This is a genomic window from Massilia sp. Root335 (assembly GCF_001425685.1).
GTDB classification, from domain to species: domain Bacteria; phylum Pseudomonadota; class Gammaproteobacteria; order Burkholderiales; family Burkholderiaceae_D; genus Telluria; species Telluria luteola.
Genome location: NZ_LMCY01000008.1, coordinates 178,854 through 235,270, shown reverse-complemented (window position 1 = coordinate 235,270; position 56,417 = coordinate 178,854). Strand labels below are relative to the sequence as shown.

At 66.2% G+C, this 56,417-nt stretch carries 57 protein-coding genes and 1 pseudogene; 33 read left to right on the top strand and 25 right to left on the bottom strand.

Annotated features, from left to right (window positions below; all coding sequences use genetic code 11):
* Positions 1–622 precede the first annotated feature (622 nt).
* Together ASC93_RS06970 and ASC93_RS06965 are read right to left on the bottom strand one after the other, a co-directional pair.
* Positions 623–3,118: a TIM-barrel domain-containing protein gene (locus ASC93_RS06970; protein ID WP_056439197.1), complete on the bottom strand. Its 2,496-nt coding sequence runs from the start codon at positions 3,116–3,118 to the stop codon at positions 623–625.
* Between the two features lie 125 nt (positions 3,119–3,243).
* On the bottom strand, positions 3,244–4,251 hold the full coding sequence (locus ASC93_RS06965; protein ID WP_056439194.1) for a sulfate ABC transporter substrate-binding protein: 1,008 nt from the start codon (positions 4,249–4,251) through the stop codon (positions 3,244–3,246).
* Positions 4,252–4,495: 244 nt separating this feature from the next.
* Between ASC93_RS06965 and ASC93_RS06960 the strand changes: the two genes are divergently transcribed.
* Together ASC93_RS06960 and ASC93_RS06955 are read left to right on the top strand one after the other, a co-directional pair.
* Entirely contained in the window at positions 4,496–5,395 is a 900-nt protein-coding gene (locus ASC93_RS06960) for a flagellin (RefSeq protein WP_056439191.1), read from the top strand.
* A gap of 98 nt (positions 5,396–5,493) precedes the next feature.
* Positions 5,494–6,375 (top strand): hypothetical protein, encoded by an 882-nt coding sequence (locus ASC93_RS06955; protein WP_056439188.1) that lies wholly within the window; start codon positions 5,494–5,496, stop codon positions 6,373–6,375.
* Positions 6,376–6,529: 154 nt separating this feature from the next.
* Here the strand turns inward: ASC93_RS06955 and ASC93_RS06950 are convergent, their stop codons facing one another.
* Genes ASC93_RS06950 through ASC93_RS06920 form a run of 7 tightly spaced genes read right to left on the bottom strand, consistent with a single transcriptional unit; the run spans position 6,530 to position 12,836 of the window.
* Positions 6,530–8,626, bottom strand: coding sequence for a flagellar biosynthesis protein FlhA (locus ASC93_RS06950; RefSeq protein ID WP_056439185.1), 2,097 nt, complete (start codon positions 8,624–8,626; stop codon positions 6,530–6,532).
* Positions 8,623–9,762, bottom strand: a complete 1,140-nt coding sequence (locus tag ASC93_RS06945; protein ID WP_056439182.1) for a flagellar biosynthesis protein FlhB — start codon at positions 9,760–9,762, stop codon at positions 8,623–8,625. Before ASC93_RS06945 ends, ASC93_RS06950 begins: the two co-directional genes overlap by 4 nt.
* Positions 9,755–10,534 carry a flagellar biosynthetic protein FliR gene (gene fliR, locus ASC93_RS06940; RefSeq protein ID WP_056439179.1) on the bottom strand — a complete coding sequence of 260 codons (780 nt, stop codon included), beginning with the start codon at positions 10,532–10,534 and terminating at the stop codon, positions 9,755–9,757. Before fliR ends, ASC93_RS06945 begins: the two co-directional genes overlap by 8 nt.
* Positions 10,534–10,803: a flagellar biosynthesis protein FliQ gene (fliQ, locus tag ASC93_RS06935; RefSeq protein WP_056439176.1), complete on the bottom strand. Its 270-nt coding sequence runs from the start codon at positions 10,801–10,803 to the stop codon at positions 10,534–10,536. The genes fliR and fliQ overlap by 1 nt, the downstream gene beginning before the upstream one ends.
* A 19-nt stretch (positions 10,804–10,822) precedes the next feature.
* Positions 10,823–11,614, bottom strand: a complete 792-nt coding sequence (gene fliP, locus ASC93_RS06930; protein WP_056439173.1) for a flagellar type III secretion system pore protein FliP — start codon at positions 11,612–11,614, stop codon at positions 10,823–10,825.
* The gene (locus tag ASC93_RS06925; RefSeq protein ID WP_229412634.1) at positions 11,611–11,922 is read right to left on the bottom strand and encodes a FliM/FliN family flagellar motor switch protein; all 312 of its coding nucleotides are present in this window, start codon (positions 11,920–11,922) and stop codon (positions 11,611–11,613) included. The genes fliP and ASC93_RS06925 overlap by 4 nt, the downstream gene beginning before the upstream one ends.
* A gap of 59 nt (positions 11,923–11,981) precedes the next feature.
* Entirely contained in the window at positions 11,982–12,836 is an 855-nt protein-coding gene (locus tag ASC93_RS06920) for a FliM/FliN family flagellar motor switch protein (protein ID WP_056439693.1), read from the bottom strand.
* A gap of 353 nt (positions 12,837–13,189) precedes the next feature.
* Between ASC93_RS06920 and ASC93_RS06915 the strand changes: the two genes are divergently transcribed.
* Genes ASC93_RS06915 through ASC93_RS06835 form a run of 17 tightly spaced genes read left to right on the top strand, consistent with a single transcriptional unit; the run spans position 13,190 to position 26,755 of the window.
* The gene (locus ASC93_RS06915; protein ID WP_056439167.1) at positions 13,190–13,537 is read left to right on the top strand and encodes a flagellar hook-basal body complex protein FliE; all 348 of its coding nucleotides are present in this window, start codon (positions 13,190–13,192) and stop codon (positions 13,535–13,537) included.
* A 17-nt stretch (positions 13,538–13,554) separates the two neighbouring features.
* The gene (gene fliF, locus ASC93_RS06910; protein ID WP_056439164.1) at positions 13,555–15,312 is read left to right on the top strand and encodes a flagellar basal-body MS-ring/collar protein FliF; all 1,758 of its coding nucleotides are present in this window, start codon (positions 13,555–13,557) and stop codon (positions 15,310–15,312) included.
* Positions 15,293–16,315 (top strand): flagellar motor switch protein FliG, encoded by a 1,023-nt coding sequence (locus tag ASC93_RS06905; RefSeq protein ID WP_056439161.1) that lies wholly within the window; start codon positions 15,293–15,295, stop codon positions 16,313–16,315. The genes fliF and ASC93_RS06905 overlap by 20 nt, the downstream gene beginning before the upstream one ends.
* On the top strand, positions 16,312–17,004 hold the full coding sequence (fliH, locus tag ASC93_RS06900) for a flagellar assembly protein FliH (protein ID WP_056439158.1): 693 nt from the start codon (positions 16,312–16,314) through the stop codon (positions 17,002–17,004). Before ASC93_RS06905 ends, fliH begins: the two co-directional genes overlap by 4 nt.
* The gene (gene fliI / locus ASC93_RS06895; protein ID WP_056439157.1) at positions 17,001–18,317 is read left to right on the top strand and encodes a flagellar protein export ATPase FliI; all 1,317 of its coding nucleotides are present in this window, start codon (positions 17,001–17,003) and stop codon (positions 18,315–18,317) included. Before fliH ends, fliI begins: the two co-directional genes overlap by 4 nt.
* Entirely contained in the window at positions 18,314–18,766 is a 453-nt protein-coding gene (fliJ, locus tag ASC93_RS06890; protein WP_056439154.1) for a flagellar export protein FliJ, read from the top strand. The genes fliI and fliJ overlap by 4 nt, the downstream gene beginning before the upstream one ends.
* Before the next feature lie 14 nt (positions 18,767–18,780).
* Positions 18,781–20,196: a flagellar filament capping protein FliD gene (fliD, locus tag ASC93_RS06885; protein WP_056439151.1), complete on the top strand. Its 1,416-nt coding sequence runs from the start codon at positions 18,781–18,783 to the stop codon at positions 20,194–20,196.
* A 10-nt stretch (positions 20,197–20,206) separates the two neighbouring features.
* Complete coding sequence (gene fliS, locus ASC93_RS06880; protein WP_056439148.1) at positions 20,207–20,596, top strand: flagellar export chaperone FliS; 390 nt, start codon at positions 20,207–20,209, stop codon at positions 20,594–20,596.
* Between the two features lie 31 nt (positions 20,597–20,627).
* A complete protein-coding gene (locus tag ASC93_RS06875; protein ID WP_229412625.1) occupies positions 20,628–20,927 on the top strand; it encodes a hypothetical protein in 300 nt (99 codons plus the stop codon).
* 5 nt (positions 20,928–20,932) lie between these two features.
* Positions 20,933–22,132: a flagellar hook-length control protein FliK gene (locus tag ASC93_RS06870; RefSeq protein WP_162251802.1), complete on the top strand. Its 1,200-nt coding sequence runs from the start codon at positions 20,933–20,935 to the stop codon at positions 22,130–22,132.
* A gap of 51 nt (positions 22,133–22,183) precedes the next feature.
* The gene (gene fliL, locus ASC93_RS06865; protein WP_307188978.1) at positions 22,184–22,645 is read left to right on the top strand and encodes a flagellar basal body-associated protein FliL; all 462 of its coding nucleotides are present in this window, start codon (positions 22,184–22,186) and stop codon (positions 22,643–22,645) included.
* Between the two features lie 23 nt (positions 22,646–22,668).
* Positions 22,669–23,400: a FliA/WhiG family RNA polymerase sigma factor gene (locus ASC93_RS06860; RefSeq protein WP_056439136.1), complete on the top strand. Its 732-nt coding sequence runs from the start codon at positions 22,669–22,671 to the stop codon at positions 23,398–23,400.
* A 24-nt stretch (positions 23,401–23,424) separates the two neighbouring features.
* Positions 23,425–24,315: a flagellar motor stator protein MotA gene (gene motA, locus ASC93_RS06855; protein WP_056439133.1), complete on the top strand. Its 891-nt coding sequence runs from the start codon at positions 23,425–23,427 to the stop codon at positions 24,313–24,315.
* 18 nt (positions 24,316–24,333) lie between these two features.
* The gene (locus tag ASC93_RS06850) at positions 24,334–25,302 is read left to right on the top strand and encodes a flagellar motor protein MotB (protein ID WP_056439130.1); all 969 of its coding nucleotides are present in this window, start codon (positions 24,334–24,336) and stop codon (positions 25,300–25,302) included.
* A 29-nt stretch (positions 25,303–25,331) separates the two neighbouring features.
* Positions 25,332–25,613 (top strand): flagellar biosynthesis anti-sigma factor FlgM, encoded by a 282-nt coding sequence (gene flgM, locus ASC93_RS06845; RefSeq protein WP_056439126.1) that lies wholly within the window; start codon positions 25,332–25,334, stop codon positions 25,611–25,613.
* 4 nt (positions 25,614–25,617) lie between these two features.
* Positions 25,618–26,046 (top strand): flagellar export chaperone FlgN, encoded by a 429-nt coding sequence (flgN, locus tag ASC93_RS06840; protein WP_056439123.1) that lies wholly within the window; start codon positions 25,618–25,620, stop codon positions 26,044–26,046.
* A complete protein-coding gene (locus ASC93_RS06835) occupies positions 26,033–26,755 on the top strand; it encodes a glycoside hydrolase family 73 protein (RefSeq protein WP_056439121.1) in 723 nt (240 codons plus the stop codon). Before flgN ends, ASC93_RS06835 begins: the two co-directional genes overlap by 14 nt.
* Here the strand turns inward: ASC93_RS06835 and flgA are convergent.
* Positions 26,745–27,458, bottom strand: coding sequence for a flagellar basal body P-ring formation chaperone FlgA (gene flgA / locus ASC93_RS06830; protein WP_082547813.1), 714 nt, complete (start codon positions 27,456–27,458; stop codon positions 26,745–26,747). The two genes, ASC93_RS06835 and flgA, sit on opposite strands and share 11 nt — an antisense overlap.
* A gap of 72 nt (positions 27,459–27,530) precedes the next feature.
* Between flgA and flgB the strand changes: the two genes are divergently transcribed.
* From flgB to ASC93_RS06770, 12 genes are read left to right on the top strand one after another with little or no spacing between them, the layout of a single operon-like run.
* Positions 27,531–27,890, top strand: a complete 360-nt coding sequence (gene flgB, locus ASC93_RS06825; protein ID WP_056439118.1) for a flagellar basal body rod protein FlgB — start codon at positions 27,531–27,533, stop codon at positions 27,888–27,890.
* A gap of 10 nt (positions 27,891–27,900) precedes the next feature.
* Positions 27,901–28,305: a flagellar basal body rod protein FlgC gene (gene flgC / locus ASC93_RS06820; RefSeq protein ID WP_056439116.1), complete on the top strand. Its 405-nt coding sequence runs from the start codon at positions 27,901–27,903 to the stop codon at positions 28,303–28,305.
* 2 nt (positions 28,306–28,307) lie between these two features.
* Positions 28,308–28,973, top strand: coding sequence for a flagellar hook capping FlgD N-terminal domain-containing protein (locus ASC93_RS06815; protein WP_056439114.1), 666 nt, complete (start codon positions 28,308–28,310; stop codon positions 28,971–28,973).
* A gap of 41 nt (positions 28,974–29,014) precedes the next feature.
* The gene (locus ASC93_RS06810; protein ID WP_056439109.1) at positions 29,015–30,205 is read left to right on the top strand and encodes a flagellar hook protein FlgE; all 1,191 of its coding nucleotides are present in this window, start codon (positions 29,015–29,017) and stop codon (positions 30,203–30,205) included.
* Positions 30,206–30,217: 12 nt separating this feature from the next.
* Complete coding sequence (locus ASC93_RS06805) at positions 30,218–30,943, top strand: flagellar basal body rod protein FlgF (protein ID WP_056439106.1); 726 nt, start codon at positions 30,218–30,220, stop codon at positions 30,941–30,943.
* A gap of 34 nt (positions 30,944–30,977) precedes the next feature.
* Positions 30,978–31,763, top strand: a complete 786-nt coding sequence (gene flgG, locus ASC93_RS06800; protein WP_200958278.1) for a flagellar basal-body rod protein FlgG — start codon at positions 30,978–30,980, stop codon at positions 31,761–31,763.
* Between the two features lie 2 nt (positions 31,764–31,765).
* Positions 31,766–32,434, top strand: coding sequence for a flagellar basal body L-ring protein FlgH (gene flgH, locus ASC93_RS06795; RefSeq protein WP_056439102.1), 669 nt, complete (start codon positions 31,766–31,768; stop codon positions 32,432–32,434).
* 7 nt (positions 32,435–32,441) lie between these two features.
* Complete coding sequence (locus tag ASC93_RS06790; protein ID WP_056439099.1) at positions 32,442–33,611, top strand: flagellar basal body P-ring protein FlgI; 1,170 nt, start codon at positions 32,442–32,444, stop codon at positions 33,609–33,611.
* Positions 33,611–33,949, top strand: coding sequence for a rod-binding protein (locus tag ASC93_RS06785; protein WP_082547812.1), 339 nt, complete (start codon positions 33,611–33,613; stop codon positions 33,947–33,949). The genes ASC93_RS06790 and ASC93_RS06785 overlap by 1 nt, the downstream gene beginning before the upstream one ends.
* Positions 33,950–33,994: 45 nt before the next feature.
* A complete protein-coding gene (gene flgK / locus ASC93_RS06780; protein ID WP_056439093.1) occupies positions 33,995–35,365 on the top strand; it encodes a flagellar hook-associated protein FlgK in 1,371 nt (456 codons plus the stop codon).
* An 11-nt stretch (positions 35,366–35,376) separates the two neighbouring features.
* The gene (gene flgL, locus ASC93_RS06775; protein ID WP_056439090.1) at positions 35,377–36,288 is read left to right on the top strand and encodes a flagellar hook-associated protein FlgL; all 912 of its coding nucleotides are present in this window, start codon (positions 35,377–35,379) and stop codon (positions 36,286–36,288) included.
* Between the two features lie 5 nt (positions 36,289–36,293).
* A complete protein-coding gene (locus ASC93_RS06770; RefSeq protein ID WP_056439087.1) occupies positions 36,294–37,331 on the top strand; it encodes a hypothetical protein in 1,038 nt (345 codons plus the stop codon).
* Between the two features lie 66 nt (positions 37,332–37,397).
* On the opposite strand, the gene ASC93_RS06765 is transcribed toward ASC93_RS06770, so the two are convergent.
* The 5 genes from ASC93_RS06765 to ASC93_RS06745 are packed head-to-tail and all read right to left on the bottom strand — an operon-like array spanning position 37,398 to position 42,276.
* The gene (locus tag ASC93_RS06765) at positions 37,398–38,186 is read right to left on the bottom strand and encodes a hypothetical protein (protein ID WP_157201771.1); all 789 of its coding nucleotides are present in this window, start codon (positions 38,184–38,186) and stop codon (positions 37,398–37,400) included.
* A gap of 24 nt (positions 38,187–38,210) precedes the next feature.
* A complete protein-coding gene (locus tag ASC93_RS06760; protein WP_157201770.1) occupies positions 38,211–38,768 on the bottom strand; it encodes a DUF2059 domain-containing protein in 558 nt (185 codons plus the stop codon).
* A 31-nt stretch (positions 38,769–38,799) separates the two neighbouring features.
* On the bottom strand, positions 38,800–40,419 hold the full coding sequence (locus ASC93_RS06755) for an OmpP1/FadL family transporter (protein ID WP_056439077.1): 1,620 nt from the start codon (positions 40,417–40,419) through the stop codon (positions 38,800–38,802).
* A 10-nt stretch (positions 40,420–40,429) separates the two neighbouring features.
* A complete protein-coding gene (locus tag ASC93_RS06750) occupies positions 40,430–41,494 on the bottom strand; it encodes a hypothetical protein (protein WP_056439074.1) in 1,065 nt (354 codons plus the stop codon).
* A gap of 20 nt (positions 41,495–41,514) precedes the next feature.
* Complete coding sequence (locus tag ASC93_RS06745; RefSeq protein WP_056439687.1) at positions 41,515–42,276, bottom strand: C39 family peptidase; 762 nt, start codon at positions 42,274–42,276, stop codon at positions 41,515–41,517.
* 210 nt (positions 42,277–42,486) lie between these two features.
* Between ASC93_RS06745 and ASC93_RS06740 the strand changes: the two genes are divergently transcribed.
* A complete protein-coding gene (locus ASC93_RS06740; RefSeq protein WP_157201769.1) occupies positions 42,487–43,338 on the top strand; it encodes a helix-turn-helix domain-containing protein in 852 nt (283 codons plus the stop codon).
* Positions 43,339–43,530: 192 nt separating this feature from the next.
* Positions 43,531–44,688 (top strand): AraC family transcriptional regulator, encoded by a 1,158-nt coding sequence (locus ASC93_RS06735; RefSeq protein WP_056439062.1) that lies wholly within the window; start codon positions 43,531–43,533, stop codon positions 44,686–44,688.
* Here ASC93_RS06735 and ASC93_RS06730 read toward each other — a convergent pair.
* The 10 genes and pseudogenes from ASC93_RS06730 to nusA all read right to left on the bottom strand — a co-directional run.
* Positions 44,633–45,100 carry a hypothetical protein gene (locus ASC93_RS06730; protein ID WP_056439059.1) on the bottom strand — a complete coding sequence of 156 codons (468 nt, stop codon included), beginning with the start codon at positions 45,098–45,100 and terminating at the stop codon, positions 44,633–44,635. The two genes, ASC93_RS06735 and ASC93_RS06730, sit on opposite strands and share 56 nt — an antisense overlap.
* Complete coding sequence (locus ASC93_RS06725) at positions 45,097–45,942, bottom strand: hypothetical protein (protein ID WP_056439056.1); 846 nt, start codon at positions 45,940–45,942, stop codon at positions 45,097–45,099. The genes ASC93_RS06730 and ASC93_RS06725 overlap by 4 nt, the downstream gene beginning before the upstream one ends.
* Positions 45,942–46,709, bottom strand: a complete 768-nt coding sequence (locus tag ASC93_RS06720) for a hypothetical protein (RefSeq protein WP_056439054.1) — start codon at positions 46,707–46,709, stop codon at positions 45,942–45,944. The genes ASC93_RS06725 and ASC93_RS06720 overlap by 1 nt, the downstream gene beginning before the upstream one ends.
* A gap of 92 nt (positions 46,710–46,801) precedes the next feature.
* Entirely contained in the window at positions 46,802–47,311 is a 510-nt protein-coding gene (locus ASC93_RS06715) for a DUF6160 family protein (RefSeq protein WP_056439053.1), read from the bottom strand.
* Positions 47,312–47,591: 280 nt separating this feature from the next.
* Positions 47,592–48,137, bottom strand: a complete 546-nt coding sequence (locus tag ASC93_RS06710) for a DUF6160 family protein (RefSeq protein WP_056439050.1) — start codon at positions 48,135–48,137, stop codon at positions 47,592–47,594.
* Between the two features lie 221 nt (positions 48,138–48,358).
* Complete coding sequence (gene typA / locus ASC93_RS06705) at positions 48,359–50,194, bottom strand: translational GTPase TypA (RefSeq protein ID WP_056439047.1); 1,836 nt, start codon at positions 50,192–50,194, stop codon at positions 48,359–48,361.
* Positions 50,195–50,385: 191 nt separating this feature from the next.
* Positions 50,386–51,294 (bottom strand): annotated as a pseudogene (gene truB / locus ASC93_RS06700) (tRNA pseudouridine(55) synthase TruB); the annotation flags it as partial.
* Between the two features lie 11 nt (positions 51,295–51,305).
* Positions 51,306–51,764: a 30S ribosome-binding factor RbfA gene (gene rbfA / locus ASC93_RS06695; RefSeq protein WP_056439042.1), complete on the bottom strand. Its 459-nt coding sequence runs from the start codon at positions 51,762–51,764 to the stop codon at positions 51,306–51,308.
* A gap of 342 nt (positions 51,765–52,106) precedes the next feature.
* Positions 52,107–54,989: a translation initiation factor IF-2 gene (gene infB / locus ASC93_RS06690; RefSeq protein WP_056439039.1), complete on the bottom strand. Its 2,883-nt coding sequence runs from the start codon at positions 54,987–54,989 to the stop codon at positions 52,107–52,109.
* A 97-nt stretch (positions 54,990–55,086) separates the two neighbouring features.
* A partial coding sequence (gene nusA, locus ASC93_RS06685; RefSeq protein ID WP_229412624.1) for a transcription termination factor NusA occupies positions 55,087–56,417 on the bottom strand: 1,331 nt, incomplete at its 5' end.

Here is a 56,417-nt window from a genome sequence, read left to right as displayed (position 1 = left end):
CTCCCAAGCATGCCGAGTTGGCTTGTCTCCAACTTTGCTGCACACTTGGGTTCACCATTTGCACGGCATCGCCACCATGGGTGGTTGTATATTTCCTCCGGTTGCGTGGCACCCGATGAGCTCAGTGCCACAAATCAGTGCCACAAATCACTCTTTTTAAGCGATTCTCGGGGCTAGCAACGTTTCACTCAGTCCAGTCCATCATGGGAGCTACGCTCAGTTTTCTCTTGCTGTCTTTCATCAAAATCCTGGTTTTCCCTCAGTGAGGGAGCAATACGACTTCCCGGAACGTTCCGCAGAATGCCCTGTTCCCCCCGCTGCGGCTTGTTGCTGCAGATGGCTTCGATACTTGAGGTCGGGGGCGCCTGGCGGGCACGGGCCCGCCACAAGGGTCACAAATCCATTGCGGAAAATTTCCGACGAAGGCGCAGGCCGTCGCGTGGGCGCGGAAGGTCGAGGCCGAGATGGATGCCCGGCGCTTCAACGACATCGCGGGCCAGCGTATATTACCCTAAAAGAGCGCATCGACTGGTACTTCGATGCGATCGGCGTGGTATTGCCGATCCGCACCGGGTCAGCGCAACAGGCGCGCAGAGACCGCACGCCATCACGCGGCCTGCGCTTACTGCTTGCGCACCACCACCGTCGCAGGTTGCGCCGCGTCGTCCAGCGTAAAGCTCACGGTACGCGTGGCCGCATCGACCCGGCCCGCCAGCGCGTGCCCGCCTGCGCGCACGTCGGCCTTGCCCTGCCAGCCGTGCACGGTGACGGCCACCTGGCGCCACCAGGGCGCGAAACGGCCTTCGCGTGGACCGAATTCGATGGCGACGCCGTCCGGCTTCACCGTGCAGCTCACGGCCTGGCGCAGATAGCCACCCTTCTCGAAGTCCATCGAATGGCCGTCGTCGAGATACAGCTCGCCCGTGCAGTCGGGGCCCGGATACACGTCCAGCATCAGCGGGCCGCGCGGCGTGTCGGCCGTGGACTGCACGACGTTCTGGCGCGGCAGGATCGTCCCCGCGCGCACGTACACGGGCAGGTGCGCGAGGCGCACGGTCTCGGTCACGAACGAACCGCCGCCGTGCGCCTCGCCGGTGGCCTGCGTGGCGGACTGGATCACCTGGTCGTGCGCGGCCGGCGCCGGCTGGCCGACGGGCAGTCCCGTCCAGTAATCGAACCAGCCGCCTTCCGGCAGGCAGGTGCGGTAGGGCTGGGGCGATTCGGGATTCGGCGGCGGCGACACGAGCAGCGCACGGCCCAGCGTGAAGGTCCACGACTGCTCGCACGGCAGGTTCAACGCCGACGGGTAGTCGTAGAACACCGGCCGCAGGATCGGGTCGCCGGTGCGCGCGTTCTGCTCGGCCAGCGCGTACAGGTACGGCATCAGTTTGTAGCGCTCCTCGACGAATTTGCGCCGGATCGCCAGGTGTTCCGGGCCGTCGACCCACGGTTCCACGCGCGGCGTGCCCTTGGCCGAGTGATCGCGGAACAGCGGGTAGAACGCGCCGATCTCGAACCAGCGCGTGAGCAGGTCGGGACCCGGCCCGCCGGTGAAGCCGCTGACGTCGGCCGCGCCGTACGAAAAGCCGGACAGGCCCAGGTTGATGATCTGCTGGACCGACAGCTTCAGGTGGTCCCAGGTGGCGCTGTTGTCGCCGGTCCAGGTGACGGCATAGCGCTGGCCGCCGGCATAGCTGGCGCGCGTCATCACGACGGCGCGCTCGCCCGGCGCCAGCTTGCGCAGCCCGTCGTAGGTGGCGCGCGTGTTCTGCATGCCGTACACGTTGTGGATCTCGCGGTGGTCGGCGGTGCGCGGCGCGAAATCGTCGGACGCGATGCGGTGACGCGTCTCGTCCGGCATGGTCTTGGTCGGTGTATTGAAGATGGCCGGCTCGTTCATGTCGTTCCACGAACCAGCCACGCCCCACTGCACCTGCTCCTTGAACAGGCCGCCCCACCAGTCGCGCGTGGCGGCCTGCGTGAAGTCGGGGAACACGGACGGGCCGGGCCACACCGGCGCGACATAGGTCGTGCCGTCGGCGTTCTTCACGAAATGGTCGCCCTTCGCGCCGCTCGCGTACGGCGCATAGCCCTGCTCCACCCTGGCCACGTGCAGGTCGGTGATGGTGATCACCTTGATGCCCTGGCGGCCCAGGTCGCGGATCAGGCCCGGCATGTCGGGGAACGCTTTTTTATCGACGGTGAACGGCCGGTTGCGGTCCTGCCAGTCGATGTCGAGCCAGACGACGTCGGTCGGCACGCGTTCGGCGCGCAGCCGCGCGACGACGCCGCGCAGCTCGTCGGCCGACATGTAGCTGTAGCGCGACTGCTGGTAGCCCAGGGCCCAGCGCGGCGCCAGCGGCGCCTTGCCCGTCAGGTCGGTGTAGCGGCGCACCACCTCGGCCGTCGACGGGCCGTGGATCAGGTAGTAGTCGATCGGGCCGTCCGGCGCGCCGAACGCCAGCACGCCGTCCTCGCGGTGGCCGAAGTCGAACCAGCTGCGGTACGTGTTGTCGAGGAAGACGCCGTAGCTGCCGCCCGCGCCGCCGACGCCGATGAAGAACGGGATCGATTTATAGATCGGGTCGTCGGCCGAGCCGAAGCCGAAGGCGTCCGTGTTCCAGTCGACGAAGCTCTTGCCGCGCCGGTCCAGGCCACCGGTCTTGTCGCCGAGGCCGAAGTAATGCTCGGCCTGCGGCATCCGCTTGCGCAGCGTGAACGCGTGGCCGTCGACCTTGACGGGATCGATAGCGTCGGCCGAGATGACCTTGCCCGCCAGGTCGCTCACCACGAGGCGGCCGTCGCGCACGTCGACGCGCAGCGTGCGCGTGGAAAATCCCGTCGGGCTGGCCTGCACGTGTACGCGGTGCGCGCGCACGTCGGCCGGCACGGCCCAGCTGGCGTCTTCCGGCAGCGTCCCCGCCGCGCCCATCGTCACACGCAGGATGTCGTCGGTGAGCGCGAGCACGCGGATGCGCAGGCTGCCCTGGCGGACATCCATGCCGTCGGCCTGGGCGGCGATGGACGCCGGCTGCGCCTGGGCCGGCGCGGCGGCGAGAGCGGACAGCGCCAGCGCGACGGCGGCGATGCCCTTCCTGAGGGCGTGGTGGTCCTGCATACGGGTCTCCTGATCGGTCGATATCCGGGTTTATATCATTTCCTCGAACACGACCGAGCAGATCTTGTGCGGCAGCGCGGCTCGACATGGACGCGGCCCGGCGCGTGAAGCCGGCGGGCGTCCGCTTATTTCGCGCCCGGCCGGTACAGCTGGTCGAACGTCCCGCCGTCCGCGAAGTGGATCTTCTGCGCCCGGCTCCATCCGCCGAACACGTCGTCGATGGTAAACAGCTTCACGTTCGGGAACTGCGCGGCGTATTTACGGCCGATCCTCGCATCGATCGGACGGTAGAAATGCTTCGCGATGATTTCCTGGCCCTCATCCGTATACAAGAACCGCAGGTAGGCCTCCGCCACCTTGCGCGTGCCGCGCCGGTCGACCACCTTGTCGACGACGGAAACGGGCGGCTCGGCCAGGATGCTCTGTTGCGGCGCCACGATGTCGAACTTGTCCGGCCCCAGCTCCTTGATGGCCAGGATCGCTTCGTTTTCCCAGGCGATCAGCACGTCGCCGATGCCGCGCTCGACGAAGGTCGTCGTCGCGCCGCGGGCGCCCGAGTCGAGGACGGGTACGTTCCTGAACAGCTTCGCCACGTAGTCGCGCGCCTTCGCTTCGCTGCCGCCCGGCTGTTTCAGGGCATTGCCCCAGGCCGCCAGGTAATTCCAGCGCGCGCCGCCCGACGTCTTCGGGTTCGGGGTGATGACCTGCACGCCCGGCTTGATCAGGTCGTTCCAGTCGTGGATGCCTTTCGGATTGCCCTTGCGCACCAGGAACACGATGGTCGAGTTGTAGGGCGAGCTGTTGTGCTGCAGGCGTTTCTGCCAATCCCTGGCGATCAGGCCCCGCGCGGCGATCGCGTCGATGTCCCAGGCGAGGGCCAGCGTGACGACGTCCGCGTCCAGGCCGTCGATCACGGCGCGGGCCTGCTTGCCCGAACCGCCGTGGGACGCCTTGAACGTGACGTTGTCGCCCGTCTGCGCCTTCCATCTGGCGGCGAACGCCTTGGCCACATCCTGGTACAGCTCGCGCGTCGGGTCGTACGACACGTTCAGGAGCGTGACGTCGGCGGCGTGCGCGGCCGGGGCGGCGAGCGCGATGGCCAGCAGGGCCTGGGTCAGTGTTTTCGACAGCATGTGTTCTCTCGTTCAGGGTTCGGGAAGCCATAGAGTAAAGAGCACGCGTCGAACCGCGAACGAATCGTTTCAATTTTGCTTATCCGCTTTCTTCATATCGGCCCCGTCCGAGACCCCTAAAAATTTTTTTTTCAAAAAATTTCCACTCGGCATTTAATGAGTTCGGCTGAACGGTCGTCTTGTACTTGTGAGAGCGCGAGATGCGCAACCTCCAAACAGTATCCAAGCCACTAGGAGCCATATCATGCTGAGCCTTCACACCAACGTCGCATCGCTTTCCGCACAAAATTCCCTGAGCCGCACCCAGTCGAGCCTGTCGACGTCGATGACCCGCCTGTCGACCGGTTACCGTATCAATTCGGCAATGGACGACGCTGCCGGCCTGCAGATCGCCACCCGCCTGAAAGCCCAGAGCAGCGGCATGTCGGTCGCCATGCGCAACACCCAGAACTCGATCTCCATGCTGCAGACCGCCGACGGCGCGCTGGACGAAGTCAACAACATCCTGACCCGCATGAAGGACCTGGCCACCCAGTCCGCCGACGGTTCGTCGTCCGCCGATGACCAGACCGCGATGCAGGCCGAGTACAACTCGCTGACCGACGAACTGTCGAACATCTTCTCGAACACCAAGTTCGGCGGCACCAAGCTGCTGAGCACGGCTGCCGACACCAGCAAGCTGAGCGCCACCGCCGGCGTCACGTTCCAGATCGGCGCCGACAGCTCGGAAACCATGACCGCGAACTTCAGCACCGAGCTGGGTACCGTGAACACCTCGATCTCCACCGCCACCGGCGCCACCTACGCAGGTGACGGCACCCTGGCGGCCACCCCGTCCGCCGGCACCAACCTGACCACGACCGCCGGTGCCAACACCGCGATCGGCGACCTGAGCGATGCGATCGACGCCGTCTCGGCCCTGCGTTCGAAGCTGGGCGCCGTGTCGAACCGCCTCGACCACGTCTACAACAACCTGTCGAACATCTCGAGCAACACGCAGGCTGCGACCGGCCGCATCATGGACGTCGACTTCGCGACCGAATCGTCGAGCATGACCTCGAACCAGATGCTGATGCAAGCGGGTACCGCCATGCTGAAGCAGACCAACAGCATGTCGTCGATGGTCATGTCCCTGCTGCAGTAATCGCAGGGCCAGGATTGGCCACCGCCCGGGCTGGTACAGCCGGGCATGCATGAAAGGCCAGCCACAAGCTGGCCTTTTCACTTTACACTGCCGAGATCATGGCCAGCATTTCCTTTCCCGCCCTTCCGCCGCCCGTCATACCGGCGAGCGCCGCCGGTCCGCTGCCGGCAACGCCGGTCGGCGCGGTCGCGGCCGCCGTCCCGGTCGCCCTGTTGCAGGCCGAGCTCGAGGCGATCCCCCTGCCCCTGCCTGCCGCGCAGCCGGCGCCCGTCCTGTCCGCAGGCGACGCTTTGCCCGACGCCGCGGCCATGCGCCCCGACCAGGTGGTGATGGCACGCCAGCTCACGTGGCCGAGTCCGGACGGCGGCGCACTCGCGACCTCCTGGCGCGGCATGGTGCGCAGCTACGGCAGCCAACTGGTCACGCGCGCGATCCAGGCGTCGCAGCAACAGCGCGGGCAGTCGCTGCCCGGCGCCCTGCTGCAGAGCGGGCTGGATGGACGCGTGCTGCGCCAGGCCGACCTGGCCACCCTGCCGCCCGACGCCTGGCGCTTCACCGTGCACCCGGGCGGTCCGCAGGCCCAGCACCTGCGCGTGATCGGGGAAGAGGAACTGCAGCAGAAATCGCAGCGCCGGCGCCGCCGCACGGCCCTGCGCCTGGAACTGGTGCTGGCCGACGGCTCGGTCGTCACCGTACAGGCGGAGCCGCTGGCCGACGGCGTCATGCTGGAACTGTGCACACCCAACGCTGACACCCTCCTCCACCTGCGCGCCCTGCAGCCGCAACTGGAAGACGCCGTGCGCCGTTCCGGCCTGCGCGTGCTCGGCTGGACCTGGCGCGACAACCTGCCGGAAGGCCGGGTGCACGCGCGCCTGCCGTCGACCGAGGCCGCCGCCGCGCTCAGCCTGCCCGTGTTCCGCGCGATGGCCGAACTGGCGCTGCTGCTGCCGGCCGAAAACCGCCACGCGGACGGACCGTAAGCATAAAAAAAACCGTCCGGCGCACCGGACGGCATTCTTTGTTACCGCACCGGCGCGGTTCAGGCGTAGGGTGGGCACACCGTGCCCACGCGCGGCGTTTGCGTGGCACGTGCGTCCGCGCGGGCTCGGGGAGCCCGCCCTACGAGGGGCGTGATCAGCCCACGGTGCCGATGATCGAGACTTCGCGGTTTTCCGGGATCTCGTTATACGACAGCACGTGCAGGCCCGGCGCGAACAGGCGCGCGTAACGGGCCAGCAGCGGGCGGATCTGCGGCAGGACCAGCAACAGCGGCGGTGTGTGCTGCTGCTTCATCTGCTCGCGCGCCACCGGCATGTTCAGCTGCAGTTGCGACAGCAACTGCGGATCGATCGGGTAGTTGTCCAGCACGACCTTGCCGCCATTGTTCTGGCGTGCCTGGTTCAGGGAACCGAGCAGCATGTTTTCCAGCTCCCCGGACAGGTTAAAGGCCGGCATGTCCTTCTTCTTGCCGTACAGGCCGGATACGATCTGGCGGCGCAGCGCACACCGCACCTCGGCCGCCAGCAGGATCGGATCCTTCGTCGTTTCCGAGCTGTCCAGCAGGGTCGTCGCGATCACGACGATGTCCTTGAGCGACACGTGTTCGGCCAGCAGCACGCGGAACACGCGCAGCAGCTGGGTGTGCGTGAGCGCCTTGTCCAGCGCGCCGGCCAGCTTGGGCGACAGCGCCGTCAGGCGTTCCATCATCGCCGGCACGTCTTCGTGGCGGAACAGTTCCGCCATGTAGTCGCGCGCGACCTTGGACGTGTGCGTGGCGATCGCGCTCGGCACCTCGACGACCTGGTAGCCCTGCCCCAGCGCGTGCGCTTTCTGATCCGGCTCGATCCAGGTGACGGCCATGCCGAACGCGGGCTCGATGCCCGGGATGCCGTCGATCTCGCCGTACACGTTCGGCGACGGGATCGCCATCAGGCATTCCGCCACGACCTCGCCCTCGGCCACGACGGTGCCGTTGATCGCGATCGCGTACTGGTTCGGCCTTAATGTCAGGTCGTCGCGCACGCTGATCAAAGGCAGCAGCAGGCCCATTTGCTCCGAGAGGCTCTGGCGCACGCCCTTGATCCGTTTCGGCAGCACTTCGCCCTGTGCCTTGTCGAGCAGGTGCACGAGCTTGTAGCCGACGGTGATCGAGATCGGCTGCACGACCGGCAACTGCTGCCAGTCGAGTTCCGGCGCGCGGTCGTCGCGCAACGCGGCTTCGATGGCGGCCACGTTGGAGTCGTCCGGCGCCTTCACTTCTTCGCGCGCCAGCTTCCAGGCGACGTAGCCGATGGCCGCGGCGAACGCCATGAAGAACAGCGACGGCATGCCCGGCACCATCGCCAGGATCAGCATCACGCCGGCGGCCGAGTACAGGACCGAGGGGTTGGCCAGCAGCTGGCCGCCGACCTGCTGCTCGAAGTCGCCCGAGTCGCTGATGCGGGTGACGAGGATCGCCGCCGCAGCCGACAGCAGCAGCGCCGGCACCTGGGCCACGAGGCCGTCGCCGATGGTCAGCAGCGCATACTGGCGGAAGGCGTCGCCGAACGACAGGTCGTGCATCACCGCGCCGATCGCGACGCCGCCGATCATGTTGATGAGCAGGATGAGGATCGACGCGATCGCATCGCCGCGCACGAACTTGGAGGCGCCGTCCATCGCGCCGTAGAAGTCCGCTTCGGACGCCACTTCCTTGCGCCGCAGCTGCGCTTTTTCCTGGTTGATCAGGCCCGCGTTCAGGTCGGCGTCGATCGCCATCTGCTTGCCGGGCAGCGCGTCCAGCGTGAAGCGCGCGGACACTTCGGAGATACGTTCGGAACCCTTCGTCACGACGACGAAGTTGATGATCATGAGGATCACGAAGACGACGATACCGACGACGAAGTTACCGCCGATGACGACGTTGCCAAACGCCTCGATCACGTGGCCGGCGGCGGCGGTGCCCTCGTGGCCGTGCAGCAGCACGACGCGCGTGGACGCCACGTTCAGCGCGAGGCGCAGCAGCGTGGTGCCGAGGATGACGGTCGGGAAGACCGAGAAGTCCAGCGGCCGCCTGGCCGAGACGGACGTCAGGATCACGATCAGCGCGAGCACGATGTTGAACGTGAACAGCACGTCCAGCACCACGGGCGCCAGCGGCAGCATGATCATCGCCAGGAGCGTCAGCAGGAACGCCGGCGTGGCGATCTTCTGGCGGCGCACCTCGAGCATCAAGCTGTTCAGGAAATTCATGTCGGGGATACCTCACTCAAAGCGGCCGGCACGGCCACGTCATTCGGGAACCGGGGGGCGGCCTGGCGCCGGCCCGCACGGAAAGCATTCAACTGCAGCACGTAGTTCAGCACCTGCGACACCGCCTGGTACAGCGCGGCGGGAATCTGCTGCTGCACCTGGCTGGTGTTGTAGATGGCACGCGCCAGCGGCGGCAGCGCGATCGTTTCGATGTCGTGCTGGGCCGCGACCTGGCGGATGTACAGGGCCATCTCGTCGATGCCCTTGGCCACCACGAAAGGCGCTTCCGCACGCTTGATGTCGTACTTCAGCGCGACCGCGTAGTGCTCGGGATTCACGATCACCACGTCGGCGGTCGGCACCGTCTTGTTCACGTTGCGGCGTGCCATCTGCTGCTGCAGCTGGCGGATGCGCGCACGGATCTCGGGCTTGCCCTCGGTGCTCTTGTATTCTTCCTTCACTTCCTGCTTGCTCATGCGCTGGCCGCGGGCGAACAGGAATGCCTGCAGCGGCACGTCGATCAGCGCGAACAGCACGAACACGGCGACGAGCGCCATCAGGCCGTCGAACATCATGCCGCCGCCGTGCAGCAGCGCGTCGTTGAGTGGCATGCGCTGCAGGTCGACCCAGGCCGCCACCGCCGAGCGCACCACGTGCACGAGCACCATCGCCAGCACCGCCGCCTTGGCCAGCGACGTCGCGAACGTCGTCCAGTGCTTGCCTGACGCCAGCTGACCCAGGTTCTTCACGGGCGAGAACCGGTCGAACTTGGGCATCAGGTTGTTCGTCGAGAACACCAGCCCGCCCGGCACGATGCTCGCCACCACGATCGCGAGCGGCACGCCCAGCAGGGGCAGCACCATCTTCACGAGCAGCACGGCGGCGCCGCTCCACACCACGGACATCGCGTTCTCGACCGCGCCGGCCGCGCCCAGCGGCGCGTACACGAGCCGGAACAGGGAACGGAACGACTCCAGGTAGTCCGGCAGCAGGAACACGAACAGCTTGAGGCTGACCAGGATACCGACCGCGGTCGCCAGGTCCTTCGAGCGGACGACCTGGCCCTGCTCGCGCGCCTTCTTCAGCTTCTGGGCTGACGCCTTTTCGGTCTTGTCGCCGCCCGTGCCGTCAGCCATGCGCCGCCCCCATCTGCTGCTGGAGCATCTCCAGCACCTGGTTAGTCATCTGCACGTAGTGTTCCGGGATGAAGCGCACGACCTGCACGAGCATCATCAGGCCGAACAGCGTCACCAGCGAAAAGCCCAGCGAGAACAGGTTCAGCGACGGCGCCACGCGGTTCAGGAAGCCGAAGCCGATCTGCACCACCATCGTCGAAAACACGATGGGCAGCGCCAGCAGGATCGCGGCCGAGAACACCCAGCCCACGTTCAGCGCCACCGTCTGCAGCAGCAGATTGCCGTAGCCGGTGCCGACCGGCCAGGCCTTGAAACTCTGGCCCAGCACGCCGGCCAGCACGAGGTGGCCGTCGACGGCGAAGAACACGAGGATCGCGACGAGGCCCAGCAGCGTCGAGATCACGTCCGACTGCTGGCCGTTGATCGGATCGTTCATCTGCGCCATCGAAAAGCCCACCTGGCTCGAGACGAGGAAGCCGAGCATGTTCACGACCGCCATCGTCAGCTGCAGCGCGAAGCCGATCACGCCGCCGATCACGGCCTGCTCGACCATCACGACGACGCCGGCCAGCGAGAACGGGTCGGGCATGACGGCGCCTTTCGTCAGCGGCAGCATCAGGAAGGCGAGCACCACGGACAGCAGTGCGCGCACCGGCACCGGCACCAGCGCGTCGCCGATGACGGGCGCCGTCGACAGCAGCGCCATGACGCGGCAGAACGGCCACCACAGCGCGCTGATGAACGGCAGCAGCAGGTGGGAGACTTCCAGCATCAGCCGACCAGGGTCGCGGCGCGCTGGAACACGCTCACGCAATAGTCCATCAGTTTGCCGGTCATCCAGTGGCCGGCGAGGATCAGGGCGACCAGCGTCACCAGCAGGCGCGGCAGGAAGCTCAGCGTCTGCTCGTTGATCTGGGTGGCGGCCTGCACGAGGGCGACGATGACGCCGGCCACGAGGCCCGGCACCACCAGCACCATCACGAGCAGCATCACCAGCTGCAGGGCTTCGACGATGAAGTCGACGGCGATATCAGGAGTCATACGATTAGGTTGCAGCCGGCTAGACGCCGTGGATGCTGCCGACGAGGGTATTCACGGTCAGGGTCCAGCCATCGACCAGCACGAACAGCAGCAGCTTGAACGGCAGCGAGATGACGAGGGGCGAGAGCATCATCATGCCCATGGCCATCAGCACCGACGACACCACCAGGTCGATGATCAGGAACGGAATGAACAGCATGCAGCCGATCTGGAACGCGCTCTTGAGCTCGGACAGCACGAAGGCCGCCAGCTTCACGGTGAAGCCGCGGTCCATCGGCTTCATCTCGGCTGGCTCGCCGGACAGGTGCGCGATCTGGGCCAGCGCCGTCTTGCTCGTCTGCGCGAGCATGAAGCGCGACAGCGGCACCTCGGCGATCTTGAGCGCCTGCTCCAGCGAGATCTTGTCCTTGTCGTAAGGGACGAACGCGTCGTTCCAGACCTGCATGCCGACCGGGCGCATGACGAGCAGCGTGAGGATCAGCGCGACACCCGTGATGATCCGGTTGGGCAGGCCCTGTTGCAGGCCCAGGGCCTGGCGCAGCAGCGACAGCACGATCACGAAGCGGGTGAAGCTGGTCATCATCATGACCATCACGGGCAGCAGCCCCAGGATGGTCATCAGCACCAGGATCTGCGACTTCACCGTCAGGCCGCTGGTCGAGCCGGGGATGATGCCGGGGAGGACGTCCTGTCCCGCCGGGGCGGCCCAGGCGCTCGCGCCGGCCAGCAAAAGAACGGCGCCGGTCAATAGTGCCGGCGCGTGGCGGCGCAGGGGAGACAAAACCGCGGCGCCGCGAACCTGCAACGTCATGACGTGATCAGATCCAGGTTGAGGCCGTCCAGATCGATCACCTTGAGGCCGTACTGCTCGCCCGCGACGACCACTTCGGCGCGCCCGATCGCGGCGCCGTTGACCTTGATGACGAGCGGCTCGCCCGCCATGGCGTCGAGCGGCAGCACGCTGTCCGGGCCGATCGCCATCAGCTCCTGCAGCGAGACGCGGGCCGAGCCCACTTCCAGCGTCAGCGTCACGGGGATGCGGCGCATCATCTGCGGCAGGCGCGCCGACGCTTTCGGCGCGGCCGCGGGCTTGCCTTCGGCTGCGGATTCGTCGGCCATCGGCGTGTCGTCGATGAGGATGTCGTCTTCAGCGAATTGATCGTTCAGGTTCATGATGATTACTCGGCGTCTTCAAAAGAGGTTAAACACAGCTTGCCCTTGTGCTCGGCGACGGCGGCGGTGAACAGCCGCGCCTCGTCGAGCAGGACGTCGGCCCGGCCCACGTTCACCGGAATCACGTCGCCCACCTTCAGGTCGAACAGTGCGCCCAGGGTGATTTCCTTGCTGACCAGGCGGCCATCCAGTTTGACCTGGAGCTTGGTCGCAAGCGGCTCGGCCGGACCGCGCGCGGCGGTCTGGCGGCCGGTTTCCGGGCGCAGCGTGCCCAGGATGGTGGCCATCAGTTGCTGGTCGGGCGCGATCCAGAACTGGCCGGTGTTGTCGTTGTTATCACGTACCCGCACGCACACGGCCCAATTGCTCTCGCCGGGCATTGTCGAAGCGACCACGGCATTGGCGTGGACGGGTCGCGGCGCGACGTCCATTGCCACGTTGGCAGCGACGCGTGCATACAACAAATCCACCATTTGTTGCGTCAAGACGACGCCCAATCTTTCCTCGGTGGCCGTCACGCGTTCCGTTTGCGGGTCCCGTTGCGTTGCGCCTGCGCTACGTCCGCCGTAGCGCCGTTCCAACAGTGTCAGTAATAAACCACGCTCGAACGTCACCGCGACGGTGCCCAACGCACCCAGAACGGCCATCCAGCGCAGGTTGTGTTCCTGCGGCACGCGGCCGAATTCAATCTGTTCGAGACGCCATCCGGCCCAGTAACGACGGGCGCTACCCTGCATCGCGGTGTCCAGGTCCTCCTGAAGACGCGCCGCAAACTGGGGCAGCATATGTACCGGACGCCCTAGGAGGCAGGGGTCGAGCACTTGGTGCTGCAGGGTGGTTTCGGTGTTTGCAATCGGCATGGTCAAGTTAAAAAAATGATAAGCAGAGATGCTTTCTTTTCATTCCTCTGGGCAACTATTATAACCGGGAAATTGTGTCACGCCATTTGATTTTCCCCTTTGAATTCGCCATTGCCCTACGGTAAGATGCGGTTACTGCGCTGGGGAAAACAAAAACTCACTCTGGGTATCTGACGGAACCGCTGCTATTCTCCTCGGTTCCGCGAGAGAAACCAAGCCACAGTATGACACTGAAAATTTAACAATTTTCTAAATGTCAACAGTTGTTGCAACAAATGTAACACTAGTCGTCGATAGCAACATTTACTAAAAGTCACAACCCGCAAACTTACAGCATGGGAGCGATGAACACGATGGGAACTGAACTTGCCGGCCAAATCCGGGCCGACCTGGCAGCCCTCACCAACGACGCCAGCCGCCTTGCCGTCGTGGCGCCGTCGGTGGATTCCGGCCACCCCGCCCTGGCGGATGGCAGCGGCAACTTCTCCTTCGCGCAGAGCATGAAGAATGCCCTGGTCAGCGTGGACCAGGACCAACAGGTGGCCAACCAGAAGATGGAAGCCGTGGACAGCGGCAAGAGCGACGACCTGGTCGGCGCCATGCTGTCGTCGCAGCAGGCCAACCTGTCCTTTTCGATGCTGATGCAGGTTCGTAACAAAGTCATGGGCGCCGTCGACGAGTTGCTCAAGCTGCCGGTCTGACAGGAAAAACACCGATCGTGATTGCCACCCTCAAGTCCGCCTTCGGCGGCAAGCGCCTGGCCTTGCCGCCCGCGCTGTCCAAGAACCTGACCCCGATGCTGGTGCTGGCCATCGGCATTACCGCGGCGGTCATGCTGTACATGTGGAACGACCAGGCCGGCTACAAGCCGGTGTTCGGCGCCCACGAGAAAGTCGCCGCCAGCGACATGATGGGCGTGCTCGATGCCGAGCACGTCCCTTATCGCATCCATCCGGATTCCGGCCAGGTGATGGTCCCGACCGGCCAGTTGGGCAAGGTGCGCATGCTGCTGGCCGCCAAGGGCGTGACCGCGCAGCTGCCGGCCGGCCTGGAGCTGATGGACAAGAACGACCCGCTGGGCGTGTCGCAGTTCGTGCAGGACGTGCGCTTCCGCCGCGGCCTGGAAGGCGAGCTGGCACAGTCGATCCTGACGCTGGACGCCATCGCCTCGGCGCGCGTTCACTTGGCCATCGCCAAGTCGTCGTCGTTCGTCGCGAGCGACGGCGATAAATCGTCGGCATCCGTTGTGATAGCGGTAAAGTCGGGCCACAACCTGTCGAACGAACAGATCGCCGCGATCGTGAACCTCGTCGCGGGCAGCGTCTCCGGCCTGGCCCCGAGCCGCGTGTCGCTCGTCGACCAGAGCGGCAACTACCTGTCGTCGCGCGTGGACCTGACCGAAGGCTTCGACGGCGCCGCCCAGGGCGATGCCGCCGCCAAGCGCTACCAGGACGACGTGCGCGCCAACGTGGCCGGCCTGCTCGGTCCCGTGCTCGGCACCGACAACTTCAAGGTCAGCGTGACGGCCGACGTCGACAACGACAAGATCGAGGAAACGCAGGAGAAGTACGGCGCGGACCCGAAGGTCACCAGCGAAGCGATGCGCGAGGAAATGGAAAAGAGCCGCATGGCGCTGGGCGTGCCGGGCACGCTGTCGAACCGTCCGCCGGTCGCGAGCAATCCGCCGGCCGATCCGAACGCCGCCGCCACCGCGAACGGTGCCGCCGCGCCGAACACCCAGCCGGACGACGGCAGCGCGCGCAAGAACGCGACGACGCGCCAGTACGCCTACGACCGTGCGATCACGCAGATCAAGCGCTCGCGCGGCCGCCTCAAGAAGCTGTCGGTGGCGGTGGTGCTGAACAACGCCAAGTCGGCGACGCCGAAGACGGGCTGGAGCCCGGCCGAGATCGCCAACATCGACAAGATCCTGCGCGGCGGCCTGGGCATCGACGCCACCCGCGGCGACGTGCTGACGGTGTCCTCGCTGAACTTCCCGGCCCCGATCCCGGTCGAGCCGTGGTACCAGGAGCGCGACAACATCGTCGACATGGCCGGCTACGCGATGTACGCGATCGGCGCCCTGCTCGGCTGGCTCCTGGTCCTGCGTCCGCTGATGCGCATGCTGAACAAGCGCGTCGCGCCGCAGGCGGCATCGGCGCCGAACCTGGCGACCGTCCAGGCCGGCGCAGGCAATGCCCTGCCTGGCGCGCACAGCGCCGGCGCATTGCCGGCGCCGGGCGCCAGCGCCGCGGCGCACGCCCCGGCGGGCGCACTGGCCGCGCCAGAGACGGCGTCGACGGGCGGCACGCTGCCGGTCCAGGCGCTGCTCGAGGAATACGATTTGCCCCCGGCCGGTTCGGCCGTGGATGTGATGGTCGACCACCTGAAGGTCCTGGCGGGTAAAGAGCCGGAGCGGGTGGCGGAAGTGGTCAAACAATGGGTGCAAAAGAAAAATGGCGGATCTGAACAATAACGACGTGCAGGAAGCAGTGCTGAGCCCGGTCGAACAGGCCGCGATCGTGCTGCTGTCCATCGGCGAGGAACCGGCTGCGGCCGTGCTGCGCTGCCTCGAACGCGAGGAATTGATCGAGCTGACCCAGGTGATGAGCCGGATGAGCGGCATCAAGGTCGACGCCGTGAAGAACTCGATCCAGAAGTTCTTCGACGACTACCGCCAGCAAAGCGGCCTGCACGGCGCGTCGCGCAGCTACCTCAAGCGCTCGCTCGACCTGGCGCTGGGCAGCGAAATCGCGAATTCCGTGCTCAACACGATCTACGGCGACGCGATCCGCCCGATGATGGCGCGCCTGCAGTACGCGTCGCCGAAGTGGCTCGCGGACTACATCGCCGCCGAGCACGTGCAGATGCAGGCCGTGTTCCTCGCGTTCCTGCCGCCCGCGCTGGCCGGCCAGATCATCGACGCGCTGCCGGAAGACGGCCGCGAACTGGTGCTGCTGAACCTGGCGCGCCTGGAAGAGATCGACCGCGACCTGCTGTCCGAGCTGGAAGAGCTGGTGCAGCGCTGCCTGTCCGCGCTCGACACCCAGAGCGCCACCGTGGAAGGCGTGCGCCAGGCGGCCGACATCCTCAACCGCCTGCCGAACAACCGCGCCACGATGGTCGAGCTGCTGCGCGCGCACGATCCGGACGTCGTGTCCAGGATCGAGATGTCGATGTACGACTTCTTCATCCTGTCGAAACAGACCGAACAGACCATCACGCGCCTGCTCGACGAGATCCCGCTGGAGCAGTGGGCGATCGCCCTCAAGGGTGCGGAGCCGGCCCTGCGCGATGCCCTGCTCGGCGCCATGCCGAAGCGCCAGGCGCAAAGCTTCGAGGACCTCATGAAGCGCTCCGGCCCCGTGCCGATGTCGCGCATCGTGCAAACGCGCCAGGAGATCATGGCGCAGGTCAAGGAGCTCGCCGACAACGGTGAGATCGAAGTCCAGCTGTTTGCCGAGGCGACCGCCGAATGAAGCAGTTCCGGCCCTACCACTTCCCGCCGCTGGCGCAGTTCATCGCCGCCGGCGCGGCCAAGGGCGCGCAATCGTCGTCCTCGGCCACGCCGACCGAAGACTGGCAGAGCGCCGTGGCCGACGGCTATCGCCAGGGCCAGCGCGAAGGCTATGAAGTCGGCCTGGACGAAGGCCGCGCCGACGGCTACGACGCCGGCCATGCGGAAGGCGTCGAGCGCGGCGTCGACGAGGGCCGCCAGCAGGCGCTGACCGAGCTGGAAAAGATGGCCAAGCCGGTCGACGCGATGCTGCGCAGCCTGAGGAAGATGAAGACCGAATTCCGCAACGCGCAGCGCAAGGAAGTGGTGGACCTGGTCGGCAAGATCGCCCGCCAGGTGATTCGCGCCGAGCTGGCGCTGCAGCCCGTGCAGATGCTGAACCTCGTCGACGAGGCGCTGGCCGCGATGCCGCCGACGCGCGACGACGTGGAAGTCTTCATGAATCCGGAAGAACTCAAGCGCATCCAGGAGCTGGATCCGAAACGCGCCAAGAAATGGAACCTGATGGCCGATCCGGGCCTGGACCTGGGCGAATGCCGCGTGCGCGCGGGCGACCATGAAGTGGACGCCGGCTGCCAGAACCGCCTGGCCGCCTGCATGACGCAGGTACGCGAAAGCCTGGACAGCGCCGCCAAGGAGGACGCCGAATGAGCGCCCTGGCCGAAACCCTGCGCGCGCTGGAGATCAAGGCCCCGCCGGTCGCGACGCCCACCGGACGTCTCGTCGCCGTGCAGGGCCTGCTGCTCGAAAGCGTGGGCTGCCGCCTGCACACGGGCCAGCGCTGCCGCGTCGAGACCGTCGACGGCACCTGGCTCGACGCGCAGGTCGTGGGCTTTCGCGACAAGGTGACGTACCTGATGCCGTTCAAGCAGGCCGACGGCCTCGTGACCGGCGCCCGCGTGCTGCCGGCCACCGGCCCGTCCAGCATCCAGATCGGCCCGTCGTGGATGGGCCGCATGGTGAACGGCCTCGGCGAGCCGATCGACGGCCGCGGCAAGCTGGGTGGCGAAGAGACCCTGTCGACGACGCCGCCCAAGGTCAACCCGTTGCGCAAGGCGCCGGTGGAAGAGCCGCTGGACGTGGGCGTACGCGCGATCAATTCGATGCTCACGATCGGCAAGGGCCAGCGCGTCGGCCTGATGGCCGGTTCCGGCGTCGGCAAGTCCGTGCTGCTCGGCCTGATCACGCGCCAGACCGTGGCCGACGTAATCGTCGTGGGCCTGATCGGCGAACGTAACCGCGAAGTCCGCGAGTTCATCGAGAAGTCGCTGGGGCCCGAGGGTTTGAAACGCGCCGTCGTGGTGGTGGCGCCGGCCGACGAGTCGCCGCTGATGCGCGTGATGGCAACGGAACTGTGCCACTCGATCGCGGCGCATTTCCGCGACCGCGGCCAGAACGTGCTGCTGCTGTGCGATTCGCTGACCCGCTACGCGATGGCGCTGCGCGAAGTCGCGCTGTCGCTGGGCGAGCCGCCGGCCACGCGCGGTTATCCGCCGTCGGTGTTCTCGAACATGCCGCAGCTGGTCGAATCGGCCGGCAACGGCGAAAACGAGAACGGCAGCATGAGCGCCATCTACACGGTGCTGGCGGAAGGCGACGACCAGCAGGACCCGGTCGTCGACAGTGCCCGCGCGATCCTCGACGGCCACATCGTGCTGACGCGCGAACTGGCCGAACGCGGGCACTACCCGGCGATCGACGTGGCGCAATCCATCAGCCGCTGCATGGCGCAGGTGGTCACGCCGGAACACACGCTGGCCGCGCGCAAGCTCAAGGCCGCGCTGGCCAAGCATGCGCGCGTGCGCGACCTGATCCCGCTCGGCGCCTACCAGCCGGGCGCCGATCCGGAGACCGACCGCGCCGTCAAGCTGCATCCGCATATCGAAGCGTTCCTGTGCCAGGGCACGCGCGAAGACGCGCCGTTCGCGGCCTGCGTCGACCAGTTGAAAGCGATGATGGCATGAGCAAGCGCGAAACGATCACCAGCCTGGACACCCTCGTACGCGTGCGCAGCACCGAGGTCGAGCGCCTGCAGACGGCGCTGGCCAAGAAAGAAGCGACGCGTGCGCGCTACCAGACCAGCGTGGACCGCCTGACGGCCCTCGCCGAAGGCAGCGGCCCGTCGGGCCAGCCGGCCGGCGCACGGCCGCTGTCGCCGGCGCTGGCCATGAATTGCGGGAATTACAAGCAGGCCGTGTTCGCCCTCGCGGACACCCATCGCACCGACCTGCAGCTGCACGAGGCCGACATGGCCGTCGCGCAGCAGAACCTGGCCCACGCCTGGACGCGGCGTGAACTGCTGGGCAAAGTGCTGGAGCAGCATGAGGTCGCGTACGCGCGCGCGCAGGAACGCACGCAGCGCAAGCGCGAGGATGAGATCGCCACACAGTCGTGGCTGGCAAAGAACGCATAAGCAGGAGAACCGATATGGCAACGAGCGCTATCACCGCACCCACCTATGACCCGACCAGCACCGCCAAGGCGCTGGCCGACAAATACATCGAAGGTGCGCAGACCCAGCTGACCAACCAGACCACGACGGCGACCAACACCGCCAAGGCCCTCACCACGCTCAGCTCCGCGATCTCGGCCTTCCAGACCTCGCTCGCCGGCCTGGCGGGCGTGGGCCACACGATGCTCGCCCAGAGCGCGACCCTGTCCGACACCACGGTCGGCACCGCCACCGCCAGCGCGACCGCCGCCGCCGGCGCCTACAGCCTGTTCGTGCAGCAGGTGGCGACCAGCAGCCAGGTCTCGTACGACACGCTGGCGGACGGTTCCCAGCTCGGCGGCCAGCTGACCATCAACCTCGCCGACGAAGGCGCGGGCACGAATACGGCCAACTTCACCGTCCAGCTGGACAACACCGCCGACACGGACGGCGACGGCGCGCTGAGCGTGCGCGAGCTCGCGGCCGCCATCAACAGCGCCAGCGGCAACGCGGGCAAGGTCTCGGCCGGCGTCATCACGGTCAGCGGCGCGCCGCGCCTCGTGCTGACGTCGAAGAGCACGGGCGTGGCCAACACCGTCTCGGTCGACGCGACCCAGGCCACCGACGCCGGGCTGCAGACCGGCTTCACGACGCGCACCGTCATGACGGCCGCCCAGGACGCCATCGTCTATCTCGGCGACCCGACCAATCCGGCGACCGCGAAGATCCAGCAGGCTTCGAACGTCTTCACCAACATCGACGGCGTATCGTTCACCGCGACCCATGCCCAGGCGGCCGGCGCCGCGCCGATCACGCTGACGGTCGGCGGCAACGCCAGCGGCACCACGTCGAACGTGCAGGCCTTCGTCGACGCCTACAACAAGCTCAAGAGCGCGATCGACGGTCTCGTCAACTCGGGCGACCCGAAGAACAACGTCGCCGCCGGCGCCTTTGCGCACGACTCGGGCGTGATGGCCCTGCGCACCCGCCTCGTCGACCTGCTGCGGCCGACCGGCGTCCTGTCGCTGGCCAGCTACGGCATCACCGCCAACCGCGACGGCACCATCGGCCTGGATTCGGCTCGCCTGCAAAGTCAGCTGGCCGTCAATCCGACCGGCCTGGACACGCTGATGGGCACCGCCAGCACGTCGGCGCCGACCGGCATCGCGGGCGCCCTGACCACCTACCTGAACCAGTGGAGCAACACGACCAGCGGCCAGATCCAGCAGCGTACCGACGCCAACAGCAAGCTGCAGTCGGACCTGACCCAGCGCCAGACGGACCTCGATTCCAAGTACGACGCCGCCTACCAGCGCTACCTGAAGCAATACACCGCCCTGCAGACCTTGCAGGCAACGATGCAGAACAATTCTTCGCTGTTCAGTTCCCTGTTCAGCAGCTCTTCCAACTGAGAGATTCGAGATGTCTTATAACGAAGCCTACAGCAGCTATCACGCTACCAGCCTGGACGCGCAGACTTCGCGCGCCTCGCCCATCGAGCTCGTGCTGGTGCTCACCGACGGCTTGCTCGACGAACTGGCGCGCGCCCGTGCCCACATCGTGGCCAAGCGCTACGAGCAGCGCGCGGGCAGCATCAACAAATGCGTCGATATCATCAACGGCCTGTCCAGCTCCCTCGATTTCGAGGGCGGCGGCCAGGTCGTGGCCAATCTCGCCAACCTGTATGACTTCTGCGTCACGCACCTGCACGGCGCCGGCGTCAAGCAGGACCCGGCGATGGTCGATGAGGTCGTGAGGATCATGACCACGATCCGCCAGGGCTGGGCCGGCGTACAGGCACGCAATGGCTGACGCGAACGAGCGGCAGACGCGGTCGGCCCGGTTGGCTCAGCTGGGTGACGCCCTGCAGGCCGCAGCGGCGCGCGAGGACTGGGACAGGCTGGGCGAACAGGCCCGTGCCCTGCTCCCGGCGCTGCGCAAGCTCGCCGTGCTCGGTCCGTGGACGGCCGCCGAACGCGCCGCGCTGGAACGCGTGGTCGCCCTGCACGACGCGGCCGCCCAGGGCGTTGCCCACGCCGCGCGCGTGCTCGAGTCGCGCCTGGAAGAGATGCGTGCCAACAAAGACGGCTGGATCGCCTACGCGATGTACAGCGAAACCGAACCAGGCGTAAGCCAAGAATGATGATGATGCTCAACTCCGTAACCCCGTCCGCATCGGCCCAGCCGGCCAAGCAAGCCAGCGCGCCGGCACCCGCCCAGGACGCGCAGGCCGCGGCGGCTCCCGCCAAATCCGCAGCGCCCGCAAAGCCCGCAACTTCCGACGCCGCCCCGGCACCGGCCCAGCCGTTCGCGCGCTGGCTCGGCCTGCAGGACAGCGGCGCCGCCGCGCAGGCGCTGGCGGCAGCCCAGCCGGCCGCGCCGGGCACGGACGACGGCACGGCACCGGCACCGGCAACGGCCGGCACGCCGGCCGCGGCCGACGGCAAGTCCACGGACGACGCCAAGACCGCCGCCACGCCGGACGGCAGCCTGCTGGCCGCGATGGCGATGCCGCTGATGCCGCTGTCGCCGCAACAGGTCACCCAGGCCGTGCAAGCCGCCCAGGGCGGCGCGCGTGCCAGCGCCGACGACGCCGGCAAGGCCGACACCCCGGCCCAGCCGCCGGCGGTCGCCGGCCAGGACGGCCGCCGCGCGGCAATCGCCCTGCCCCAGGCCGCGCTCGTGCAGGCAATGCAGGCCACGCAGGCGGCCCAGCCGGATGCGACGGCCGCGAACGTGCACCTGGCCGTCCAGGGCAATGCCGCCAACGGCAACGCCGGCACCGGCGGCCAGGACGCCGGCACGGACGGCTCGTCCACCGCGAACGCGCAAGCAGGCACGAATACCGCCGCAGCCGCGGCCGTGCCGGGCACCGTGACGCTGCCGTCGGCCCAGCCGGCCGCCGACACCGTCAAGCTCGCCGGCCCGCCGACCGCATGGCGCCAGACCCTGCAGGAAACGCTGGGCGACCGCCTGAACGTCCACGTCGGCAACAACGTGCAGCAGGCAACGATCAGCATCGAGCCGCCCCAGCTGGGACGCATCGACATCGCGATCCGCCACAGCGCCGGCACACTGGAAGTGAACATCTCGGCCACCAACGGCGACGTGCTGCGCCAGTTGCAGACCGTCAGCGACAACCTGCGCAACGACTTGTCGCAGCGCCAGTACACGGAGGTCGCCGTGACGGTGACCCCGGCCCCCAGGAACAATGCGGCGCCGTTCGGCGACCCGCAACAGCAGGGCCGCGGCCGCCAGCAGGGCCGCGACCAGGACAACGAGCCCGGCCGCGGTCTGGCCGAGGCCGGCAACCCCGCGTCCGTGTTCAATCTCGGCCGCGACTCGTAAGCAAACGACGCATCCACAGCGCCCTGTGGCGTGAGTACCAACATGAGCAAAATGAAAATGATTATCGCCATCGCCGGCGCCGTGATCGTCAGTGCGGCCGGCGCAGGTGGCGCGGTGTGGTGGTTCATGCCCAAACCCGCGGCGGCCGCCGGCGCGGCGAAGAAGGCAGAATCGGACAAGCCCAGGGACGGCAAGCCGGTCAAGTACGTGACCCTGGACAAGGTCATCGTGATGCTGCGCCGCGGCCCTGAAGACACCGACACGCACTACCTGTCGACGGACCTCGTGCTGTCGACGGAAGTGTCGAAGGAAAAGGAAACGAAGGAAAACCTGCCGCTGCTGCGCAGCCTGGCGGTCCGCACCTTGTCGGCCTACACGATGAAGGAAGCGGCCAACATGACGGTCGAGCAGTACGCCGACCAGTTGAACAAATCCTTCGACGCCAATTATGAGCACGAGCACACGGAAAAACCGTTCGTGCAAGTCATGATCGGCAAGCTGATCATCGAATAACCATCGGGGACAACGTGGGTTACATGACCGACTACGCCGACAGCTACGCCAGCAGCGAATATGCCGACGCCGCCATTCACGCGGCCATGAGCGCGGCCGAAGAGCAGAAGCACCTCGTCGCCTACGCGCCGCTCGTCAAGCGCATCGCGCGCCAGCTCACGTCGCAGGTGTCGGGCGCGATGGGCCGCGAGGACATGGAGCAGATCGGACTGATGGGCCTGCTCGAAGCGCTGCGCCGCTACGGCACGCCGGATACCGGCTTTTCCAGCTATGCCTCGCTGCGCGTGCGCGGCGCGATCCTCGACGAACTGCGCCGCCAGGACTGGCGTCCGCGCGCCGTGCGCCAGGACAGCCACAAGATGCGCGACGCCGTGCGTGCCCTCACCCGCAAGCTCGGCCGCGAACCGAACGACAAGGAAGCGGCGGACGCGCTCGGCATCGGCCAGGAAGAGTGGCGCCAGTTCCTGCTGGACGACTGCGCGGAGGAACTGCTCAGCTTCGACGACATGCTGCAGGAAGCGACCGAGCGCGCCCACAGCGCCCCGGGTCCGGAAGAGCAGTTCATGGTGCGCCGCAGCCTCGAGCAGGCGCTGGGCGCGCTGAACGAACGCGAGCAGCGCGTCGTCCAGATGATTTACGAATTCGAGCTCAGCTACAAGGAAATCGCGGCCGTGCTCGACCTGTCCGACGCCCGCGTCTGCCAGCTGAACAAAAGTGCGCTGGCCAAAATGAAAGCGGCGCTGGCCCAGGCCTGAACGACCACAAGAAAGGTAATAATAATCATGCAAATCCTCGGCATTCTCATCGTGCTCGGCGCCGTGTTCGGCGGTTTTACGATGATGGGCGGCACAGTGAACGCCATCTGGCAGCCCACCGAGCTGATCGTCATCTGCGGCGCCGCCATCGGCGCCCTCGTGCTGGGCAATCCCAAGCACGTGCTGGCCGAACTGTTTTCCCAGACGAAAAGGATCACGCGCAAACACAGGCACGACTCCGAGTTCCAGCGCCAGCTGCTCCTCCTGATGTACGAACTGTTGCAGACGGCCGCCGGCGGCCTCAAGGCGCTCGACGCCCACGTCGAAGCACCCAAGGACAGCCCGATGTTCCAGCGCTATCCGCTGATCCTGGAAGAGCCCAAGCTGCTGGCTTTCATCGTCGACAACTTCCGCCTGATGGCCATGGGCAAGATCAACGCCCACGAGCTGGAAGGCGTGCTCGAGCAGGAGCTCGACGCCATCCACGAAGAGCTGACCCAGCCGTCCAAATCGCTGCACAAGATCGCCGAGGCGATGCCGGGCTTCGGCATCCTGGCCGCCGTGCTGGGCATCGTGATGACGATGAACTCCGTCGGCGAAGGCGCCGACACCGCCGAGATCGCGGAACGCGTGGGCGCCGCCATGGTCGGTACGTTCATCGGTATCTTCATGTGCTACGGCGTGCTCGATCCGATCTCCGGCATGATGAAGCAGCTGGTCAATTCCGAAGCATCGACGATGGAAACCGTGAAGGTCGTGCTGTGCACCCACGTGGCCGGCAAACCGCCCCTGCTGGCGATCGACGCGGGCCGCCGCCTGATCCAGCTGAATACCAAGCCCAGCTTCGCACAGCTCGAAGCCTGGATCAACGCGATGGCCGACGGCGACGATGCCGGCGCCAAACGCAAGGCTTGACCGGACCTGGAGCAATCAGTGCAAGCAACCAAAAAAGGCCCCGAGAAGCACCACGAAGCCACCATCGTCAAACGTGGTGGCGGCAAGCATCAGGAGGACGAACACGGCGGCGCGTGGAAGGTGGCGTTCGCCGACTTCTGCATGGCGCTGATGGCGCTGTTCCTCGTACTGTGGCTGATCGCCGCCCGCGACGCCCAGCAGGCCAAGGCCATCGTGCGCGACAACACGGCCAGCGGCCTGATCGACGGCACCGGCGGCAAGCCCGAGGTGAAATCGAGCCCGGCCGGCAGCCTGATCGAGCGCTTCCAGCTCCCCAGGAGCAACGGCGGCAGCCAGGGCCCGAGCACCGGTAACAAATCGAACACCCCGGCCATGCGCACGAAGTACGAATCGCCGTCCGAACTGGCGGCGCTGGCGCACCAACTGGAACAGATGAGCGTCGACGCCGGTCTCGCGTCGAACCTTGCCACGGTGATCACGCCGGACGGTTTGCGCGTGATGCTGCACGACACCGACCGCCAGGGCATGTTCGTGCGCGGCAGCCCGCTGCCGACCGCCCGCTTCGCAAAACTGTTGCGCGCGATGGCACCGCTGTTCGAAAAGATGGAAAATCAGATGTTGATCGTAGGCCACACGGATTCCTTGCAGTACACTAATGCGGGACCGGCGAGCTATTCCAACTGGAGCCTGTCGGTCAACCGCGCTCTGGCTGCGCGGTCCGAGCTGCTCATCGGCGGCATGCGGAGCGAAAGCATCCTGCAACTGGTCGGCATGGCCGATCGGGCCCCGATCGATGCGGCCCATCCGGATGCTTCGGCCAACCGCCGTATCGAACTCTTGATCCTGACCAGCAAGCAGGCTGCTGCCGTCAAGACCATGTTCGGCGCGCCGCCGGCCACCGAATCCCTGACAGAAGACGCGTCCACGGCCCGGACGGACGATGCAGAGCTCAAGGAACTGCGCAGCCAGATGGTAAAGAAACCATGACGATTCAATCGAAAACCCGAGGACCACGCATGAAGATCTCCAGCGCCTCCACGCCTTCCGTCTCGATCGCTCCGCAGGCAGGCGGTGCCGCCGCGCCGGCCGCGGCCCCGGCAGCCGCGCCCGCGGGCACGGATGCCCTCGAATCCGCCGTGCTGCAGCCGGCGCAGAAAGCGATCAAATCCCTGCCCGACTTCGATGCCGCCCGCGTGGCCGAGCTGCGCGACGCGCTGGCCAAGGGCGAATTGCCGTTCGATGCGGGGCGCCTGGCCGGCCTGATCCAGCGCTTCCACGGCAGCGGCAACAAGGCTTGACACCATGAGCCGCCTGACCCGCGACCAGGCCGTCGCGCGCCTGCTGGACGGCGTCCAGGCCGACCTTGGCGCCTGCGGCACGATCCGCGACCTGCTGGAACGCCAGTTCCAGGCCGCCCTGCGCCACCGCGGTGCGGAGCTCGCCACGCTTGCCGGACAACTCGCGCCTGAGCTGGACGCGATGGAACAGCGCCGCCAGCAGCGCGTGCAACTCGTGCGCGCCCTGCTGGGCCCGCAAGCGACGATGGACGACCTGTTCGGCAGCCTGCCGGCTTCGCTGCGCACGCGCGGCCGGAACGACTGGGACACGCTCGAGACGCTCGTACGCGACTGCAAGCAGGCGACGACGCGCAACGGCAATCTGATGGCCGAACAATTTACGATCATGCAACGCCTGCTGCACGGCGAAGACGATACCTATGCGCCACGCTGAATTCACGACGGCTATCCCCGCCCTCACCCCGACTTCGGCCACCGCGCCGACCGCGCCTTTAAGCAACGGCGGCGGGAAGTTCGGCGGCATCTTCAACGAGGTCCAGGGCGAGGTGTCCGATTTCATCCAGAACGGCGGCGGCGATTTCGCGCCGAGCGCGACGCTCAGCGCCGAGGGCCGCATGTGGGCCGCACGCAGCCAGGGGGCGACGGCCGCCGTCATGGGCGACGGCGCCGACACGTCACCCGACCAGCAGGCTTTCCTGGCAAGCATCGCCCCCTGGGCCAAGGAAGCGGCCGACAAGCTGGGCGTCGCGCCGGAACTCGTGTCCGCGCACGCCGCGCTGGAATCCGGCTGGGGCCAGCGTCCGCTGCGCAACGCGGACGGCAGCTCGACCTATAACCTGTTCGGCATCAAGGCCAACGCCGGCTGGCGCGGCAACGTGGCCGAATCGGCCACGACGGAATACGTGGGCGGCGCCGCGCTCAAGACGAGCGCGCGCTTCCGCGCCTATCCGGACCAGGCCAGCGCCTTCCGCGACTATGCACAAATGCTGATCGACAATCCGCGCTTCCACGGCGCGCTCGGCGCCGGGAACAATGCCCATGCGTTCGCCGCCGGCCTCGCGAAGGGCGGCTATGCCACCGACCCGGCCTATGCGGCCAAGCTCGCCCGCCTGGCCGGCAAATTGCAAAACGTCAGCGGCTGATCTCCATGTCGATTGGCTCAACCGTGCCGGGTCCGGCGACACGCATGCGGACGACCTGCCCGCTGCCGGCGTTGCGAACCCGCACGACAGCCCCCTTTCCGCCGGCATCCAATGCTTCTCCGGCCATGCTGACCTCGATGCCTTCGCGCCGCGCGACCATCGTCACGGCATCGCCGCGCTTCACCAGAATCGGTGTGCTGAGCTGTCCGCTGCGCAGAATGTCTCCTGGACGCAACATACGGCGAGACATTTGTCCGACCGCGTCGGCCGGATTACTGACCGGATCGGCAATGTTCGAAATATCACGGCGCTCGATCGTGACTTGTGCATCCGTCAACGCCTCGTTGGCCGCGACCGGCGCCGCCGCGATCGCGACCATGGCCGACACGCGCGCGCGGACGACGTATTCGTACCGCCATCCGGGCGTGTCCGGACAGCGCGCCACGAAGCGCATCCTCTGGGGAGAACGGGTATCGAGCGGTTCGATGGCCACTTGCTGGCTGCACGGCGGCGCCGCACGCGCGGCCACGACGGCAATGTCGAATTGTGGTTCGGTCAAGCCGGACGCCGCCATCTGTCTTTCGAGTTCGGCACGGGCGGCTTGTTCAATTTGCATCGGAATCGACGGCGCTGCTGCTTGCGCGAACGCAGAAAACAGCATCAGTGACGAAGCGGCAAGGGTTGCCTTACAGAAAGCAATCATTAGAGAATAGCGTCAGCGGAAAAACCTGATTCTACCAATCACACAGAAATTCAACCGACAGGAGTTCCTGACATGACGATTAATTTCAAAGACGCACTGGGTGTGCATGCCGACGCGCTGGAACTGCGCGCCGAGCGCACCAAGGTGTTGGCGGCGAACATTGCGAATGAAAGCACGCCCGGCTACACCGCACGCGACATCGATTTTGGCGCCATGATGCAGGATCGCATCGACACCGAGAACGGCGATCTCAGCCTGAGCGACGACCAGCCGCTGTACCGCGTGCCGTTCCACCCGAGCGCCGACGGCAACACCGTCGAGATCGGCGTCGAGCAAGCCGCCTTCGGCCAGAACTCATCCGATTTCAATACCAGCCTCACCTTCATCAACATGCAGTTGCGTGGTCTGGCGAAAGCCATCAACGGTCAATAACAGGTCAACAATGGGCTTCAAGGACATTTCCCAGATCGCCGGTTCGGCGATGTCGGCGCAGTCGGTGCGCCTGAACACGATCGCCAGCAACCTGGCCAACGCCGACGTCGCGGCCGGTTCCGAAGCGGAAGCGTACCGCGCCCGCAAGCCGGTCTTCGCGTCCGTCATGGGCAACGAAGGCAGCGCGGGCGTGCAGGTGCTCGACGTGGTCGAGAGCGCCGAGCCGCTGCGCCGCGTGCACGAGCCGGACAATCCGAAGGCCGACGCCGACGGCATGGTCTATTACACGAACGTCAACGAAGTGTCCGAGATGGCCGACATGATGTCCGCCAGCCGCGCCTTCGAAACCAACGTCGAAGTCCTGGGACGTATCAAATCCATGCAGCAGTCGCTGCTCAAGCTGGGAGATTCCTGATCATGGTGACCACCACCTCCACCACCAACAGCCAGTTCGGCACAACGGCGAACACGGCGGCCGACAAGGTGTCGACCCAGGCGCCCACCGACGCCAACAAGGACATGTTCACCAAGCTGCTGGTGGCGCAGATCCAGAACCAGGACCCGCTGTCGCCGCAGGATCCGACCCAGTACGTCAACCAGCTGGCGCAGCTGTCGCAGACGGAGGCGCTGCAGAACCTGTCGTCGACGACGACCGCCAGCGCAACCGTCCTGCAAAGCCTGCAAACGCTTGCGATGGGCGGCCAGGTCGGTTCCGACGTGACGGTGGCGACGAGCACCATCAAGGTCGACGGCAACAAGGTGAACGGCACCGTGCAGCTGAACGGCCTGAGCGCGGGCACCAACCTGATCCTGACCGGCACCGACGGCCAGCAGCACACGATCAACCTGGGCGCCGGTTCGGGCGCCCAGTCGTTTTCCATCGATCCGGACGCCCTTGGCCTGGCGCCCGGTTCATACACGATCCAGGCCAAGCCATCGGACGGCAGCTCGCCCACGGTCGAAGTGGCGGCGCGCCTGAACAGCGTGCGCGTCAACGGCACCCACGTCGTGCTCCAGGTGGCGAACATCGGCGAGGTCGATCCCTCGTCCGTCACGGGTTTCAACGGCAAGACGGGCTCCTGAACGCCGCCCACACTCTACCGCAACGCATTTAAGGAATCGACATGAGCTTCGACATCGCACTGTCCGGCATCCAGGCCATCAACGAACAACTGAACACCGTCTCGAACAACATCGCCAACGCGGCCACCTACGGCTTCAAGGCCGGGCGCGCCAACTTTGCGTCCGTCATGGCGGGCACCCAGCCCAACGGCGTGGAAATCGGTTCGGTCACGCAGAACATCAGCCAGAACGGCAGCACCCAGACGACCGGCCGCGCCCTCGATGCCGCCATCGACGGCCGCGGCTTCTTCGTCAGCGTCAACAACCAGGGCACCTCGCAGTATTCGCGCGTCGGCATCTTCTCGACCGACGCCAAGGGCGTCCTGATCGACAGCAACGGCAACAAGGTGCAGGGCTACGGCCCGTCCAAGAACGGCGCGCTGGGCGCGATGGGCGACGTACAGGTGCCGACCGGCCAGATCCCGGCCGTCGCGACGACCGGCGTTTCCTACGTCGGCAACCTGTCGGCCGACTGGACCGTGCCGGCGACGGCCACCTTCGACGCCACCGATTCGTCCAGCTACAACATGGTCAAGCAGTCGCTCGCGTACGACTCGCTGGGCACGCAGCACACGGTGTCGCAATACTTCGTCAAGACCGGCACCGGCACGGTCGACGTTTATTATGGTGTCGATGGCGCGGCGCCGGACACGGCGGCCAATCCCGTTGCGAGCCTGTCGTTCGGCGCCGACGGCCAGCTGACCGGCACCACGTCGGGACTGGTAAAGTTCACCGGCACCGGCGCCGCAGCCTCCAGCGTCAAGATCGACTACACCGGCACGACCTCGTTCGCCGGCGAAGCCACCACCACCACCAACCGCAGCGACGGCTATGCGTCGGGCGCGTTCGTGGGCCTGACGATGTCGCCCGACGGTTCGCTCGTGGCCAAGTACAGCAACGACCAGTCGCAGGTCGTCGGCACCATCGCCCTCGCCACCTTCGCCAACGAAGGCGCGCTGTCGCCGATCAGCGAGACCAGTTGGGTCGCCAACGCCGATTCCGGCGCCGCCCTGACCGATGCGCCGGGCGTGGGCCTGGCCGGCAAACTGTCGACCGGCGCGCTGGAAGGCTCGAACGTCGACATCACGTCGGAACTGGTCGGCCTGATGACGTCGCAGCGCAATTACCAGGCGAACTCGAAGGTGCTGACCACCGAAAGCCAGATGATGCAGGCCCTGATGCAAGCCCTGTAAGCTTGACGCCCCATGGATAAACTCATCTTCACCGCCGTCTCCGGCGCCGAGCGCCTGATGCGCTCGCAGCAGATCCACGCCAACAACCTGGCCAACCTCGACACCACGGGTTTTCGCTCCAGTATGGAAGTGGCGACCCAGCAGCAGCTGGGCGGGTTCGGCTACGACGACCGCCACATGTCGTCGATGCAGGCCGACATGATCTCGACCCGTGCCGGCGCCGTCCACGAGACGGGCCGCCCGCTCGACGTCGCGATCGGCGGCCAGGGCTACCTCGCCGTGCAGTACGGCGACAGCGAAGCCTATACCCGTTCCGGCGAAATCGAAATCGGTTCCGATGGCGCGCTGTCGGTGCACGGCCATCCGCTGCTGGGCGAAGGCGGCCCGATCGTCCTGCCGCAGCACACCGCGGTCGAGATCGGCACGGACGGCACGATTTCCGTGCTGACGGAAGGCGCCACGCAGATGCAGGTCGTCGACAAGCTGAAGCTCGTGAACGCCACGGGCGCCGAACTGACGAAGAACGAGGCCGGCCTCATCGTCTCGCGCGACGGCGGCAACCTGCCGACGGATCCGGACGTGAAAGTCCGCCCGCGCGCGCTCGAAGGCAGCAATGTCTCGGCCGTCGAGGAAATGGTCGCCACCATGAGCCTGAACCGCAGCTTCGAGGTGCAGATGCGCCTGTTCAAGGCCAGCGACAGCATGAACGAAACGGGCAACAAGCTGATCGCCGGCTGACCCACGTCCCTAACCGAATCAGGAGAGAGAAACCATGAATCCAGCAATGTGGATCAGCAAGACCGGTGTGCAGGCCCAGGATGCAAAACTGCAGGCCATCGCCAACAACCTGGCCAACGTGAACACGGTCGGCTTCAAGCGCGACCGCGTCGTGTTCGAAGACCTGTTCTACCAGGTCGACAAGCAGCCGGGCGCCCAGACGGCCGACAACACCGTCAGCAACGGCGTCCAGCTGGGCAATGGCGTGAACATCGTCGGCACGCAGAAGGTATTCACCAACGGCAGCATCCAGACCACCGGCCAGTCCCTCGACGTCGCGATCACGGGCAACGGCTTCCTGCAGGTGCGCCGTCCGGACGGCCAGCCGGCCTACACCCGCGCCGGCCAGCTGCAGGTCGATTCGAACGGCGTGCTGGTCAATGCCCAGGGCCTGCCCCTGGTGCCGCAGATCACCATCCCGAACAACGCGACCGGGATCACCATCGGCGAGAACGGCATGGTCAGCGCGACCGTCCCGGGCACCATCACCCCGACGGAACTGGGCCAGCTGACCTTGACGACCTTCGTCAACCCGGCCGGCCTGCAGGCCATGGGCGAGAACCTGTTCCAGGAAACGGCCGCCAGCGGCACCCCGAACGAAGGCAAGGCCGGCGACGGTGCCTTCGGCAAGATCAAGCAGGGTGCGCTCGAAGGCTCGAACGTGCAGGTCGTCGAAGAGATGGTCGACATGATCGCCGCCCAGCGCACTTATGAAATGAACACCAAGGTGTTGTCGGCTGCCGACAACATGCTGCAATACCTGTCCCAGGCTTCCCGCTGACCATGAAACGCTTCGCCCTCGCCGCCGGGATGGCGGCCAGCCTCGTGCTGACCGGGTGCGCCTCGCACGTGCCCCTGAACACCCCCGCCCCCGCGGACGACACCCTCGCCCTGCCGAAAACGCAGCCGGCGCACGGCGGCGTCGCGGGCGGCGTGTTCACCGCCGACACCGTCTCGCTGACCTCGGACGCGCGCGCGTTCCGCGTGGGCGACGTCGTCACCATCCTGCTGCAGGAAACGACCCAGGCCAGCAAGAAGGCCGGGACCAGCTTCAGCAAGGGCTCGTCCGCGTCCGTCACCCCGATCGGCGCCCTCGGCAAGACCTTCGGCCGCACCGGCATCAACATCGCAGGCGACCGCAGCTTCACGGGCGACGCCACGAGCACCCAGCAGAACGCATTGTCCGGCGCGATCACCGTGCTCGTGCAGGAAGTGCTGCCGAACGGCCTGCTGCGCGTGGCCGGTGAAAAACGCCTGCAGTTGAACCAGGGCGAGGAATACCTGCGCATCAAGGGCTATCTGCGCGCCGCCGACATCGACAACGAGAACCAGGTGTCCTCGCTGCGCGTGGCCAATGCCCGCATCGCCTATTCCGGCCAGGGTTCGCTGGCCGACGCCAACACTCCCGGCTGGCTGACCCGGTTCTTCACCGGTCCCTTCATGCCGTTCTGAGGACGCAATGATCCGACTCTTCCGTTCCGTTTCCCTGGCCGCGCTGCTGGCGCTGCCCGTGCTGGCCCAGGCCGCGGCCGCCGTGCCGAAGTCCGCGAGCGTGGCCCCCGCCGGCCCCGACGCGGCCATCCTCGCCCGCACCCAGCCGCTGCGCAACCTCGTCAGCGTCGAAGGCGTGCGCGAGAACCCGCTGGTCGGCTACGGCCTCGTCGTCGGCCTGAACGGCAGCGGCGACTCGACGCAGGTGAAGTACTCGAGCCAGTCTGTCGTCAATATGCTCAAGCAGTTCGGCGTCAAGCTGCCGGACGGCGAGGAAGCGAAGAACAAGAACGTGGCCGCCGTCATGGTGTCGGCCGTGTTCCCGCCCGGCTACCGCCGCGGCCAGCAGATCGACGTGACCGTCTCGTCGCTGGGCGATGCGAAAAGCCTGCGCGGCGGTACGCTGCTGCTGACCCAGTTGCGCGCGGCCGACAACGAAGTCTATGCGCTGGCCCAGGGCAACCTCGTCGTCGGCGGCCTGAACGCGTCCGGCAAGAGCGGCTCGTCGGTGACGGTGAACACGCCGACCGGCGGCCGCATCCCGAACGGCGCCCAGATCGAGCGCGAGATCCCGACCGACTTCGCCACGCGCCCGGCCGTGCTGCTGCGCCTGCGTCATCCGAATTTCGACACCGCGACCAACGTGGTGAATGCGATCAACCGCCGCTTCGGCCAGGTCGCCACCACGGCCGACGGCACCAGCGTCGAGGTCGTGGCGCCCTCGAATCCCACCGAGCGCGTCGCCTTCGTCGCCAAGCTGGAGAATATGGCGGTCGAAGCGGGCGAGGAAGTGCCCCGCGTCGTGTTCAATTCGCGCACCGGCACCGTCGTGATTTCCGACGGCCTGCGCGTGAAATCGGCCGCCATCACCCACGGCTCGCTCAAGGTCGTGATCTCGGAAAGCTCGGCCGTCAGCCAGCCCGGACCGTTCTCGAAGGGCCAGACGCAGGTGACGCCGCAATCGAAGGTCTCCGTCGACCAGGGCTCGGGCCAGATGTTCCACTGGCCCGCCGGCGCCCGCCTGCAGACGATCATCGACACGGTCAACAGCCTCGGCGCCTCGCCGGACGACATCATGGCCATCCTGCAGGCGCTCGACCAGGCCGGCGCAATCGAAGGCGAACTGGTGGTGATCTGATGCTGAACAACGTCAATGCCATCGAGCCGGGCAAGCCGGACCAGGCCGCGGACCAGGACAAGGTCGCTCCCGCCGCAGATAAAGCCTATGTCGCCAAGGCAACCAAGGCCGCCGTCGAATTCGAAAGCTTTTTTATCTCGCACATGCTGCACCAGATGCGCGAAAGCACGCGCGCCATCGCGCCGGACGACAGCCCGACCAAGGACAAGGTCAACCAGGACATGACGGACATGGTGGACAACATGTTGGCGGGAAATATGGCGCACCAGCGGGCTTTCGGCGTCGCCGACGCGATTTTGCGGCAGATATTGCCGGCACCGCTTAATAAATCGTCTTGAATGGTCGCCTGTTAATACTGATCACGCACACGAGAGACTCGCACGATGAGCATCCTGAACAACGCCCTGTCCGGAGCGGTCGCTTCGCAACTGGCCCTGTCGGCCAGCAGCCAGAACATCGCCAACCTGCAGACCAAGGGCTACACCCGCCAATCGGCGCTGCTGACCGCCGTCGCGCCCGCGGCCGGTTCGGCCCAGGCCGGCAACGGCGTGCGCGTGACCGAACTGATGCGGTTCTCCGACAGCTACAAGACCCAGCAGATGTGGCGCAGCGCGTCCGACCTGGGCGCGCACTCGCAGACCCAGCCGTATCTGACCCAGCTGGAACAGGTGATGGGCGACGACACCGCCAGCCTGTCGAGCGGCGTCGACGCCTTCTTCGCGGCGCTGAACTCGGTGGCCGGCGTCGATCCGACGTCGACCCCGCTGCGCCAGCAGGTGGTGACGGCGGCCGGCCTGCTGTCCCAACGCTTCAACAGCCTGAACAACGTCTACAACGCCCAGTTGCAATCCGTGCGCCAGCAGCGCAGCGCGCTGGTCGATTCGGCCAACAGCACGATCGCATCGATCGCGTCGCTGAACGCCCAGATCGCCAACGCCAACGCCACCGGCAGCAACGCCTCGGCCCTGGTGGACGCGCGCGACCTGGCCATTGACGGCCTGGCAAGCCAGATGGGCCTGGAAGTCAGCGACCAGCCGGACGGCACCCGCAACGTCTCGCTCAAGTCGGGCCAGTCGCTCGTGCTGGGCGGCGTGGCCGGCAAGCTGTCCGTCAGCGGCGGCGCCGCGCAGACGTTCAGCCTGACGTTCGCCGGCAGCTCGTTCGACCTCGACACGACCCGGGCCGGCGGCCAGCTGGGCGGGCTGTCGGCCTATGAACAGGACACGCTGCTGCCGCTGCAGCAGGGCGTGGCCGACATGGCCCAGCAGATCGCCGACAAGGTCAACACCCAGCTCGGCGCCGGTTTTGCGATGGACGGCACCCCGGGCAAGCCGCTGTTCGTCTACACCCCGGGCAACACCTCGAACATGCTGAAGGTGGCGGATGGTTTCCAGACGTCGGACCTCGCGTTTTCGGGCGACGGCACGCCGGGCGACACCGGCAACCTGCAACAACTGGTCGACATCAAGAGCCAGACGATCACGCTGACCAAGATCGGCACCGTGATGATCGGCGACGCCGACACCCAGCTCGTCGGCCGCCTCGCCGTGGACAGCCAGCAGAACAAGAGCGCCCTCGCCACCGCGCAGACGATGCGCGACCAGTCCGAGGCGGACTGGCAGTCGACGAGCGGCGTCAACCAGGACGAGGAAGCCGTGCACCTCGTCGAATACCAGAACATGTACCAGGCCAACATGAAGGTGATGTCCGTCGCGAACGCGCTGTTCGACGCCACCTTGCAGATGATGGGTTAAGGGAGAGAAGCATGCGTATCGCCACCAGTCAATACCAGGCGATGATGACTCAATCGCTCCAGATCAACCAGGAGCGCATCACCTATGTGACACAGCAGATGGCCAACGGCAACCGCATCCAGTTGCCGTCGGACGATCCCGTCGACAGCGTGCGCCTGTCGCGCCTGAAACGCGAAGAATCCACGATCGCGCAATACCGCAGCAACATCGCCGCGGTGCAGGAACGCATGGCGAAGAACGAAGGTTCGCTGCAAAACATGGTCAACGACATGAATTCGGGCCGCGACCTGCTCGTGTGGGCGTCGAACGGTTCCAACACGTCGCAGGACCTGAACGCCATGGTGACGTCGCTGACCTCGCTGCGCGACAGCCTGATGTACAACGCGAACTCGAAGGACCAGGAAGGCCGCTACATCTTTTCCGGCACCGTGACGGATACCCCGGCCATCGCCTACGATGCCAGCGCCGCGCCCGGCTCGCGCTACACCTATTCCGGCAACACGAACGACCAGATGGTCGTCGTGGGCAACGGCATCACCCAGGTGGGCAACCAGAACGTCAGCGGCCTGGAAACACTGCTGAACCAGCTCGACCAGACGATCACCACGCTGTCGGCCAGCAACGTCGACGCCAACGACCCGGCCGTGCGCAGCACGCTGAAGGACAACCTGGACGGCTTCGATACGGCGATGGGCCTGATCGGCGGCAAGGTCGCCGTGATCGGCGGCCAGCAGAACATCCTCAAGACGATCGACGCCAACCACGAGAACGTCAGCCTGGCGAACCAGACGGCGATCCTCGACATCGGCCAACTCGACGTCGGCTCCGCCGCGATCGAGTTGAACGGCTACCAGACGGCCCTCCAGGCCAGCTACAAGGCCTACAGCAAGATCGGCAACCTGTCCCTGTTCTCGGCGCTCTGACGGCCATGGATACCACACTTCGACCCACGTCCGCCGGCGGAACCGGCACCCTCGGCACCCGGACGACCGCATCGTCTCCGCTCCTGCCGGCCCGCGCGACCGACCTCGCCGCCGACGCGACGGCGGCCAGCGCCGCGACCGCCCCGGCGGCCGCGGCGCCCCTGCGCAGCACCGGCGGCGCGGCGAAAATCGCCGGCGGCCTGCAGGACCAGGTGGCGCGCGCCCAGCAGGCGCTCGACTACCTCGACCGCGTGGCCACCCAGCTCGAAACGCTGAAGGGCGAACTGACCGCCAAGCTGGCCGGCACCCGCGCCGGTTCGCGCCTGCAGCTCGAGGTGCACGCCCGGCAGCTGACCCAGACGCTGGCCGCGCGCAAGAAGGATGGCGGCGGCGGCATCGACAGCAACCTGAATTACTCGACGAAGCCGGCCGTGCAGCGCTTCCGCATCCGCGGCCTCGACATCGCCGGCATCAAGAAAAGCGCGCCGCAGACCATTTCGTTCTCGGTCGGCGGCGCCGGCGGGCCGCAGATGTCCGTCAACATCGAGCCGGACCAGTCGAGCGCGCAGGTCGCCCGCGCCCTCGACCGTGCCCTCGCCCCGATGGGCGTGCACGCGACCCTGGACGAGAACGGCGAACTCGTGTTCACGACGCCGGAATCGAACTGGTCGTCCGTCAAGGACAGCATCGCCGTGAGCGGCCGCGGCCGCGTGACGACCGACGAAATGCCGGCCAACCTGGCACCCCAGCAGTGGAACGTGAGCGCGGACACCGGCAATGCCGACGCGCTGCGCCAGAGCCTGCGCGAAGTGGTGCAGGCCCTGGAACGCGTGCACCGTTCGCAGGCCGCGGCCAGCAGCGCCGTGCAGGCCGCCAGCTCCCAGGTAGCGGCGGCCGAAACGCCGCCGCCGGACGTGACGCTCGCGGCCGACGACTTCGGCAAAGCCGCCGCCAGCACGGACTACGAGTCGCTGCTGGCGCTGACGTCGGCGCTCGTCGGCGTCAGCCGCGATCGCGTGCTGGCGCTGCTCGGCCTGCGTTAAATTTAGTGATACCGTCGTCCCCGGCCCCGCGGGGAGTCGTTTCCGGCCGTGCCGGGAACGACGCTTTCAGCGCGTGATCGGCTTGACGCTGATCGTCGTCCCGCGCAAATCGATATCGTGGATCTCGATGCTGCCGAACGTCGGCCCCGGATGGCTGCCCACGCGGATGTTGCGGAAGCTGATCTCGCCGATCGTGCTCGGCAGGCGCAGCGTGACCGAGCCGTCCTTGTTCAGGGTTGCGTGCGAGTTGTCCGGATCGTAGTTGACGTCGCGCACCGTCGTGTCGGCCGACAGCATCAGCGCGAGCGGATTGAACAACGTCGCCAGTTCGCCCAGCACGCGCACGCCGTCGTTCGGCAGCGCGTGCTGCGCGGCGGCCTGCAGGCCCTGCTGGCCGCCTTGCGCGCCCAGCGCGATCAGGCGCAGTTCGGCCTGGCGCGCCTGGTCGCGCAGCGCGTCGTCGTCGCGGCCTTGCGCCGTCACCTCGCCCAGCTCCGCGTCGGACAGCGCACGCAGGCCGCGCCCGAATTCACGTTCGCCCTCGCGCTCCCCGCCGATGCGCGTCGAGACGCCCGCCGCCGGTGCCGCCGCCACGGCCGCGTAGGCGTGCAGGGGCCCGAGCAATGCCGTCGCCAGTGCCGCCGCCATGCGCAGGCTGCGCTGGCGCCGCACGGCGCCGCGCACCTGCGCCTGCGTGATCAGCTTCATGTCGGCCAGGATCTCGCCCAGCCGGCGCCCGCTCTGCGCCTGCGCGCGGATTGCCGCGTCCAGCTGTTCCTGCGAGATCAGCTTCTTCTCGATCAGGATCTGGCCCAACCGGGACCTGTTGGTACTGCGTGTCGTCCAGTCGCTCATCCCCGCCTCCTCAGGTAGTGGTCATTACTGCCCGACGGCCGCGCGCAGCTTGAGGCCGACGCGGTTCTGCAGTGCCGTCATCTTGGGCTGGATCTGCGCCGCATTCGCCTTGGCGACGTTTTCGCCGACCGCTTTCTTCAGCTCCGGCACGACGCCCTCGAACTTGGCCAGCACGGGCGATTCGAGGATGCCCGCCAGCTGCTTCAACTCGTCCTCGCTGAACTTCTGCGCCAGCAGCGGCGCCACGCTGGACTGCACGATCGCGTGCGTGCTCGTGCGCAGGGCCGGCCCTTCCTGCTCGATGAACTTCGTCGCTTCCGCGGTGATGTCCTTCATCGTCGCATCCTGTTTCTCGGCCGGCACGCGGCTCTGCACCACCACGCGCGACTGGCGCAGCATGTCGGCCACGGGCGTCTGCAGCATCTGCAGGCCGACGGCGTCCAGCGCCATCTTGTCCAGCACGCGCTGCACGAGCGCCTGCTTGGACGCCGGCACGCCATTCATGCCTTCCGCGTTCGCGCCGCCAGCCAGGCCGAGCCCGATGCCGACGCAGGCCATCGTCACACACATCTTTCGAAACATCGTCGTCTCCACAGGAAAAGTCAAAGCGAATTCAAAACGGCCGCGTGTACGAGGCGCCCGCGTACTTCACGATCAGGCTGCCGGACACGTTGGTGGCCGCATAAGGGTTGTAAATCAGGTTGAAGAAATTGTCGCAGTTGAGGTTGCAGTCGCTGCGCGCCGGGATGTTGTACGTGCCCTTCATGTAGCTGCCCGTCAGGTTGACTTCCCCGCCGTCGTCGAAGCGGTAGCGCAGGCCCACGCTCCTGAGTTTCGTGTCGGGCAGCGGCGCCAGGAGGCTCATCTTGTCGCCCGGGATGGAGCTCTTGCGCGGCTCGTAGCCCAGGCGCAGCGCGAGCTTCTTGGTCAGGTTGATCTGGGTGCCGAAGCTGTAGTTGACGACGCTGCGGAACCCCATCTTGAACGTGGCCTGGCTCGAATTCGCATAGCCGAACAGGCGCGCCATCTCGAGCAGCTTGATGCTGCGGTCGAATTCGAACGTCAGCTGGTTCCACTGGGCCCAGTCGGCATAGCTGACGTCCGCGTTCAGCTGGACGTAATCGCTCAGCATCAGCTTCATCCCGGCCTGCACGCGCCACGGGAACGGGATCCTGGCCGTCATGTTCCCGGACTGGTATTCCGGGATCTCCTGCGGCATGCCGGTGACGGCGCCGACGATCGGCCCGAGCAGGCTGGAATTCAGGCCGCGCACGAAGCTGCGCAGCATCGGGTCGCTGTGGAACATGTACGACCCGGTATAGGTCGTGCGCGCGCCGCCCTGGTACACGAGGCCAAGCGCGAACCACTTCTTCGGCTCCCACAGCACACCCACGTTGACCGTGGGGTCGAACGACGCGCGCAGGTCGAAGTCGATGTTGGCGGCGCGCTTGAACGGATTGACCATGCCTTCCGGACCGCCGCCGCACAGGCCGAAGGTCAGCGTGTCGATCACGGTGCCGTTACCGTTCGGGCAGACGGCCTTCTGCAGCTCGCCGACGGTGCCCAGCAGCTTGTTGGGCGCGCGGAAGTCCGTGTTGATGGCGAAGGCGGAATACGCGATCGGCACGGAGATGCCGATCTTGAGCGTGTCCGACACCTTGTACGCGGCCGCCGGCGACAGGTACACGAGCCGCTGCAGCTGGACCAGGCGGCCGTCGAAGCGGGCCGGATCATCCGGGTCCTTGGTGCGGTCGATACTCATCGCCGCGGACAGGTAGACCATCGTGCCGAAGGTCCAGCGCGACCCGGGCGCGTTGTACGACATGCCGAGGCCCGGCACCAGCACGGCCGGCAGGCGCGCCTTGGGGATGCCGTAGAACGGAATCTCCATCGCCTGGCGCACCGGCCCGCTCGATTTGCCGTTGATCGGGTCGTCCTTGAAGCCGCCGATGTCGATGTCGGGCGCCGAGACGAAATGGTTCGGGTTGCGGATCGCCGCCATGAACACGGAATCGATCTTCTGCGTGCCCGTCAGGCGCGCGAGGCCGGCCGGGTTGAAGTGGATCGATTCGATCCCGGGCGGATCGGCCGTCACCGCATTCCCCATCGCCATCGCGGTGGGACTGGTGACGAGGTTGTCGGTGACGCCGGCATGCGCGCCCGGCGCGAGCGCGGCGGCCAGCCCGGCGAGGGCCAGCGCGCGCGCAGCGGTCGATGACGGCACGGCGGTCATGGGGTCGGCCTCACAGCGACAACGGCAGGCTCATGGTCAGCGACAGGTTCGGCGCGGCCGCGGTGAGGCCGGCGCCGACCGTCACGTTGACGGTGGTCTTGGGCGACATGCGGTAGCCCGCGCCGATCGACAGGATGCCGGCGCTCTGGGTCTGCGTCTGCGCCTTGGCGCCGTTGTCGAACGTGAGCGTGGAACGGGACTGGATCGATTCCTGGAACGAGAACGACGTCGTGATCTTGTACGACAGCGCGTAGGCGAAGCCGAGGCCGAAGCCGAAGCTGGCGCCCGGCTTCACCTGGCGCAGCGTGGCGCCGTACAGCTGCTGGCTCAGGTGCTTGGCCGTCAGGCTGTAGCCGACGTTGAAGGAGCCGAACAGCGCGACCGGATCGACGATGCGCGTCATGTTGGCGCCGAGGTTGAAGCTGTTGACGCCGGAGCCGGTGGCCACGCCCTTGTTCACGTCGACCTTGTACGGACTCGTGCCCGTCGCCAGGCGCGCGCCGGCCGTGATCGTGTACGCGACCTCGTCGCGCTTGACTTCCTGCGGCTGCCAGCGCACGCCCAGGCCCAGGTCGCCGATCGTGTGCGAGACACCCGAGAAGCCGGCGGAATCGGAGTAGCGGCTGATCATGGGCACGGTGACGTTCGCCGTCAGGTTGTTGCGCACGCCGTAGTCCGCCATGATCGTGTTGGTGATCGTGTGCGAGTTCGTGTTCTCGATCGAGAACAGCGTGGCGGTCCCGGACGACAGGTCGGTGTTGATCTTTTCCTGGCCGATGTAGGTGTAGCCCAGCTCATAGTTCAGCTGCACCTTGCCCTTGCGGATCAGCGAGTACTGCTTGTCGACGGCGGTCAGCGTTTCCTTCAGCAGCGTCGCGTTGTCGGCATCGCCCTCCTTCTTCGCCAGCGCATTCCGCACCGCGTCGGCGGAGGCGGGCTGCGCGTCGGCGGGCGGCGTGCCGGCCGTGGCGGCATTCAGCGTGGAGGCGCTCGCCGTATCCTGCGCCAGTGCAGGCAACTGGGCGCACAGGCCGGCGCAAGCCAGCGCCGGCACGAGCATCGTGGAAATCTTCATGGTGGTCCTTCGTGGTGGGTCTATTGTTTGCGGATCGAGATCCCGCCGAAACCGTTCAGCAGGCGCTCGTTCGCCAACTGCGTGTCGATGGGTCGCTGCAGGCCGCGGTCGCGGATGCGGTCCATGTCGACCACGCCCAGTTCGTTGTCGGCCAGCGCCAGCTTGGCGACGGCCGGATGACCCTTCGGCGGATAGGCGATGAACAGCGTGTTGCGGTCCCACAGGGTGGCGAATTCCTCGACCGAGAACGTGATGTTGCCGGCCGATGGATCGGCCAGGAACACGAGACCGCCGCGCACGCCGCGCAGCACGACGAAGTGCTTGAAGCCGGCGTAGTCGATCGGCACGATGCCGGGCGAATCGAGGGTGAGCAGGTCCGACATCTCGGCGTGGAAGCCCGCGCTCTGGACGTGGATCGAGGCGAGGTAGCGCTTCATGTCGAGCAGCGAAAAGCCGCGCCGCTCGATGATCTTGTCCTTCTCGCCGAAGGCCATCATGCCTTCCATCGACTGCTGCTCGGTGACGTCGAGACCCAGGTGGTACTTGAGGATGGTGACGAGTGCCGCCGAGCCGCAGCTGTAGTCGTAGGCCTGGTGGACGATGTTCTTGAACTTGAGTTCGGAGAACGGCTCGATCGCCACGTTCGGCACGCCGGCGGCGGCCACGGACATGGTCGTCGGCAGGTCGAAACGGTCGAGCGGACGGTCCTGCGCCTCGTGCTTGGCAAGCACGCCGGCCCCGCCCACGAGGACCGCGAGGATCCCCAGCAGGAATGTGAACATGGTGTCTCCCTGGGGCGCTTCATGCAGCCCCTTGTGGCCCTGCTCCGTGCGCATGCGTGGCGTGCGGATGCCTGGATTTCATGCAATGTCGACGTGGCGTTTTGGCCACGTTTATTGCAGTTTTTCTATATTTTGGATGCAGGCAGGGCTTGCCGATGTTATAAAACGCTATCGTTTTTATAAAAAACCGCTCATTCAGATTGGGGCACCGTGCATACTTGGGACAGGATCAGCAATGCATTGGGGGAGCCGGTGATCAGCGTCGAGATCGGCGGCGTGCCGCTGCGGGCCGAACGCTACATCTTCCAGCTGGGCGGATGCGAGGTCCCGCCGCTCGATTCGATGGTGCTGGCCTGCCACATGGGTGGCGCGCGCGCAACAGCCGGGCGCAACCCGGGCCGTTCGTTCGACTTCCTGGCCGGCGCCGCGACCGTGTTCCAGCCCGGCTTCGCCAGCCGCTGGACGTTCTTCGGCGCCATCGACATGGCCATGTTCCACTTTCTCGATCCGAACCACGACATGGTGCGACAGTTGCAGCGCCTGCTGGCCGCGCGCGCCAAGTCGCCCACCTTTTCCGACCCGCTCGTGCACGCGTCCGCCCAGCAGGTGCTGGCGGAAATCGCCCGCAGCAGTACGCCGAACGCCGGTTTCGTCGAGCGCGCCTCGGCGCTGATGGTCGAGCAGGCCTGCCGCGTACTGGAAGGCAAGACGGGCCGGCACCTGCCGCCGGACGCCCTCCAGCTCGGCCGCCTGCAGGGCGTGCTGGAATGGATCGGCCAGAATCTGTCGAGCGAACTGTCGAACGCCGAACTGGCCGAGCGCGCCGGCGTGTCGGAATCGCACTTCCGCCGCATCTTCCAGGAAGCGATGGGCATGACCCCGCACCGTTATGTGTTGCGTTTACGCCTCGAACGGGTGCACGAATTACTGACCCGCACCAGCTTCTCCATCGCCCGTGTTGCGGCGCAATGCGGCTTCAACAGCCAGAGCCATATGACGGCCTGTTTCGCGGCCGCGTACGGCATCACGCCCGCTCGTGCGCGCCAGCAGGCGCGTGCCTGAACGCTTGCGCCGCCGGCGGAAAACGCGCCGGTTTGCGTTGCATCAAATAAAAAATCTTGCCTATCGAAAATGAGCAATTTTTGATAAAGATGGGATCATTTTCCGAAGCATTGAGTTTTCGCATGCACACATAATAAAAAACGGCACCCGGGCAAAAGAACCAAAAGACACAAAAGAACCCGCGGCCACTCAATGAGTAAGGAGACCAAGCATGAGACCAGCGCAGGACGCGTCCGCACGTACGCGGTCGCCAGCGTGAAGTACCTGTCCGCCACGGACGTGGTGCAACGCATCAAGGCCTGCCTCGGCGCCGAGGGCATGGACGTCGAAGCCCTGTTCGCCAAGGCCGGCCTCGGATGGTTCGAGCACGGCGCGCAAGGCGAGCGGGCGGCCGACCTGCTCGCGTTGTCCGACCAATTCAGCACGCTCTGGGAAGGCCTCGCGGCCGCCAGCGGCGATGCGCTGATCGGCTTTCGCGTGTTCGCCCCCGACCCGCTCAGCTGGCTCGGCGTACTGGGCCACCTGATGCTCGCCTCCCCCACGCTGCGCCAGGCGGCGGACAGCCTGACGCGCTACATGCCGCTCGTGTCGCCCGTCGTGCGCGCCACCATCGAGCCGAGAGCGGACCGGGTGCGCGTGGGCCTGAACCTCGTCGGCGGCGCGCGCCAGGTGCCGCAGGCGCGCTACGACTTCACCTGGAACCTGCTGCTGGCGACGATGCGCTTCGTCGGCAGCCGGCCCGACCTCAAGCCGGCCCTCGTCGAATACGCCTATCCGGCCCCGGTCGACACGACGCCCTACGCGCGCTGGTTCGGCTGCCCGGTGCGCTTCGGCGCGCCCGCCAACGCGCTCGAATTCGGGGGCGCGGACATCACGGCGCCGATTCCCACCGCGAACCCGCTCGCGGCGGAAGGCCTGTTCCGCCTGCTCGACGAACGCCTCGCGCAGGCCGAACGCACGAGCGTGGCCGCGCGCGTGCGCGAGCTGCTGCCCGCGATGATCGACCAGGGCGGCGCGCTGCGCGATGCCGTCGCACGGCGCCTCGCGATCAGCGAGCGCACCCTGCAACGCCGCCTGGCCGACGAAGGCACCGATTTCTCGACCCTCGTCGACGAAGTGCGGCGCACGATCGCCCAGCAATACCTGGGCAGCGACCGCATCAGCGTCAAGAACCTCAGCTACAAGCTGGGCTTCGCCGACCCCAGCGCCTTCCATCGCGCCTGCCTGCGCTGGTTCGGCAAGGCGCCCGGCGAGTTCCAGCAGGACCGCATCAACGCCCATGGCCAGGCCGCCGTCAATGGGACCACAGGCGCAGCTGGCCCTGCATCTGCAGTTCGCCGTTCAGGGTGACCTGCCCCAGGCTCTGCGTCACGGGCGCGCGCGGATCGGCCTGCACGCTGAGCGATTCGAAGCCGGTGTCCGTGAAGCGCGTGTACGCCGGCAGGGTCAGCGCCAGGTAGTTCGTGCCGTCGGCGGCCGTCTGCGGGCTGATGTTCAGGCCCACCATCTGGATCACGCCGCCGACATTCTTCAGCACCGTGTACGTCGTCCGTCCGTCGACCACCTGGCCGATGGTCAGGCGGCTGTCGCTCGTGGTGCCGTCGCCGGGCCGGTTCAATTGCAGGCGCACGGCGAAGCTGATGCCGTCGGCGCCGCGCACCTGGGCCAGTTCGTCGTCGGCGAGCGGCTGCGGCCCCGCCCACGCCGCCCGGCACAGCAAGGCGGGCGCCAGGATGGCGAGGAGGCGCAGGCGCGTACTCACTGGCGGAACTTGACGTCGAGGTACTGCAACTGGATGGACCCGATGCGCGAACTGCCCAGGTCCATGCTCGCGCCTGCGTCGCTGCGGAAGCTGATGTTCCCGATCTGCAGCGTGCCGCTGGGCGCCGCCTGGCCGGCGTCGGGCCAGCCGATGCCGACGTGCAGGCTCGCATTGCCCGCCGCATCCGTGCGTGCGTTGAAGATGCCGGCCTGGTTCGTCGCATCCGCGATCTGCCACGGCGCCGTCGGCGCGGAACCGTCCGCCGTGGCCGCGCCGATCTTCACGTTGGACAGCACCATCGCTTCGCTGGTGGCGTCGCGCCCGTTCGGTGCCAGGGTCAGGCTGCCCAGTTCGAGGCGCGTGGCGAGACCGAACGCGAGGCCGTCGCCGGCGACCGGGGTCGTCCACTGCAGGCCGCCGCCGTAGTACACGAGGTCCTTCAGGATCACGCTGCCGTTCTTGACGTCGAAGCCGCCGGCGTTGATGCCGAAGTCGTAGGCGATCTGCCAGACTTCGCGGCCGGCCGTGTTTTGCGGGAAGGCGATGTTGATCATGTCGGCGCGGCCAGGACCGCCCGGGACCACGTCGAGGCGGTACGGGTCGGCGAACGGCGCGTCGGTGTTGTCGGAGCGCGACGCGGCCAGGTTGCCGATGCCGAGGCTGTCGCCGCCGGGCGTGGTGTAGCGCAGCTCGGCGTTGCCCGCCATGGCGAAATTCGACAGGTTGAAACTCATGCCGTCGCGCCCCGCGACCCTGGCGAGCGCGCTGTCCGGCAGCGGCTCGAGTGCGAACGCGAACGCCGGCGCGCAGAACAGGACGGTGGCCGCGGCGCGCGTCAGCATCAATGCCCCGCCGCGTTATTGACCGGCACGGTGCCGGTGAGGTTCAGCGCGGTCAGCTTGTCGCGCCAGTTCAGCCAGATGCCGGCCTGTGCTTCCGTCAGCGCGGGCATGCCGGACGCGGCCTGGAATTGCACGGGCGTCTTGAGGATCGAGATCCAGAAATCGCGGCTCGGGCCGTTGGCGTCGCCTGCCGTGACGCCGCCCACGCTGGACAGCGGCGTGCAGCCGGTGCAGGTGCCGTCCCAGCGCTTGCCGCCGCCGGCGTCGTTCATGCTGTCGACGATGCCGGCCGCGCCCGCGTCGATGCGCATCGAGCCGGACAGCGTGGCGATCTTCGTGCCGATGTCGCCGGCAATGCCGTCGAAGCCGAGGCGCATGCCGACGATCTCGCGCTGGCTGTCGACGCCGGTGTTCTTGTAGACGAATTCGAAATAGGGATTGGTGATCTGCACGAGCCGCTGGGCGGCGCTGGCGTCGGTGCGGCCGAATTGCAGTGCACTGATGTCGAGGTCGGCGCCGGTGCCGTTGCGCGGCGCGTAGGTGTATTCGCCCAGGCGCATATTGGCCAGGTTGGCGTTCAGGGTGACGTCGGCATCGAGGGCGATGCGGGTGAAATCGAAACCGTTGTAGCTGGAATTGCTGACCGTGAACAGGCCCTGGCCACTGACCCGGGACAGTTCGTTGTCGGACATCGGACGCATCTGGGCCGATGCCGCGCAGGGCAACAGCGAGAGCGCGAGGAGGGACGCGGCGAGCAACGTGCGCATGTTTGAACCCGAAAAACGAAGAGCAACGACGCGAGGTCAAAAAAACGGCCCGGGGCAAGCCCGCGGGCCGTCCATCACCCAACCCGTGATGCTTAGTGCGCCCAGATGTAGACGGTGGTGCCTTGCAGCTTGATGTCGTTGGCGGCGAACGAACCGTACGAAGCGGTCGAGTTGCCCATCTTGATCGAGTCGACCGACATGCTCAGGTTCTTGACGGTATCGACTTGCGGGATGGCGATCTTGACGACGTCGCCAGCCGGCATGAAGGCCGCCAGGCCTGCGCCGCCGCTCACGCCCAGCACGCTCGATGCGCCCGATGCCGCGCTGGCTTCGGTCTGGAACGTGGCGTTGTTGATGATGTCGATGGTGGCGGCGATTGCACCGGTGATCTTGATGTTGTTGAAGCTCACCGAACCACCTGCGGTATCGGTATCCGTGTAGACGAAGGAACCGATGTTCACATGCAGGTCAGCGGCGATCGACACACCGTCACGGCCCGAGACCTTGGACAGGTCGGCATCGGCGATCGGGGTCAGGGCCGATGCGTACGAAGCGATCGAGGACAGGGCAGCGACGACGGTCAGTTGTTTCAGCAGTTTCATGGTATCTCCAGTGTTATTGTGATCGACGAGAATCTTTTCGGGCTTGCCCGCGCGTCCGCTTCGGTTCCTCTGCGGCTTGTGGCCAATCGGGACGGCAGCGTCGGACTGCTTGGCTTAACTGAAATCTCTTTATTGGAAGTCAATTAAGTGGAAACAATGTTATTACTTCCGATTCAATAACCACATCCTTTTGTCCTTGCTCAGGAAGCCAAATCGATGGATTCCTGAGCCAGTCGTTTGACACATCCGGGCGCGCATTCTGGAGCGCGCCCGAACGCGATCAGTGTGCCCAGATGTAGACGGTGGTGCCTTGCAGCTTGATGTCGTTGACGGCGAACGAACCGTAGGAAGCGGTCGAGTTGCCCATCTTGATCGAGTCGACCGACATGCTCAGGTTCTTGACGGTGTCGACTTGCGGGATGGCGATCTTGACGACGTCGCCGGTCGGCTGGAAGGCGGCCAGGCCTGCGCTGGCGCCGGGTACGGCCAGCGGCGAGATCACGCCCAGGGTCGTGTTGGCATTGACGCTGCCGTCGGCGTTGTAGGCGCTGACTTCGCCCTGGAACGTGGCGTTGTTGACGATGTCGATCGTGGCGGCGATCGCACCGCTGATCTTGATGTTGTTGAAGCTCACCGAGCCGCCGGTCGTGTCGGTGTCCGTGTAGACGAAGGAGCCGATGTTCACATGCAGGTCGGCGGCGATCGACACACCGTCACGGCCGGACACCTTGGACAGATCGGCATCGGCGATCGGGGTCAGGGCCGATGCGTACGAAGCGATCGAGGACAGGGCGGCAACGACGGCCAGTTGTTTCAGCAGTTTCATGGAGTCTCCAGTATTGTTTGAGTGGCGGAACGCGAACTTAATCGGGTATCAATTAAGTGGAAACAATGCTAATACTTTCCGTTTGCTAAAAGCAGTCCGGCGGCCATGTCCACGGAGCCAAATCGATGGCTTGACGAGCCAGCCTTTGACGCGATCCTGTGCATGGGCATAAAAAAACCCGCTGCAAGCAGCGGGTTTTTGTGGTGCGGCGCAAAGCTCGATTACGCGGCTTCGCGGCTGGCCTTCTTGCGCTCGTGTTCCTTGAGGAAGCGCTTGCGCAGGCGGATGCTCTTCGGCGTGATCTCGACCAGTTCGTCGTCCTCGATGAACTCGACGGCGTATTCCAGCGACATCTGGATCGGCGGCACCAGGCGCACGGCTTCGTCGGTACCCGACGAGCGCACGTTGGTCAGCTGCTTGCCCTTGATCGGGTTGACGACGAGGTCGTTGTCGCGCGAGTGGATGCCGATGATCATGCCTTCGTACACCGGCGTGTTGTGCTCGACGAACATGCGGCCGCGGTCCTGCAGCTTCCAGATCGCGTAGGCGACGGCGGCGCCGTCATCCTGCGAGATCAGCACGCCGTTGCGACGGCCGGCCAGTTCGCCCTTGGTGTTGTCCACCGGCGCATAGGCGTCGAACACGTGGCTCATCAGGCCCGTGCCGCGGGTCAGCGTCATGAAGTCGCCCTGGAAACCGATCAGGCCACGGGCCGGGATGCGGTATTCGAGGCGCACGCGGCCTTTGCCGTCCGATTCCATGTTCTGCAGGTCGCCACGGCGGCGGCCCAGTTCTTCCATCACGCCGCCCTGGTTGACTTCTTCCACGTCGACGGTCAGGTTCTCGTACGGCTCGCACTTGACGCCGTCGATTTCCTTGTACACGACGCGCGGACGCGACACGGCCAGCTCGAAACCTTCGCGGCGCATGTTTTCCAGCAGGATGGTCAGGTGCAGCTCGCCGCGGCCCGACACTTCGAACACGGTGTCGTCCGGCGTCGGCAGCACGCGCAGGGCGACGTTTGCCTTCAGTTCGCGCTCGAGACGTTCGCGCAGCTGGCGGCTGGTGACGAACTTGCCTTCGCGGCCGGCCAGCGGCGAATTGTTGACCATGAAGTTCATCGTCAGGGTCGGCTCGTCGACGGTCAGCATCGGCAGCGCTTCCGGGGTGTCCACGGCGCAGACGGTCGAGCCGATGCCGATGTCTTCGATACCGTTGATCAGCACGATGTCGCCGGCAACCGCCTCATCGACCAGCACGCGCTCCAGGCCCTTGAAATTCAGCACCTGGTTGATGCGGCCCTTGATCGGGGTCGAGTCCGGGCCGTTCATCACGACGACGTCCTGGCCGGCCTTGATGCGGCCGCGGCTGATGCGGCCGATGCCGATCTTGCCCACGTACGACGAGTAATCGAGCGACGTGACCTGCATCTGCAGCGGGCCGTCCGGATTGTCGTCGCGCACCGGCACGTATTTCAGGATGGCATCGAACAGCGGCTTCATGTCGCCGTCGCGCACGCTTTCGTCCAGGCCGGCGTAGCCGTTCAGGCCCGACGCGTAGACGATCGGGAAGTCCAGCTGCTCGTCGGTCGCGCCCAGTTTGTCGAACAGTTCGAACGTCTGGTTGATCGCCCAGTCGGCGCGTGCGCCCGGACGGTCGATCTTGTTGACGACGACGATCGGCTTCAGGCCCAGCGCGAGCGCCTTGCGGGTCACGAAGCGGGTCTGCGGCATCGGACCTTCCTGGGCGTCGATCAGCAGCAGCACGGAATCGACCATCGACAGCACGCGCTCGACCTCACCGCCGAAGTCGGCGTGGCCCGGGGTGTCGACGATGTTGATGTGCGTGCCTTCGTACTCGACGGCGCAGTTCTTCGACAGAATGGTAATGCCGCGTTCCTTCTCGAGATCGTTCGAGTCCATCACGCGGGTGTCCACCTGCTGGTTTTCGCGGAAAGTGCCCGATTGACGCAGCAGCTGGTCCACGAGAGTGGTCTTGCCGTGGTCAACGTGGGCGATGATTGCGATATTACGAATCGCGCGTTTGGTGTTAGACATATGCGTTTTTCAACAGTAATTGTTGCGTGATGGACGGATGAGCACGAAGCTTTCGATTCCGAGAACCCACTAGTATAGCATGCTTGCGGCCCCTGCCGCGTCGCAGCGGGGGAGAAAGCCGAGCATACCGGCGAAATATTGAATGGCGATGACGTGGGGACGGGCCCCATGTGCGCGCGGTGCCGCCGTTTTCAAGCCTGCGGCCGCGCGATCAGCCGTTCCGGCGCCAGCACGCCATATTCTTGCAGGATGGCCGTGCCCAGCAGCTTGCCGTCGTGATACACGCGCACCCTGCCCTGCGTCTCCGGCAACGCGACCGGCTCACGGTTCAGCGCCAGTCGCTGGCCGTTGAGGAAGCGCGCGGCCAGCTCGGGCGTCAGCTCGACGGGCGGGAAGCTCGACAGCAGCGCATCGACCGGGGCCAGCAGCGAAAGCGGATTGTCGTGCGCCTGCAACTGTTCCAGCGTGACCATGCCGGCGACGGTCAGCGCGCCCACCTGGATGCGGCGCAGCGCGTTCAGGTGCGCGCCGCAGCCGAGCGCGGCGCCGATGTCCTCGCCCAGCACGCGTACGTACGTGCCCTTGCTGCAGTTGACGCGGATGGTCAGCATCGGCGCATCGTACGCCAGCATCGCGAGCTCGTGGATCGTCACGGGACGGGCGTCGCGCTCCAGCACGATGCCTTCGCGCGCGTACTCGTACAACGCCTTGCCGTCGCGCTTGAGCGCCGAATACATGGGCGGCACCTGCATGATCGGGCCGCGGAAGCGCGCCAGCGCCGCTTCGATCTGTTCGACCGTCACGTCGACGGGGCGCGTCTCGACGACGTCGCCTTCGGTATCGCCGGTCGTCGTCGTGATGCCCAGGTGGACGACGGCCTCATACGTCTTGTCGGCTTCCAGCAGGTCTTGCGAAAACTTGGTCGCCTCGCCGAAGCACAGCGGCAGCAGGCCGGTGGCGAACGGGTCAAGCGTGCCGGTGTGGCCGGCCTTCTTCGCGTTGACGACGCGCTTGGCCTTGATCAGCGCATCGTTCGACGACAAGCCGACGGGCTTGTCGATGAGCAGCACCCCGTCGACGAGATCGCGGGGCTTTTTCGGGGGCCGTGCGTTCACTCGGAATCCGAATCTTCTTCAGTGTGCGTGCCTTCGACCTCACGACCGGTTTCGGTGTGGCCGGCGTCGCCCACATCATCGTCCTTGGCGCGCGTGGCATTGGCCTGGTCGATCAGGGCCGACATCGCGAGGCCGCGGCTGGTCGAGATGTCGTGCAGGAAATGCAGCTGCGGCAGCGTGTGGATGTGCAGGCGCTTGCCGAGCAGGTTGCGCAGGTAGCCGGACGCCTTCGTCAGGCCTTCCAGCGTCTGCTTGATCTCTTCCGGACTGTCCTTGAGCAGCGTGAAATACACCTTCGCGTGCGCGTAGTCCGGGGTCAGCTTGACTTCGCTGATGGTGACCATGCCGACGCGCGGGTCCTTGAGTTCGAAGGCGATCAGTTCCGACAGGTCTTTCTGGATCTGGTCGGCAACGCGCAAGCCGCGCTGGGGAATGCTTTTGCTGTGTTTTGCCATGTTCTTTTACTGCTGTGTGTTTTCGTTCTGATGCGATGCGGCGCGACGTACAGGATGCGGCGCTACCTACAACACCGACGCTATTTGCACGATGCGGCGCTACTTGCACGATACGGCGCAACTTGCATCGTCGTTCCCGCGCAGGCGGGAACCTAATTTGTTCGCGCCGCCACCGGCTTAAAACCTGCCGACATGCACGCAAACTTGGGTCCCCGCCTTCGCGGGGACGACGTTTCAGTTGTTCGTCGAAAGTTCGCCAAAAAACTTGGGGCCAGTCGCCCCGCGCCGCAAGGCGCGAGCTCCTGGCCCCAAATGGTACTCCAATCGTTCGATCGGCCGTGATTACAGCGTACGCGCCACTTCCTGAACTTCGAACACTTCCAGGACGTCGCCGACCTGGATGTCGTTGTAGTTCTTCAGCGACAGACCGCACTCGAGACCGGCGCGCACTTCCTTGACGTCGTCCTTGAAGCGCTTGAGCGAGTCGATCTCGCCCGTCCACACGACGATGTTGTTGCGCAGCAGGCGGACCGACGAGGTACGCTTGACGACGCCGTCCGTGACGAGGCAGCCCGCGATCGCGCCGACTTTCGACACGAGGATGACCTGGCGGATTTCCACCTGGCCGGTGACGTGCTCGCGCTTCTCCGGTGCCAGCATGCCCGACAGTGCCGTCTTGATCTCGTCGATCGCATCGTAAATGATGCTGTAGTAACGGATGTCGACGCCGTTGGTCTCGGCCAGCTTGCGCGCCTGGGCGTCGGCACGGGCGTTGAAGCCGATGATGACTGCCTTGGACGCGGTCGCCAGATTGACGTCCGACTCGGTGATGCCGCCGACGGCCGCGTGCACGATCTGCACACGCACTTCCGACGTCGACAGCTTCTGCAGCGAACCGACCAGCGCTTCCTGCGAACCCTGCACGTCCGTCTTGACGATGAGCGGCAGGTTCTTGACTTCGCCTTCGCCCATCTGGTCGAGAATGTTTTCCAGCTTCGCTGCCTGCTGCTTGGCCAGTTTCACGTCGCGGAATTTACCTTGACGGAACAGGGCGATTTCGCGCGCCTTGCGCTCATCGGCCATGACCATGACTTCTTCGCCGGCGCTCGGCACTTCCGTCAGGCCCTGGATCTCGACCGGGAAGGACGGACCGGCTTCGGTCACCGACTTGCCGTTCTCGTCCAGCATCGCACGGACGCGGCCGAAGGACGATCCCGCCAGCACGACGTCGCCGCGCTTCAGCGTACCCGACTGCACCAGGATAGTGGCGACCGGGCCGCGGCCCTTGTCCAGGCGGGCTTCGACCACCAGGCCACGGGCCAGCGATTCCACCGGCGCCTTCAGTTCCAGCACTTCGGCCTGCAGCAGCACGTTTTCCAGCAGGTCGTCGATGCCCTGGCCGGTTTTCGCCGACACCTGGACGAACGGCGACTCGCCACCGTATTCTTCCGGCACGACGCCTTCAGCCACCAGTTCCTGGGTCACACGGTCTGCATTCGCGCCCTGCTTGTCGATCTTGTTGATCGCCACGACCAGGGGAACGCCGGCCGCTTTCGCGTGAGCGATTGCTTCCTTGGTCTGCGGCATCACGCCGTCGTCGGCCGCCACCACGAGGATGACGATGTCGGTCGCCTTGGCACCGCGGGCACGCATGGCGGTGAACGCCTCGTGGCCCGGGGTATCCAGGAAGGTGACCATGCCGCGCGGGGTGTCCACGTGGTACGCGCCGATGTGCTGGGTGATGCCGCCGGCTTCGCCCGCAGCAACCTTGGCGCGGCGGATGTAGTCCAGCAGCGACGTTTTACCGTGGTCGACGTGGCCCATGACAGTCACGACCGGTGCACGCGGCTTGGCCTCGAACTCGTGGTGCTCGCCGTGGTCGGCCAGCAGCGCTTCCGGATCGTCCTCGGCGGCGGCAAAGGCCTTGTGGCCCATTTCTTCCACCACGATCATCGCGGTTTCCTGGTCCAGCACCTGGTTGATGGTGCACATCTGGCCCAGCTTCATCAGTTGCTTGATGACTTCCGATGCCTTGACGGCCATCTTGTGCGCCAGTTCGGCCACGGTGATGGTTTCCGGCACGTGCACGTCGCGCACGATGGCTTCGGTCGGCGCCTGGAAGTTCGATTCGCGATCGTCGTGACCGCCACGACGGCCGCCACGGCCGCCGCCCGCACGCCAGCCGTCACGGCCGGTCGGCGCCGCGTTGCCGCGACCCTTCGTGCCGCTGCTCGGACCGCCGCGCTTCTTGTCGTCCGACCAGGTCGAGGCCACATTGGCCGACTTGATCGATTTCTTGTCGCCCGGCTTGGCGCGTGCACCGGCGTCGGCCGGCTTGGCGTCGGCAGGTTTCGCCGTCGTCGCCGGCTTGTGCAGGGTGCTCGGCTCGGCCGCCTTCGGCTTGGCCGGTGCCGGTTCCGGCGCCTTGATCACGCGGCGCGGCTGGGCCATCATGGCCTTGATCTGCGCCACTTCGTCGGCGACCGCCTTGCGCGCACGCTCGGTGGCGGCGGCGCGTTCGGCGGCTTCCTTGGCGGCCTCTTCGGCCTTGCGCTTGGATTCCTCGGCAGCTGCCTTCTTGGCTTCGTCGGCCGCGGCACGCTTTGCGTCCTCGGCGGCGCCGGCGGCGCCGGCCGATGCCTGGGCGGCCGCAGCCGCCTTGTCGGCTGCCGCCTCGGCGGCTTCGGCCGCTTCACGCTTGGCGCGCTCTTCGGCATCGCGCTTGGCCTGTTCCTCGGCCGCCTTGGCCTGAGCGGCCTTCTCGGATTCGAGCTTGGCCAGGCGGTCCTGCTTCTCGCGCAGTTCCGCTTCCTGGCGCGCGATCAGTTCGGCCTGGCGGCGCGCGTCCTCTTCGCGACGTGCCTGCTCGGCGGCGTCGACGACCGGTGCCTCCTGGGCGGCCGCTTTCGGCGTGACGAGGTCGTCACGCTGCACGAAGGTGCGCTTCTTGCGCACTTCGACCTGGATCGTGCGCGATTTACCACTCGCGTCAGCCTGCTTGATCTCGGAGGTTTCCTTGCGGGTCACCGTGATCTTCTTCTTTTCGCCCGATTCGGCGGCACCGTGGGTACGGCGCAGATGGTTCAGCAGCTTATCCTTATCATCCTTGGACAAGGGATCTGACGTCGAACTTTTATCGACGCCGGCAGAACGCAGCTGCGTCAGCAGCAAATCTGCAGGCATCTTCAGTTCGGTGGCAAATTGGGCTACGTTGTTACTCGCCATTCAGTCCTCTTTTCTATGTGTCGCGAGATGATAAAGAAATTTTCTTGCTTAATAAAGCACGAAGACCGGCGCATGCGCTCCGGTCTGTGCACTTCATTTATGCCTTGGCCGTTTCAACCTGGCTCCAGGCTTTCGCCTGCAGGGCCTTGGCCCGGTCGTCGTACTTGGCGTCGACCAGTTTCATCTCATCGTCGGTCACATCATTAAATTCATTCTTGATCAGTTCACGGGCACGCTCGGTCGGCAGCGCCAGGATGGCGCTGAACTCGTCGTAAGCCAGTCCCGCGAATTGCTCCAGGGTCTTGATGCCGGCCAGACCCAGCTTGCCGGCGGTGGTGCGGTCCATCCCTTCCAGGTTGACCAGCGCCTCGTCCATACCCTCGAGACCTTCTTCGGAAGCGATCGCCTCGGTGACCAGCGCGTCGCGTGCACGGGTACGCAGTTCGTTGACGGTGTCTTCGTCGAACGATTCGATCTCCAGCATTTCGGAGATGGGCACGTATGCGACTTCTTCAAGGCTCGAAAAACCTTCTTCGACCAGGATGCCCGCCACTTCCTCGTCCACATCCAGCTTTTCCATGAACAGCGTGCGCACGGCAGCGGTTTCCTGGGCAGCCTTGTTGGCCGATTCCTCGGCCGTCATGATGTTGATCTTCCAGCCGGTCAGCTCGGACGCCAGGCGTACGTTCTGGCCCGAACGGCCGATCGCGATCGCCAGGTTTTCCTCGTCGACGACGACGTCCATCGCGTGCTTCTCTTCATCCACCATGATCGACGACACGTTGGCCGGAGCCAGCGCGCCGATCACGAACTGGGCCGGATCTTCCGACCACAGCACGATGTCCACGCGCTCGCCGCCCAGCTCGCCGGTCACGGCCTGCACGCGCGAACCGCGCATGCCGACGCAGGTGCCGATCGGGTCGATGCGCTTGTCCGTCGTAAAGACAGCGATCTTCGCGCGCACGCCCGGATCGCGGGCGGCCGACTTGATCTGCAGGAGACCCTGCTCGATCTCGGGCACTTCGAGCTCGAACAGCTTCATGATGAATTCCGGTGCCGTGCGCGACAGGATCACCTGCGGGCCGCGCATATTGCGGTCCACGCGCAGGATGTAGGCACGGACGCGGTCGCCGATGCGCAGGTTTTCCTTCGGGATCATCTGGTCGCGCGGCAGGCGTGCTTCGATCTTGCCCGACTCGACGATCGCATCGCCGCGCTCCATGCGCTTGATGGTGCCGGTGACGAGCGCGTCGCCGCGTTCCAGGAAGTCTTGCAGGATCTGCTCGCGCTCGGCGTCGCGGACGCGCTGCAGCACGACCTGCTTGGTATCCTGGGCGAAGCGGCGGCCGAACTCGACCGACTCGATCGGCTCTTCGATGTATTCGTCGACCTCGATGTCAGGAATCTGCTCCTTCGCTTCGAAGTGCA

Bases quoted from the DNA above. Each gene is read 5' to 3' on its own strand.
- ASC93_RS06745 (WP_056439687.1), bottom strand. From the start codon at position 42,276: ATGTTCACATTCCTGCTGGGGATCCTCGCGGTCCTCGTGGGCGGGGCC.
- fliL (WP_307188978.1), top strand. From the start codon at position 22,184: ATGAAAATGATTATCGCCATCGCCGGCGCCGTGATCGTCAGTGCGGCC.
- infB (WP_056439039.1), bottom strand. From the start codon at position 54,989: ATGGCGAGTAACAACGTAGCCCAATTTGCCACCGAACTGAAGATGCCT.
- ASC93_RS06710 (WP_056439050.1), bottom strand. From the start codon at position 48,137: ATGAAACTGCTGAAACAACTGGCCGTCGTTGCCGCCCTGTCCTCGATC.
- fliP (WP_056439173.1), bottom strand. From the start codon at position 11,614: ATGACGTTGCAGGTTCGCGGCGCCGCGGTTTTGTCTCCCCTGCGCCGC.
- ASC93_RS06755 (WP_056439077.1), bottom strand. From the start codon at position 40,419: ATGACCGCCGTGCCGTCATCGACCGCTGCGCGCGCGCTGGCCCTCGCC.
- fliI (WP_056439157.1), top strand. From the start codon at position 17,001: ATGAGCGCCCTGGCCGAAACCCTGCGCGCGCTGGAGATCAAGGCCCCG.
- ASC93_RS06965 (WP_056439194.1), bottom strand. From the start codon at position 4,251: ATGCTGTCGAAAACACTGACCCAGGCCCTGCTGGCCATCGCGCTCGCC.
- ASC93_RS06860 (WP_056439136.1), top strand. From the start codon at position 22,669: ATGACCGACTACGCCGACAGCTACGCCAGCAGCGAATATGCCGACGCC.
- ASC93_RS06725 (WP_056439056.1), bottom strand. From the start codon at position 45,942: ATGCTGACGCGCGCCGCGGCCACCGTCCTGTTCTGCGCGCCGGCGTTC.
- fliQ (WP_056439176.1), bottom strand. From the start codon at position 10,803: ATGACTCCTGATATCGCCGTCGACTTCATCGTCGAAGCCCTGCAGCTG.
- ASC93_RS06945 (WP_056439182.1), bottom strand. From the start codon at position 9,762: ATGGCTGACGGCACGGGCGGCGACAAGACCGAAAAGGCGTCAGCCCAG.
- ASC93_RS06955 (WP_056439188.1), top strand. From the start codon at position 5,494: ATGGCCAGCATTTCCTTTCCCGCCCTTCCGCCGCCCGTCATACCGGCG.
- ASC93_RS06915 (WP_056439167.1), top strand. From the start codon at position 13,190: ATGGGAACTGAACTTGCCGGCCAAATCCGGGCCGACCTGGCAGCCCTC.
- ASC93_RS06785 (WP_082547812.1), top strand. From the start codon at position 33,611: ATGCTGAACAACGTCAATGCCATCGAGCCGGGCAAGCCGGACCAGGCC.
- fliH (WP_056439158.1), top strand. From the start codon at position 16,312: ATGAAGCAGTTCCGGCCCTACCACTTCCCGCCGCTGGCGCAGTTCATC.
- fliJ (WP_056439154.1), top strand. From the start codon at position 18,314: ATGAGCAAGCGCGAAACGATCACCAGCCTGGACACCCTCGTACGCGTG.
- ASC93_RS06920 (WP_056439693.1), bottom strand. From the start codon at position 12,836: ATGCCGATTGCAAACACCGAAACCACCCTGCAGCACCAAGTGCTCGAC.
- rbfA (WP_056439042.1), bottom strand. From the start codon at position 51,764: ATGGCAAAACACAGCAAAAGCATTCCCCAGCGCGGCTTGCGCGTTGCC.
- flgB (WP_056439118.1), top strand. From the start codon at position 27,531: ATGACGATTAATTTCAAAGACGCACTGGGTGTGCATGCCGACGCGCTG.
- ASC93_RS06760 (WP_157201770.1), bottom strand. From the start codon at position 38,768: ATGTTTCGAAAGATGTGTGTGACGATGGCCTGCGTCGGCATCGGGCTC.
- ASC93_RS06950 (WP_056439185.1), bottom strand. From the start codon at position 8,626: ATGAATTTCCTGAACAGCTTGATGCTCGAGGTGCGCCGCCAGAAGATC.
- ASC93_RS06870 (WP_162251802.1), top strand. From the start codon at position 20,933: ATGCTCAACTCCGTAACCCCGTCCGCATCGGCCCAGCCGGCCAAGCAA.
- ASC93_RS06715 (WP_056439053.1), bottom strand. From the start codon at position 47,311: ATGAAACTGCTGAAACAACTGACCGTCGTCGCTGCCCTGTCCTCGATC.
- typA (WP_056439047.1), bottom strand. From the start codon at position 50,194: ATGTCTAACACCAAACGCGCGATTCGTAATATCGCAATCATCGCCCAC.
- ASC93_RS06960 (WP_056439191.1), top strand. From the start codon at position 4,496: ATGCTGAGCCTTCACACCAACGTCGCATCGCTTTCCGCACAAAATTCC.
- flgG (WP_200958278.1), top strand. From the start codon at position 30,978: ATGAATCCAGCAATGTGGATCAGCAAGACCGGTGTGCAGGCCCAGGAT.
- flgK (WP_056439093.1), top strand. From the start codon at position 33,995: ATGAGCATCCTGAACAACGCCCTGTCCGGAGCGGTCGCTTCGCAACTG.
- flgC (WP_056439116.1), top strand. From the start codon at position 27,901: ATGGGCTTCAAGGACATTTCCCAGATCGCCGGTTCGGCGATGTCGGCG.
- flgH (WP_056439102.1), top strand. From the start codon at position 31,766: ATGAAACGCTTCGCCCTCGCCGCCGGGATGGCGGCCAGCCTCGTGCTG.
- fliS (WP_056439148.1), top strand. From the start codon at position 20,207: ATGTCTTATAACGAAGCCTACAGCAGCTATCACGCTACCAGCCTGGAC.
- ASC93_RS06815 (WP_056439114.1), top strand. From the start codon at position 28,308: ATGGTGACCACCACCTCCACCACCAACAGCCAGTTCGGCACAACGGCG.
- ASC93_RS06765 (WP_157201771.1), bottom strand. From the start codon at position 38,186: ATGAGCGACTGGACGACACGCAGTACCAACAGGTCCCGGTTGGGCCAG.
- ASC93_RS06750 (WP_056439074.1), bottom strand. From the start codon at position 41,494: ATGAAGATTTCCACGATGCTCGTGCCGGCGCTGGCTTGCGCCGGCCTG.
- ASC93_RS06790 (WP_056439099.1), top strand. From the start codon at position 32,442: ATGATCCGACTCTTCCGTTCCGTTTCCCTGGCCGCGCTGCTGGCGCTG.
- ASC93_RS06805 (WP_056439106.1), top strand. From the start codon at position 30,218: ATGGATAAACTCATCTTCACCGCCGTCTCCGGCGCCGAGCGCCTGATG.
- ASC93_RS06810 (WP_056439109.1), top strand. From the start codon at position 29,015: ATGAGCTTCGACATCGCACTGTCCGGCATCCAGGCCATCAACGAACAA.
- flgA (WP_082547813.1), bottom strand. From the start codon at position 27,458: ATGATTGCTTTCTGTAAGGCAACCCTTGCCGCTTCGTCACTGATGCTG.
- fliD (WP_056439151.1), top strand. From the start codon at position 18,781: ATGGCAACGAGCGCTATCACCGCACCCACCTATGACCCGACCAGCACC.
- ASC93_RS06770 (WP_056439087.1), top strand. From the start codon at position 36,294: ATGGATACCACACTTCGACCCACGTCCGCCGGCGGAACCGGCACCCTC.
- ASC93_RS06970 (WP_056439197.1), bottom strand. From the start codon at position 3,118: ATGCAGGACCACCACGCCCTCAGGAAGGGCATCGCCGCCGTCGCGCTG.
- ASC93_RS06735 (WP_056439062.1), top strand. From the start codon at position 43,531: ATGAGTAAGGAGACCAAGCATGAGACCAGCGCAGGACGCGTCCGCACG.
- ASC93_RS06905 (WP_056439161.1), top strand. From the start codon at position 15,293: ATGGCGGATCTGAACAATAACGACGTGCAGGAAGCAGTGCTGAGCCCG.
- flgL (WP_056439090.1), top strand. From the start codon at position 35,377: ATGCGTATCGCCACCAGTCAATACCAGGCGATGATGACTCAATCGCTC.
- ASC93_RS06925 (WP_229412634.1), bottom strand. From the start codon at position 11,922: ATGGCCGACGAATCCGCAGCCGAAGGCAAGCCCGCGGCCGCGCCGAAA.
- flgM (WP_056439126.1), top strand. From the start codon at position 25,332: ATGAAGATCTCCAGCGCCTCCACGCCTTCCGTCTCGATCGCTCCGCAG.
- flgN (WP_056439123.1), top strand. From the start codon at position 25,618: ATGAGCCGCCTGACCCGCGACCAGGCCGTCGCGCGCCTGCTGGACGGC.
- ASC93_RS06720 (WP_056439054.1), bottom strand. From the start codon at position 46,709: ATGCGCACGTTGCTCGCCGCGTCCCTCCTCGCGCTCTCGCTGTTGCCC.
- ASC93_RS06835 (WP_056439121.1), top strand. From the start codon at position 26,033: ATGCGCCACGCTGAATTCACGACGGCTATCCCCGCCCTCACCCCGACT.
- fliR (WP_056439179.1), bottom strand. From the start codon at position 10,534: ATGCTGGAAGTCTCCCACCTGCTGCTGCCGTTCATCAGCGCGCTGTGG.